This window comes from Xylanibacter ruminicola Ga6B6 (assembly GCF_000687715.1).
Classification (GTDB): Bacteria; Bacteroidota; Bacteroidia; order Bacteroidales; family Bacteroidaceae; genus Prevotella; species Prevotella ruminicola_B.
The window spans coordinates 1-57,671 of the sequence record NZ_JHXD01000011.1 but is presented as its reverse complement, the minus strand read 5'-3'; the positions used below and the strand labels follow the sequence as shown (position 1 = coordinate 57,671).

53 protein-coding genes, 1 tRNA gene and 1 riboswitch (1 of these 55 running past the window's edge) are annotated in these 57,671 nt (G+C 49.3%); of the genes, 17 read left to right on the top strand and 37 right to left on the bottom strand.

What is annotated here, in order from left to right:
• The 5 genes from T500_RS0108190 to T500_RS15545 all read right to left on the bottom strand — a co-directional run.
• Positions 1-73, bottom strand: partial view of a type II toxin-antitoxin system VapC family toxin gene (locus T500_RS0108190; protein WP_028907714.1) — the 5' portion only. It extends 386 nt beyond the left edge of the window; the window shows 73 of its 459 coding nt (coding positions 1-73); the start codon lies at positions 71-73; its stop codon lies beyond the left edge, outside the window.
• 1 nt (position 74) lies between these two features.
• A complete protein-coding gene (locus tag T500_RS0108185) occupies positions 75-362 on the bottom strand; it encodes a hypothetical protein (protein WP_028907713.1) in 288 nt (95 codons plus the stop codon).
• A gap of 209 nt (positions 363-571) precedes the next feature.
• Positions 572-1,150, bottom strand: coding sequence for a DUF4230 domain-containing protein (locus T500_RS0108180; RefSeq protein WP_028907712.1), 579 nt, complete (start codon positions 1,148-1,150; stop codon positions 572-574).
• Between the two features lie 33 nt (positions 1,151-1,183).
• The gene (locus T500_RS0108175; RefSeq protein WP_051611961.1) at positions 1,184-1,888 is read right to left on the bottom strand and encodes a DUF4230 domain-containing protein; all 705 of its coding nucleotides are present in this window, start codon (positions 1,886-1,888) and stop codon (positions 1,184-1,186) included.
• A 5-nt stretch (positions 1,889-1,893) separates the two neighbouring features.
• Positions 1,894-2,415, bottom strand: coding sequence for a DUF4738 domain-containing protein (locus tag T500_RS15545; protein ID WP_036908890.1), 522 nt, complete (start codon positions 2,413-2,415; stop codon positions 1,894-1,896).
• A gap of 161 nt (positions 2,416-2,576) precedes the next feature.
• On the opposite strand from T500_RS15545, the gene T500_RS0108165 reads away from it, so the two are divergent.
• Entirely contained in the window at positions 2,577-4,325 is a 1,749-nt protein-coding gene (locus T500_RS0108165; protein WP_080694834.1) for a sensor histidine kinase, read from the top strand.
• Between the two features lie 8 nt (positions 4,326-4,333).
• On the opposite strand, the gene T500_RS0108160 is transcribed toward T500_RS0108165, so the two are convergent.
• From T500_RS0108160 to T500_RS15540, 11 genes are all read right to left on the bottom strand, one after another.
• Positions 4,334-5,206 carry an RNA polymerase sigma factor RpoD/SigA gene (locus tag T500_RS0108160; protein ID WP_013064420.1) on the bottom strand — a complete coding sequence of 291 codons (873 nt, stop codon included), beginning with the start codon at positions 5,204-5,206 and terminating at the stop codon, positions 4,334-4,336.
• Positions 5,207-5,326: 120 nt separating this feature from the next.
• Entirely contained in the window at positions 5,327-8,350 is a 3,024-nt protein-coding gene (locus T500_RS0108155; protein ID WP_028907709.1) for a TIM-barrel domain-containing protein, read from the bottom strand.
• 117 nt (positions 8,351-8,467) lie between these two features.
• Complete coding sequence (locus T500_RS0108150) at positions 8,468-11,566, bottom strand: two-component regulator propeller domain-containing protein (protein WP_028907708.1); 3,099 nt, start codon at positions 11,564-11,566, stop codon at positions 8,468-8,470.
• Between the two features lie 18 nt (positions 11,567-11,584).
• Positions 11,585-12,604, bottom strand: coding sequence for a LacI family DNA-binding transcriptional regulator (locus tag T500_RS0108145; RefSeq protein ID WP_028907707.1), 1,020 nt, complete (start codon positions 12,602-12,604; stop codon positions 11,585-11,587).
• A gap of 238 nt (positions 12,605-12,842) precedes the next feature.
• A complete protein-coding gene (locus tag T500_RS0108140) occupies positions 12,843-15,470 on the bottom strand; it encodes a DUF5686 and carboxypeptidase-like regulatory domain-containing protein (RefSeq protein ID WP_028907706.1) in 2,628 nt (875 codons plus the stop codon).
• Between the two features lie 5 nt (positions 15,471-15,475).
• The gene (locus T500_RS0108135; protein WP_028907705.1) at positions 15,476-16,165 is read right to left on the bottom strand and encodes an HAD family hydrolase; all 690 of its coding nucleotides are present in this window, start codon (positions 16,163-16,165) and stop codon (positions 15,476-15,478) included.
• 22 nt (positions 16,166-16,187) lie between these two features.
• Positions 16,188-17,087: a CDP-alcohol phosphatidyltransferase family protein gene (locus T500_RS0108130; RefSeq protein WP_028907704.1), complete on the bottom strand. Its 900-nt coding sequence runs from the start codon at positions 17,085-17,087 to the stop codon at positions 16,188-16,190.
• 18 nt (positions 17,088-17,105) lie between these two features.
• A complete protein-coding gene (locus T500_RS0108125) occupies positions 17,106-17,879 on the bottom strand; it encodes a hypothetical protein (RefSeq protein WP_028907703.1) in 774 nt (257 codons plus the stop codon).
• 25 nt (positions 17,880-17,904) lie between these two features.
• Complete coding sequence (locus tag T500_RS0108120; protein WP_028907702.1) at positions 17,905-18,615, bottom strand: sugar phosphate nucleotidyltransferase; 711 nt, start codon at positions 18,613-18,615, stop codon at positions 17,905-17,907.
• Positions 18,616-18,736: 121 nt separating this feature from the next.
• A complete protein-coding gene (locus T500_RS0108115; RefSeq protein ID WP_196243491.1) occupies positions 18,737-19,513 on the bottom strand; it encodes a head GIN domain-containing protein in 777 nt (258 codons plus the stop codon).
• A 93-nt stretch (positions 19,514-19,606) separates the two neighbouring features.
• Positions 19,607-20,857, bottom strand: coding sequence for a sensor histidine kinase (locus tag T500_RS15540; protein ID WP_080694833.1), 1,251 nt, complete (start codon positions 20,855-20,857; stop codon positions 19,607-19,609).
• 163 nt (positions 20,858-21,020) lie between these two features.
• Between T500_RS15540 and T500_RS0108105 the strand changes: the two genes are divergently transcribed.
• The 8 genes from T500_RS0108105 (at position 21,021) to T500_RS0108070 (ending at position 33,834) form a co-directional block, all read left to right on the top strand.
• Positions 21,021-22,520, top strand: a complete 1,500-nt coding sequence (locus T500_RS0108105; RefSeq protein ID WP_028907700.1) for a class I SAM-dependent RNA methyltransferase — start codon at positions 21,021-21,023, stop codon at positions 22,518-22,520.
• Entirely contained in the window at positions 22,510-24,663 is a 2,154-nt protein-coding gene (locus T500_RS0108100; protein WP_028907699.1) for a S9 family peptidase, read from the top strand. Before T500_RS0108105 ends, T500_RS0108100 begins: the two co-directional genes overlap by 11 nt.
• Positions 24,664-24,692: 29 nt before the next feature.
• Entirely contained in the window at positions 24,693-25,979 is a 1,287-nt protein-coding gene (gene purD, locus T500_RS0108095; protein WP_028907698.1) for a phosphoribosylamine--glycine ligase, read from the top strand.
• Between the two features lie 20 nt (positions 25,980-25,999).
• Complete coding sequence (locus tag T500_RS0108090; RefSeq protein WP_155267483.1) at positions 26,000-26,941, top strand: hypothetical protein; 942 nt, start codon at positions 26,000-26,002, stop codon at positions 26,939-26,941.
• Positions 26,917-27,369, top strand: a complete 453-nt coding sequence (locus tag T500_RS0108085; RefSeq protein ID WP_028907696.1) for a YqaA family protein — start codon at positions 26,917-26,919, stop codon at positions 27,367-27,369. The genes T500_RS0108090 and T500_RS0108085 overlap by 25 nt, the downstream gene beginning before the upstream one ends.
• Positions 27,370-27,467: 98 nt before the next feature.
• Positions 27,468-30,833 (top strand): DUF2723 domain-containing protein, encoded by a 3,366-nt coding sequence (locus T500_RS0108080; RefSeq protein WP_028907695.1) that lies wholly within the window; start codon positions 27,468-27,470, stop codon positions 30,831-30,833.
• 3 nt (positions 30,834-30,836) lie between these two features.
• Positions 30,837-31,448: a polysaccharide deacetylase family protein gene (locus T500_RS0108075; RefSeq protein ID WP_028907694.1), complete on the top strand. Its 612-nt coding sequence runs from the start codon at positions 30,837-30,839 to the stop codon at positions 31,446-31,448.
• A 37-nt stretch (positions 31,449-31,485) separates the two neighbouring features.
• The gene (locus T500_RS0108070; RefSeq protein ID WP_028907693.1) at positions 31,486-33,834 is read left to right on the top strand and encodes a glycosyl hydrolase; all 2,349 of its coding nucleotides are present in this window, start codon (positions 31,486-31,488) and stop codon (positions 33,832-33,834) included.
• Positions 33,835-33,849: 15 nt separating this feature from the next.
• Here the strand turns inward: T500_RS0108070 and T500_RS15535 are convergent, their stop codons facing one another.
• A complete protein-coding gene (locus T500_RS15535) occupies positions 33,850-35,589 on the bottom strand; it encodes a phosphatase PAP2 family protein (protein ID WP_155267482.1) in 1,740 nt (579 codons plus the stop codon).
• 182 nt (positions 35,590-35,771) lie between these two features.
• Here T500_RS15535 and preA point away from each other — a divergent pair, with 182 nt between their 5' ends.
• The 4 genes from preA to T500_RS0108045 all read left to right on the top strand — a co-directional run bounded on the left by preA (position 35,772) and on the right by T500_RS0108045 (position 40,030).
• Positions 35,772-37,229, top strand: coding sequence for an NAD-dependent dihydropyrimidine dehydrogenase subunit PreA (gene preA, locus T500_RS0108060; RefSeq protein ID WP_230580876.1), 1,458 nt, complete (start codon positions 35,772-35,774; stop codon positions 37,227-37,229).
• Complete coding sequence (locus tag T500_RS0108055) at positions 37,226-37,936, top strand: hypothetical protein (protein ID WP_155267481.1); 711 nt, start codon at positions 37,226-37,228, stop codon at positions 37,934-37,936. Before preA ends, T500_RS0108055 begins: the two co-directional genes overlap by 4 nt.
• Positions 37,937-37,938: 2 nt before the next feature.
• On the top strand, positions 37,939-38,919 hold the full coding sequence (locus T500_RS0108050; RefSeq protein ID WP_036908874.1) for a metallophosphoesterase family protein: 981 nt from the start codon (positions 37,939-37,941) through the stop codon (positions 38,917-38,919).
• A 313-nt stretch (positions 38,920-39,232) separates the two neighbouring features.
• The gene (locus T500_RS0108045) at positions 39,233-40,030 is read left to right on the top strand and encodes a M15 family metallopeptidase (RefSeq protein WP_028907689.1); all 798 of its coding nucleotides are present in this window, start codon (positions 39,233-39,235) and stop codon (positions 40,028-40,030) included.
• Between the two features lie 130 nt (positions 40,031-40,160).
• Positions 40,161-40,347: riboswitch (cobalamin riboswitch) on the bottom strand.
• A 12-nt stretch (positions 40,348-40,359) separates the two neighbouring features.
• Here the strand turns inward: T500_RS0108045 and T500_RS0108040 are convergent.
• The 9 genes from T500_RS0108040 to T500_RS0108000 all read right to left on the bottom strand — a co-directional run bounded on the left by T500_RS0108040 (position 40,360) and on the right by T500_RS0108000 (position 45,625).
• On the bottom strand, positions 40,360-40,857 hold the full coding sequence (locus T500_RS0108040) for an Lrp/AsnC family transcriptional regulator (RefSeq protein WP_013065330.1): 498 nt from the start codon (positions 40,855-40,857) through the stop codon (positions 40,360-40,362).
• Positions 40,858-40,865: 8 nt separating this feature from the next.
• On the bottom strand, positions 40,866-41,309 hold the full coding sequence (locus T500_RS0108035) for an ExbD/TolR family protein (protein ID WP_028907688.1): 444 nt from the start codon (positions 41,307-41,309) through the stop codon (positions 40,866-40,868).
• 5 nt (positions 41,310-41,314) lie between these two features.
• Positions 41,315-41,839: an ExbD/TolR family protein gene (locus T500_RS0108030; RefSeq protein WP_028907687.1), complete on the bottom strand. Its 525-nt coding sequence runs from the start codon at positions 41,837-41,839 to the stop codon at positions 41,315-41,317.
• Positions 41,800-42,159 carry a hypothetical protein gene (locus T500_RS15530; protein WP_051611957.1) on the bottom strand — a complete coding sequence of 120 codons (360 nt, stop codon included), beginning with the start codon at positions 42,157-42,159 and terminating at the stop codon, positions 41,800-41,802. The genes T500_RS0108030 and T500_RS15530 overlap by 40 nt, the downstream gene beginning before the upstream one ends.
• A gap of 16 nt (positions 42,160-42,175) precedes the next feature.
• Entirely contained in the window at positions 42,176-43,015 is an 840-nt protein-coding gene (locus T500_RS0108020; RefSeq protein WP_028907686.1) for a MotA/TolQ/ExbB proton channel family protein, read from the bottom strand.
• A gap of 59 nt (positions 43,016-43,074) precedes the next feature.
• A tRNA-Ser gene (locus T500_RS0108015) sits at positions 43,075-43,165 on the bottom strand.
• A gap of 5 nt (positions 43,166-43,170) precedes the next feature.
• Complete coding sequence (locus tag T500_RS0108010) at positions 43,171-43,950, bottom strand: TatD family hydrolase (RefSeq protein ID WP_028907685.1); 780 nt, start codon at positions 43,948-43,950, stop codon at positions 43,171-43,173.
• Positions 43,950-44,924 (bottom strand): polyprenyl synthetase family protein, encoded by a 975-nt coding sequence (locus T500_RS0108005; RefSeq protein WP_028907684.1) that lies wholly within the window; start codon positions 44,922-44,924, stop codon positions 43,950-43,952. Before T500_RS0108005 ends, T500_RS0108010 begins: the two co-directional genes overlap by 1 nt.
• A 5-nt stretch (positions 44,925-44,929) precedes the next feature.
• On the bottom strand, positions 44,930-45,625 hold the full coding sequence (locus tag T500_RS0108000) for an energy transducer TonB (protein ID WP_028907683.1): 696 nt from the start codon (positions 45,623-45,625) through the stop codon (positions 44,930-44,932).
• Positions 45,626-45,725: 100 nt separating this feature from the next.
• Between T500_RS0108000 and porQ the strand changes: the two genes are divergently transcribed.
• The 3 genes from porQ (at position 45,726) to T500_RS0107985 (ending at position 48,847) form a co-directional block, all read left to right on the top strand.
• On the top strand, positions 45,726-46,676 hold the full coding sequence (gene porQ / locus T500_RS0107995; protein WP_080694831.1) for a type IX secretion system protein PorQ: 951 nt from the start codon (positions 45,726-45,728) through the stop codon (positions 46,674-46,676).
• Positions 46,673-47,365 (top strand): (d)CMP kinase, encoded by a 693-nt coding sequence (gene cmk, locus T500_RS0107990; RefSeq protein ID WP_028907681.1) that lies wholly within the window; start codon positions 46,673-46,675, stop codon positions 47,363-47,365. The genes porQ and cmk overlap by 4 nt, the downstream gene beginning before the upstream one ends.
• Positions 47,366-47,458: 93 nt before the next feature.
• Positions 47,459-48,847 carry an OmpP1/FadL family transporter gene (locus tag T500_RS0107985; protein ID WP_028907680.1) on the top strand — a complete coding sequence of 463 codons (1,389 nt, stop codon included), beginning with the start codon at positions 47,459-47,461 and terminating at the stop codon, positions 48,845-48,847.
• Between the two features lie 9 nt (positions 48,848-48,856).
• Here T500_RS0107985 and folK read toward each other — a convergent pair whose 3' ends face one another.
• The 6 genes from folK to T500_RS0107955 are packed head-to-tail and all read right to left on the bottom strand — an operon-like array spanning position 48,857 to position 53,066.
• The gene (gene folK, locus T500_RS0107980; protein ID WP_028907679.1) at positions 48,857-49,279 is read right to left on the bottom strand and encodes a 2-amino-4-hydroxy-6-hydroxymethyldihydropteridine diphosphokinase; all 423 of its coding nucleotides are present in this window, start codon (positions 49,277-49,279) and stop codon (positions 48,857-48,859) included.
• Positions 49,280-49,288: 9 nt separating this feature from the next.
• Entirely contained in the window at positions 49,289-50,353 is a 1,065-nt protein-coding gene (gene queA, locus T500_RS0107975) for a tRNA preQ1(34) S-adenosylmethionine ribosyltransferase-isomerase QueA (RefSeq protein WP_028907678.1), read from the bottom strand.
• Positions 50,354-50,386: 33 nt separating this feature from the next.
• On the bottom strand, positions 50,387-51,088 hold the full coding sequence (gene truB, locus T500_RS0107970) for a tRNA pseudouridine(55) synthase TruB (protein WP_028907677.1): 702 nt from the start codon (positions 51,086-51,088) through the stop codon (positions 50,387-50,389).
• Positions 51,085-51,888: an undecaprenyl-diphosphate phosphatase gene (locus T500_RS0107965; protein WP_028907676.1), complete on the bottom strand. Its 804-nt coding sequence runs from the start codon at positions 51,886-51,888 to the stop codon at positions 51,085-51,087. Before T500_RS0107965 ends, truB begins: the two co-directional genes overlap by 4 nt.
• A 40-nt stretch (positions 51,889-51,928) precedes the next feature.
• Positions 51,929-52,153, bottom strand: coding sequence for a DUF3098 domain-containing protein (locus T500_RS0107960; RefSeq protein ID WP_028907675.1), 225 nt, complete (start codon positions 52,151-52,153; stop codon positions 51,929-51,931).
• A 34-nt stretch (positions 52,154-52,187) separates the two neighbouring features.
• Positions 52,188-53,066 carry a cell division protein FtsX gene (locus tag T500_RS0107955; protein ID WP_028907674.1) on the bottom strand — a complete coding sequence of 293 codons (879 nt, stop codon included), beginning with the start codon at positions 53,064-53,066 and terminating at the stop codon, positions 52,188-52,190.
• An 89-nt stretch (positions 53,067-53,155) separates the two neighbouring features.
• Between T500_RS0107955 and T500_RS0107950 the strand changes: the two genes are divergently transcribed.
• Positions 53,156-53,932 carry a radical SAM protein gene (locus T500_RS0107950; protein WP_028907673.1) on the top strand — a complete coding sequence of 259 codons (777 nt, stop codon included), beginning with the start codon at positions 53,156-53,158 and terminating at the stop codon, positions 53,930-53,932.
• A 242-nt stretch (positions 53,933-54,174) separates the two neighbouring features.
• On the opposite strand, the gene T500_RS0107945 is transcribed toward T500_RS0107950, so the two are convergent.
• The 5 genes from T500_RS0107945 to T500_RS16920 all read right to left on the bottom strand — a co-directional run bounded on the left by T500_RS0107945 (position 54,175) and on the right by T500_RS16920 (position 57,508).
• Positions 54,175-54,966, bottom strand: a complete 792-nt coding sequence (locus T500_RS0107945) for an ankyrin repeat domain-containing protein (protein ID WP_028907672.1) — start codon at positions 54,964-54,966, stop codon at positions 54,175-54,177.
• Entirely contained in the window at positions 54,963-56,318 is a 1,356-nt protein-coding gene (locus tag T500_RS16395) for an RHS repeat domain-containing protein (RefSeq protein ID WP_028907671.1), read from the bottom strand. The genes T500_RS0107945 and T500_RS16395 overlap by 4 nt, the downstream gene beginning before the upstream one ends.
• Positions 56,319-56,509: 191 nt before the next feature.
• Positions 56,510-56,662 carry a hypothetical protein gene (locus T500_RS16925; protein ID WP_155267480.1) on the bottom strand — a complete coding sequence of 51 codons (153 nt, stop codon included), beginning with the start codon at positions 56,660-56,662 and terminating at the stop codon, positions 56,510-56,512.
• A 2-nt stretch (positions 56,663-56,664) separates the two neighbouring features.
• Positions 56,665-56,982: a nucleotidyltransferase domain-containing protein gene (locus T500_RS0107930; RefSeq protein ID WP_013063273.1), complete on the bottom strand. Its 318-nt coding sequence runs from the start codon at positions 56,980-56,982 to the stop codon at positions 56,665-56,667.
• A gap of 379 nt (positions 56,983-57,361) precedes the next feature.
• Entirely contained in the window at positions 57,362-57,508 is a 147-nt protein-coding gene (locus T500_RS16920; protein ID WP_155267479.1) for a hypothetical protein, read from the bottom strand.
• Between the last annotated feature and the right edge of the window lie 163 nt (positions 57,509-57,671).

The following is a 57,671-nucleotide window of genomic DNA, read 5'->3' as shown; positions in this document are numbered from 1 at the left end:
TCTCCGCCACCTCATACTTCTCACGATGCATGAAGTATTCTAGAATGATATTGGTATCAATAAAGACTTTCATATCAGATTCCGTATTTATCGGTTAGAGCCTCTTCAAGAAGTTCATCTGCACTGACACTGCTATCTGCCATAAAGCCACCCAATTTTAAGAAACCCTCAGAATCGTTCTCAAGAGCATTTATCTTCTGAGTGAACTTTTTAGCATCAACAGCTTTTGCTGCTAAGGCTGCCTTTTCCTGTTCTAAAAGTCTTTTGGTAAGTGCAACTCTTACAGCCTTGCTTTGTCCCTGTATTAATGTCCAAAGCGCATCAACAGGAGACACTTCTACTTGATTATATGTTGTTACCATAATCGTAAATTAAATAAATCTGCTGCAAATATAAAACAAATAGTTGAAACTTGCAAGTTTTTCTTTTGAAAAACTCAACTAATACCTGAAAACACCGAGGGGGATGCCGCGCGGCTGGGGGCGGGCTGCCACCAAAGAGCGAGGGTGGGTGGAGCGAGCGTCCAGCAAGCGAGGGAATCGGATGACAGGGACCTGTCCCCTGGCAGGGGTTACTCGAAATGAAGAACTACGTTCTTATAGCCTAAGCTCTTAAACAGATTTGAAACCTGGATTTCGGCATTAACCTCAGCTGTCTTAACATTTTCTTTGGTGAGGCAATGGGTTAGCATTTGACGGTGGGCTTTTTGGTAGAGGGCCTGGTGGGCTTGTGGGGTCCATTTGCCACTCTCGTAGAAGGATTTGGTTTTAGCTTCGTCGATGAAGTCTTTGTCCAAGAGACCAACCTTCGGTAACGTTGCCTGAAGCGTGTCGCCTTGGAGAGTGATGGCGCCATCGCTCAACTGCTGCATATCGATGCCTAAACGCAAGGTGCCGTAATAGATGCGCACCAACTCATCGTCGGAGAAGAAACCCTTACGGACGGTATCGACCATCTCCTCGGCTGAGACAGACAGAAACTCCCACTCACCAATATCACGAATAGACTGTATCTGAGTAGGTGTAGGCTCAATGTTATCATTGGTACCCACCTCAAGATAATTACCCTTGAAGGCACTCTTAACCCAGAAGAAAATCGCAACAACAGCGATCAAAACAACTGCACCTATTACTATTTTGTACTGCTTCATAAATTCGTGTTAATTCGCGTAATTCGTGCCAAATTAATCTTCAATCCGTGTTAATCCGCGAAATCCGTGCCCAAAATCCAAGTCCTTGCGGAAAGCAATAGTGATATCCTGCTCCTCGTAACCCAACTGGGTGAGCATGGGCACCAGCACCTTGGCCGCATTGGCACGGGCGGTTTCTTCGATACCCATATCGGGAATACTCTGCAGGATGGCCTCCCTACCCTGCTGCTGATAGTTAGCCAACTCCTCGTCGCTGAAATGTGCACGCGTGAGACCAACATACTGTTTGACGTTCTTCTGATCAATCTTAGAGCTGGTCATCACCACCTGAGGATCGGGCAGAATGATGGTAATCTGGTTGCCATTGCGCTCGATATTCTTCTCAGAGAACTCCGAGAAATCGATATACGCCTTGATCTTGGCATCCATGGGGATGGCAATTTTACGATCCGCCAGAGGCACCTTGAGGTTGAACTGCTTGCTCATGAGCTGACCTTTGAGTCGCAAGGCATCATCGTGGGTGATAATCTTATGTACGCGATATTCGGCCGTGTACAACTTGGAGCACTTCTGCACCTGCATGATGAGCATGGGGACGGTATCGATGCCTTGGGCAACGCCTGCCTGCACACTGACCGGCTTTTCGGATGAACAACGCACACAACTGAACGTTAAACCGAACAGCACCAGTATAGCTATTACACCACCTGCAATGAGAATGCTTTTTCGCTGTTTCATAGGGCTTACTCCAAATCCTGATCGCGCGAGATGCCTACCTCGCCAAAGTTGCTGACGGTAACAATCAAAGGAATATACTCATCGGTCTGGGGATGACATACGCTGGCGGCAAAGAACAGCTGGTTGCCCTCGGCCTTGTCGAACACAAAACCTTCGAGAATACCCGTCTTACGATAGTCGTCATCCAGACAGCCATCGAAAGCGGCCTTGGTAAACGACTTGCTGCAGAACACACTACCATCGGTACGGATGACCTTGAGCGTGATACGGTTATCCACGAACTTCTGTCCGTTCTCGTCCTTCACCATGCGCAAAGAGTCGTCGGCTGTACGCACCACCTCCACCTGGTACTGCTTGCCCAACCACTGCACATCCTTTACATCTTTATAATCCTGCATACGGATGGGGGCCTGAGGTTTGGGCGCCTCGGTATGCTGTACGATGATATCATCGTGCTGCTTTTTCTGACCACAACTTGCTAACAAGCAAGGCACTGCTATAAGGGCTAAAATCAAATTCTTATTCATCTTGTTTTCTTTAATTCGCCTGCAAAGATAAGCAATTTTAGGCACGGATGACACGGATTACACGGATTTTTTTATTATAAAGGAAAAAAAAAGCAAAAATATTTGGTAATTATGAAATAATTAGTATTTTTGCAGAAAAGAATACAGACTAACCTAAGATTATGAATATAGGACGAATCCTTTTGGCTACAGCGCTATTACTTGGAACGAGTGCCAGCCACGCAAATATTGATTATAAGAAAGACGCGAAATACATAGAACTTCGCGACTCCATGAGTCATGCATTCAACGATGGCGACAGTGCCCGATTCTATACGCATCTGACGAACCTGCAGAACTATCTGCTGGCCAATAACGACTTGCACGGCTACTACACCCAACGGTGCAACGACATTATCTTTGAGATGAACCGACAGAAGATTTTTGAGGCCTACACCAAGGCTCAGGAACTGTCGAAGGAGTTGCGCGAGAAGAAATTGACCAAGGAGATGTATATGGCCGTGAACATGATGGGCCACATTAACAAATACTGTGGTAACAAAGAGGCTGCCAAGAAATGCTGGTACGAGGTGGTACAGATGATGGAGAAGAACGGCTATTACGAGAGCATCCCGCCCATCTACATGAATATCATCAATGTAGCCATAGACGATGACGCTCAGGAGGCATTAGACCTGATGGACAAGGCCAAAGCCATTGCCCAGAAATATTCGCCCGAACGGGTGTTCGACATCGAGACCCGAAAGACACTGACCTACTATAACGAAGGTAAGATAGACCAGTTCCTAAAGGGTTACAAGGTGTATAAGGAGGGCGAAAAGAAAGGTCTGTCGTCGGTTCACGGTCGCAGCATGGAGGCCTACTACCTGGCTGCCACAGGTCAGGTGGATGAGGCCATCGAATATGCCAAACGCGAGTTGGGTGACGAGGGTGCCGATGCCATCCCGCTGATATACGAACGTGCCGGCAGATGGGAGGAGGCCTACAAATCGTTTAAGGAGGAATCGCTGGCCAGCGACTCGATAGATAATGTGGTGCTGACCAACAGTATGCAGGGTATCCAGGAACAGGTAGAGCTGTACGAAGCCGAGAAGAAAGCGGCTGCCGTACGTACCACCGCCCTGATGGGTGCTATCCTGCTACTGACACTGCTGATTATCGCCCTGGTATATATCGTGCAGATACGCAAAAAGCACCTGAAGGAACTGCGCAAGGCGTATAAAAAGGCCATGGAGTCGGAGAAGATGAAGACGGCGTTTATCCAGAACGTGAGTCATGAGGTGCGCACGCCGCTGAACATCATCACGGGTTTTGCCCAGGTGATAGCCGATCCTGATCTGGCGGGCAACCCCGAGGAGCGCAAGCATATATCGACCATGATGCAGAAGAGTACCCGACAGGTGACCATCCTCATCGACGAGATTATCGGACTGTCGCTCATCGAGAGCACCGAAAAGATGAGCAAGGATGATAAGCCGCACATCAACGACATGTTACGTGGGTTGCAGAGAGAATACCAGGACTATGTGACCGACGAGACCGAGATCAAGCTGGAGACCACACTGCCCGATGACTTTACGCTGAAGACCAACGAGAATATGTTGCGCCGCATCCTGTCGTGCCTGATGGATAATGCCGCCAAATATACCGAAAAAGGCACTATTACCATTAAAGCCGAACAGGCGGGTGACCAGCTGCAGATGATGGTGACCGACACCGGCTATGGTATCCCCGTGGAAGAGGCAGAACGTATCTTCGACCGCTTTGTGAAACTGGATAACTTTAAGGAAGGTATCGGACTGGGACTGCCACTGAGCCGCAGACTGGCCGAACAGTTGGGTGGAAAAGTAGAACTGGACACCACCTATACAGATGGCGCCCAGTTTATTGTTACACTGCCAATAAGCTAAACGGCTTATTAACCCAGGTATTTCATCAAGATGCGTGCATAACCACTGTCGTGCAGTTTGGTGATGCTCTTTTCGCGAATCTGACGTACACGCTCACGCGTGAGTCCCATCTCTGCGCCAATCTCCTCGAGACCACGCTCCTGACAACCAATGCCAAAGCACTCCTTGACAATCTTGAGTTCACGATCCTTCAGGACGTTACGCAACACATTATCCAAATCGGATGTGAGCGACTCGTAATCCACCAGCTTGTCGGTACGGGTATCCTCGCCACTGCTCAGCATGTCGGCCATTGAGTTATCATCATCCTCACCGAAAGGTGCATCGATACTCATGTGGTGACTGTCGGCCTTGGCAGTCTGCTCAATCTTCGACTCCTCGATCTGTGTGAGCTCAGCCAGCTCGGTCACAGATGGGCGACGCTGATGCTGCTGCTCGAACTTATTGATTTCCTGATTAATCTTGCTCAGAGCGCCACTCTGGTTCAGGGGCAAGCGCACAATACGACTCTGCTCGGCAATAGCCTGCAGAATGCTCTGACGAATCCACCATACGGCATAAGAGATAAACTTAAATCCGCGTGTCTCATCAAACTTCTCTGCTGCCTTTACCAGTCCAATATTTCCCTCGTCGATCAGGTCAGTCAGTGTCAAGCCCTGATGCTGGTACTGTTTTGCTACAGACACCACAAAGCGCAGATTAGCTGTTACCAGGCGCTCCTTCGCCTTCTCGCCCTCAGGACCGCCACGGCGGATGGCCTGAGCCAGCTCAATCTCTTCATCAATAGTGACAAGGGGTTGACGACCGATTTCTACAAGATACTTGTCGAGTGCCTCACTTGATCGGTTGGTAATACTTTTTTGAATCTTTAATTGCCTCATATTTATATCGTTACTCTGAAAAAGTCTGCAAAAGTACTAAAAAAAGCGATACGTTGCAACCAACATATCGCTTTTTTAGACTATTTTAACAAGATAACTTGCGTATTGCAAACTCTAAGATTACAACTTGACGGTCAGGGCCTTGCCATTGTAAGAAACAAGCTTACCCGATGGGTTGTCGAGATTGAGCGGCTGGGGATGCTCTTTTGATATCAGTACAATATTGAACTGACGATTCTTGAGCATGCCAGCGAACTGACCCTTGCGCGCACCAAACGAAACGGTACGGGTAGCCTCATCGTAAGTGATATCGATGGTGGCATACTTGCCCTTCTCGTAGTTGTAGTTGGTACCCTCGTCCTCATAGAGTTGGAACGCGCCATCCTGACCGGCATAGACATAGAGGTTGATGAGCTCGGCAGGCTTCTCATCGCTCCACTCCATCTCGGGACCGAATGGGATGATGGCACCCTCGCGCACAAAGACAGGAATCTGCTCGTAAGGCGCATCTACAATGAGGCGCTGACCACCCTCGGTATATTCGCCTGTGTAGAGGTTATACCAACCGCACTGGGCAGGGAAGTAAACCGAACGGTTGCGGGCCTTGTAGTAGCCTACAGGACAAGCCATCAGGGCAGGACCGAACATCCACTGGTTGCCGATATTCTCAACCTCCTTATCGCCATTGAAGTCCATTACCAATGGGCGCATCAGAGTGTAGTCCTTGAAGTGTGCCCATCCTGCCAGTGAATAGAGGTATGGCATGAGGCGATAGCGCAACTTATCGTAGTAAACAAACGACTTATAGGCGGGATGCTCATCAGGAGCAATGTTCCAAATCTCACGCAATGGCCACTGACCATGTGAGCGGAACAAAGGAATAAAGGTGCCGAACTGGTTCCAACGGGTCTGTAGCTCGCGCCACTCCTTCAGATCCTCGTTCTCCACCTTGGTACGATCGTACAACTGCTGGGCAGCCACATAGCGGTTCTCTACACAGAATCCACCCTGGTCCATACCCCAGAAAGGAACACCTGAGATAGAGTAGTTCAAGCCAGCCGTCATCTGGGCACGCATATCCTCCCAACGGGTACCGATATCACCACTCCAGGTAGCAGTAGAGTAACGCTGCTCGCCAGCAAAACCGCTACGGGTGAGCAAGAACACACGAGGCTCATTGAGTTTACCCTTCCATACTGAACGCTGGCCATTATAGATAGCATCGGCATTCACTGTTGAGTAGGCATTGAAATACTCAGTAGATGTACCTAAGGCTGTTGGACCAGAGAGAGCCTTGCGATACCACATGGGGGTGCAATCGCGCACATTGGGCTCTGAGGCATCCATCCACCAGGCGTCAACGCCAGCGACACCATTGTGGTTGTACTTGGTATACAGGTTCTCGTCCATCTGGCGCCAGAACATCTTGCGGGCACCGGGATCATAGGCATCGTAGAAGCCATTGGTGTAGCCAGGACCAACCCAGTCGTGAATATCATCCGTTGGGCTCTGGACATACATCCATCCCTTGGCATCTAGCTCCTTGTAGTTGTCGGTATTGCAATAGAACTTAGGCCATACGCTAATCATGAATCGACCATGCATCTGGTGAACCTTGTCGAGCATCTGCTGTGGATTTGGATAGCGTGAAGCCTCGAACTGGTGCGAGCCCCACTGGTCCTCGGGCCAGTAGTTCCAGTCCTGTACGATATTATCGATAGGAATATGGCGCTTGCGGAACTCAGCGAGGGTGCCCTCGATCTCGTCCTGCGTCTTATAGCGCTCACGACTCTGCCAGAAGCCCAGTACCCACTTGGGATAGAGCGAAGCCTTACCAGTGAGGGTGCGATAACCGCTGACCACCTGATCGAGATTGTCGCCAGCAATGAAGTAATAGTCCATATCCTTGGCCATCTCGCTCCAGACACTCAGCTGCTCGCGCTCCTGTTTGCTACGGGGCTCAGCTACACGCAGACCGCAATAAGCCTCGCCACCATCGGGGCGCCACTCTATGCGAAGCTGCACACGCTTACCCTTCTGCAACTCGGTAGAGAACTTATAGGTATTGGGGTTCCAAGCTGTACGCCAGCGCTCAGGCACTACCTCCTTACCATCGATATATACCTTTACATAGCCAGAATAGTACAGGATGAACTGATAGAGTTGGCTCTTTCCCTTACAATGGCCACAAAGGCTACGGGTAGGCGAGCCTTGCTCGGGAATGCACTCGGGTTCGATGAAACCTTCATAGGTAACGTTGGCGCCCATGAGATTGATGTCCTTGGGGAAATTCTTGATGCCGCCATTGTCGGTCTTGAGGGCGATGGCTGATTTCTCGGGCGTACCATACTCATAATAGATAGAGTCTTCATCGCGTACCAGCTTTTTACCACGGGCATCAACATAGGTACCTGTGAGATGGCCCTCTTTACCACTCTTATCATAGAGCTTGAAGGCGCGATTGAGTTGCAGGTAATCGTTAGGATTACCGAAACGACAATAGCTGTAGCTGTCCCACAGCAGTCCGTAGTTCTTATTAGAGAGCACGAAAGGAATGCTGACCTTGGTGTTATACTGGAACAGGTCCTCGTTCTTACCCTTCATGTTGAACTCCTCGCTCTGGTGCTGACCCAAGCCATAGAAAGCCTCATCATCGGGTGAGTCGAACTTCATCTGCCACGACAGACCATGCTTCTGCTCCTCGGGAACGGTATAACCCGTTTTCATACCCAACTCGCGCTCAGGTACGGTAAAGTCCCAGAACTTCTTACCCTCCTGAGCCTCCTTGAGCAACTGCTTGCCTGTGGCATCGAAGAAGGTAATCTGACCGGTAGCCTTCTGCACCACCGCCTTTACCTTCTGGGTTTTAACTACCACGTTGTCGCCCTCGTCGGTAATGGCGTACGACCCTTTGGCAGGGGCTGCATTGGGCACAATCATGAGCGAGGCAGGCTTGGTGGGTAAAGCCTGCTGACTGGTGGCTCGCACACGGATAATCTGGTTGTTAATCACCTCAAGGTATACCACCTTGGCCTGACCACCATCAGGCGTAATAGTCACATTGTTTCCGTTGGTCTGCACCACTGCTGCCATCATGGTTGAGGATAGCAGCAGGCCAGACACTAAAATTTGAATTCGTTTCATTTTTATATTATTGGTTGTAATGTTGATACTACGTATCGAGCCTTCATTGACACTTCGTATCGAGATTGCTCACGTTCGGCATAGCCTAAGCAAGCTTATCTCTGCTCTCACTTAATCTCAATCTTCATCCAGCATGACGGCCTCTTCGGGCTGTTGCTCTACGGGCAGCGTGATGGTATAGACAGAACCGCCACTGGGGTTGTTCTCGGCTGTGATGGTACCGCCATGCATCTCGACAATGGCCTTGACGAAGAACAGACTAATACCTGAATCATCATCGCTCACCATCGGATCGAAGATGGCCTCTTCGCCTCCAGGAGGCAGACCCACACCATTATCCGAGATACGGATAGAGCCAGAGGTAGAGGTCTTATCGACAAACACCTTGATACGACAGTCGGTGGGTGAGAACAGGGCACAGCTGTTGAGCAACATCTGTACGGCCTGTGCCATCTGCTCGCGATCGAAATCAACCGTGAGATCGTTAGCCAATGGGAAGAATGAGAATCGGACATGCTTGCCAAGAGGCGCCTTGAACTGGGCACACTGCTCTTTCATGAAGTGCTGTAAGTCGTGCGGTTTCTTCACCGTCTCCTCGATGCTCCAAGCCTCGTTATAGAGCTCCTCGGCCTGTGCCTTCTGGTCGCTCTCCTGCTGCTGTTGCAGTTCGGCACGCATCTCGGCCATCCACTGTTTCTTCATCACCTCCATGCGCAGGTAGTCGCGCTCGGTCTTCTCGGCCTGACGCTTGAGGAAGAACCTACGCCAGATGAACACACCTAAGAGTACCAGTGCCAGGAAGATGACCATAATCCAACGGTTACGCAACAGCGGTGGGGTGATGGTAATCTTCAGGGTTGCCTCGTTCTCGCCCATGGTGCCATCGGCATTGAGCATGCGCACATGCAGGATGTAATCGCCATGGCGCAACGACATATAGGTAATGTTAGGATCGTTCTCCTCGGTCTTGATCCACTTATCGCTGAAGCCCTCGAGCTGATAGACGAAACGCGACTCGTTGTGCATCTCGCCCTTATCGGTAGCCAGCTGGATGGTGAACTGATTCTCGTAATGGCGCAGGATGAGCTCCTTGCTCACGTTGAGATCCTCCTCGAGAATCACACGACCATCGTAAGTCTCGCCAATACCCAACTGCTGTCCGAAGAGCTTCAGACCGCTGAAGATTGGTGTTTCATTGTTATCGATATTGGTGACCAGCTTGGGGTTGATGACATCCACACCATTCACACCACCTACCAGCACCAGACCGTCCTGGGTGATACAGATAGAACGCTGGTTATAGGGACCATGCTGCAGACCATCCTTGGTGGTGAAACTACGCACATTGAAGGTCCAGTTGCCCTCCTCGTCTTTCTTAGGCACCACATTTGACACGCCATACTCGGTAACCACCCACATGGTGTGCTGCTTATCCTCGGCAATGCCTACCACACTCGAGCCAATCAGTCCGCTGTTCATATCCAGCAAGGTCTGCTTGCTGTTTTTCCAATCCACAATGCAACAGCCAGAGGTAGAGCCCTGCCATACCAGACCACGACTATCCTCCAGCACGCAGGTAGAAGAAGGCATGGCCGACAGCTGTCCTTCGACAGTGGGGATCTTCATATTGGCCACCTTACCACTCACGGGATTGATGAGTGAGTAGTACTGCGAGTGACCCACCATAAGCCAGCCTTTGGCATTCCAGTTGGCGGTGGTTATAAAGTTCTCGGGCATGGTGGAGTTATGCGAGTTGATGGTACGGAATTGACCTGTTTTGACAGAGAGGCGCTGTACACCACTACCCAGGGTTCCCAGCCAGATATCGCCCCACTTATCCTCGGTAACCGACCAGATATTGTTATTGAGCAATTTGCCGTTGGTATTGGCCATGGTGTAGTTCTTGGCCTGTCCGTTAGTCAGATGAATCAGTCCACCATTATAGGTACCGAACCATACCGACCCATCCTTGGCGCCATAGCTGGCCACCATCACATCGCTGGCAAAGCCACAGCGGGCCTTATCGTACACCTCGGTCTCGCCAGTGGCTGGCAGGTATTTGATGATACCACGGTTATCGGTACCAAACCACCAGTTGCCTGCGACATCCACACAGGTGGTGTTCACGTCGCCCACCTCTAAAGTATTGAAGCCCAGGAGTTTCTCGATATACTGATTCAAGCCGTTGCGATAGCAGCCAATCCACATGTTGCCCGAGCGGTCGAGCATCAACTTCTTCGCTGTGTTCTCGCTGATAGAGGTGGCATCGTACTTGTTGTTCATGAAGTTCTTGACCTCACCACGTTTCATGTCGATGACATAGATACCGAAGTGATCGGTAGCCAGCCACATCCAGCCTCGCTGGTCCATGCAGGCATCCCACACCTGCAAGCCTGCGGGCAGTGGGGCAATGCCGTACTGTGCCAGGAAATCGTTGAGATTGGCATACCACTTCTTATCCTTCTGGTCGAACACAAACACATTTCCCATGGTGAGCACCCAGTAGTTGCTGTGCTTATCCACATAACAGTAATAACCCTGACTGGTCTGACCGCCATTGTGCTTCATAAAGTCGTCCTTCAGGAGTATCTCGCCCTTGTCGCCATCGATAATCATCAGGTCGCCATCACTCGAGGTGACCAGCAGCTTATCGTTCCACTCGGCAAAGTTAGAGAAGTTGTACTCCTTGGGAATCTCGTTCTGTTCGTAGCCGTATTTGATGAGCTTATAGGTCTTTTTACGCGGGTTATAGCAATACAGACCCTCGTCGTAGGTCTTCACCCAGAAACGCTTCTGCGAGTCGATATAGAAACGGTCGATATTACCTTTGATGCCCCATTTGGCCAAGATGCTCTTGGGGTTGCGGTTCACCTGTTCGGTAAAGGGGTTGAACAGACTGTAGTTCATGCCCTGTTTGAGCCACAGCATACCGTCGGCATCCTCCCAGATCTGATCCACCAGGTTGTTACGCAGTGTGGTGGTATCGGTGGCATTGGAGTAATAGATACGGAAACGGTAGCCATCGTAACGGTTCAAACCATACGAAGTGCCAATCCAGATAAAACCACGCGAGTCCTGGAACAGGTAGTTGATCTGTGAGTTGGACAAACCATCACGCGCATCCAGACGACGGAACTTCATGTCGGGGATGACAGCTGTTGCCGCACTTGCTGTGAGGCAGAACAGACAGAGGATATAGGTAAGTAGACGTTTCATATATATCAAAAGGTATTGTTATTTCTTAGCCGATGTTTCGCGAATGACCAGTTTCTGCGGTACAATTTTCTTGATAATCTTGCTGTCGCCATTGATATTCTTGAGCAACAGCTTGCAGGCCTCGGTACCCATCTCGTAACTCTGATCCACAATGGCCGAGAGGCGTGGGGTGACATAGCCCGCATGCACATCATCGGTAAAGCCAATGAGTGCCACATCATCGGGGATACGCAGTCCCAGCTGCTTGATAGCCGTAAAGGCGGCAAACGTGATGATATCGTTAAAGGCCAGAATAGCATCCGGACGGTTGGGCATCTGCAACAAACGGGTGGCAGCCTCCAGGGCCCAGTCGAAATCTATCTTCTCGCACACCACCAGCTCGCGCTCGATGGGGATACGATTCTCGCGCAGGGCCTCTAAGTAGCCATGCTTACGACGGATGACCATATCCAAGTGGTTAGGACCACCGATAAAGGCAATGCGCTTGCTACCTGTATCGATGAGGTGCTGGGTGGCCTGTTGGGCAGCGATATCACCATTGGCAGTGACACACGAGAATTTATCCGACAAACAAGTGCGGCCGAAGAACACCATGGGTATCTGCATGTTGTAGATCTCCTCGAAGTGACTATAGTCGCGTGTATCCTGCGCCAGACAAGCAATGATGCCTTCGACATGCAGATTGATAAAGTTATCGATGGCTTTTACCTCGAGCTCGCTATCCTCGTGGGTATTGGCGCTGATAACCGAGTAACCGGCCTTGCGGGCCTCGTCCTCGATACCATCCAGCACAGCCGCATAGTAGTGCGTAACCAGGTTAGGCACCACCACACCAATGACTCTGGGCGCCTCTTTACGTAAACTCTGCGCAAAGGGGTTGGGACGGTAATTCATCTTACGCGCCAGCTCCTTCACCTTCTCCTGCATGGCCGCACCAATCTCGGGCGAGCTACGCAAGGCACGACTGACAGTAGCTATACTGACGCCCAATTCCTGAGCGATATCCTTGAGTGAGGTTCTACGTTTATTTGTTATCATTTACGTATTCATATCATGTGACGTTGCAAAGGTACATATTTTTTTGAATATCTCAAACGTTTACGTGCTATTTTTTACGTTAAGCTATTGATTTTAAGCATTTTTCTTCGTACCTTTGCACCAGCAAAATCAGAAATGAGTAATGAATAGTTGATAATAAGTTAGTTAGAAAATGGAAAAGCAAGACTGTCGGGATGACACTCTTGCTTTTTATTTTTATACACATTTTGAACCGTTCTTAGAACGTGGCTCGTACCATGAAACGTACCCCATGCTTGTGGGCTGTAGGCAGCTCGTTGTAGTTCAAACGACGCACATACTCCACATGAATAATCTTGAAAATATTGTGCAAGCCTAAGCTGAGCTCCATATAAGGACGCTTGGGATCGATGACATAGCTACCCTCGGGGAAGTACATCAGGATGGGGTTGCCGATATTGTGATCCAGATAAGGATTGTTCTTATCGCTCAGCTCGCCCCACAGTACACGGAAGCCAATCCACTCACGCCACTTGAGCTTACGCAACAAGGGGATGCGGTTGAGGATTTTGCCGTTCAGGTCCCAGTTGACCTGACCCGACACGAATCGGTCGGTGGGAAACTCCATGTTGTTGATGGCCTCAAAGGTATAGTCCTGCACGATATACGAGAGGTTGGTCTCGGGCATAATGAGCAAGGGGAACGGTACCTTTTCCCACTGGACACCACCCTTGACATTGAAGTCCATCTTTCCCCACGACTTGAGCCAGAAGCGCTTGTAGATAGAGCCCTCGGTATAGTTGTAGCTATACTGTCCACCCAGCACATTCTTCAAGCCCAGGGTGTGACTGACCGTAAACACAGGGGCATCGAGGTTGATAGGCAAACGACGCTGCTTGGTGTTGATAAAGGTCTCGCCAGGGGCAAAACGCAACTCAGCACGGAGCTCAGTGGTACGGATCTTCTGCGACTGCACTGGCAGTACACCGGTAGTAATGCCCTCTACCGGTGGCAAGGTAGGATTGCTCCAATTGGTCCACAGACTGCGGTCAGACGACATCGACATCGGAATGAAGTACAGACCACCACAGGCCTCGTTCTCCTCGAGTTTCATGGAGAGCGTGGTGCGGAAGCCCCAGTCCTCCTCGCGCTCAAAGGTGAGCGACTGACGGTTGTAGAACATCATCTTATCCACCTTGCTCCACTTAAAGGCGGTAAACACATTATCCTTATCGGTGTGCATGAACTTATCGGATGGCGACATCACATCGTAGGTAGATGAGAAGGTGAGTGTGCGCTGCGGGAATTCGCGAGGCAGGTACTCCTTCTTATTGAACGACCATATCAAGTCGCCCTTGTAGTACCATTTCTTGGAGTCCCATCCACGGGCCACATAGCCACGGGCAAAAAAGTTCGAATCGAGATTAGCCGTGGTCTGGGCAGAGATACGCGTACGGATACCATCGATGATATTCTTGGTAATCATGGTGTTGATAGGACCGATATCCACCTTGCTGGGGTGTTCCTTCGTGCCTGTCTCGACAAAGTTCTCGACCAGCGCCTTCAAGCCGAACAGGATCCACTTGAAGCCCTTGACATTCTGCATGCCATTGACGAACTGGTCCATCTGACTCTCGGCCTTGGTAAGCTCTACCTGACGGTACTGGTTCCAGAACTCATCGCTACGCATCATGGCGTTCACGTCCTTCACCTCTTTCTTCGTACCCTTGAACAGCTGCTTGGGCAGTTCATCAAAGGCATAATCGTTGATACGGGTATTACGGATGACGGCAAACTTCTGCAGGAAGTTGGCCAGCTTGAGTTCGGTAAACATATCATCCACACTCAGCACCCAGTCGCCATCGGGCAACTGCGTGAACTCCTGCACCACCTGCATGTTCTCTACGAAGTTCACATCGCTCTTCTTAGGGATGGTCATCTCGCAACGCTTCACCTGCCAGCTGCTGTCGGCCAGAATATACAGGTCGCCACGGAAACCGAAGTCCTGCTGGTTGTTCGGCAGGAAGTGCAGATGGTAGCACAGGTCCTTATCCACCATCAGCGTATCCTCGATATAATAGCGGTAGAAACCGATGGCATCTTTTCCGATAGGTGATGTGAAGGGGTACTGCAGCATACGGATCTGATCATCATAGATGTTCACATCGGTAAACACATCCTTCATGATGGTGTTCAGGATATCACCCGTCTGAAACAGGTCGTTGATACCCTGGGTGTTGATACCCTTGATAATCGTCTTCTCGTCGTGTGGTTTCTTGCGGTAGATCTTCTGCGATACCGTCTCATCCACACTGATGGGCAGGATGAGTTTGTTGTTATAAGGACAGGCCTCAATCTGGTCGATGAGCCACTGCTTCTTCTTATACTTGGGCGAATCGAGCACCTCGGGACGGAAATCGTTCAGTGCCAGCGTAATCTTCTGGTACTTGTTGTACTGATAATAATCGCGGTTGTCGAGATCGGTCTGCTTCTTGGCGGCTATCACCTTACGCATCATCTCCACAGCGGGATTGTTCTTACGACTGTAGCGACCACGCTTGGTTTTGATGGTCACCTCTTTCAGCATCTTATTGTCGGTCTTCAGTGCAATCTTAATCACGCTCTTGATACCCGAGTTAATCTGTACCGTATGCGATACGTAGCCTACCGATGTAAAGGTAAGCTGCCAGCCATTATGACGGGCAATCGAGAAGTTGCCATCGATATCCGAAGCCACTCCTACCCCATGACCCAGGTACTGGGCACTGGCAAAGGGAATGGGCTCGCCTGTCTTGGCATCCACAATCTGTCCGCTAATGGTGTGCTGCGCCAGCGCACCAAGCGTTAACAGCAGCATACAAACCAAAAGGTTTAATCGTTTGTTCATTTACTCTACTTTAAAATCTGTGTTAAGTCTGTTATTACTATTCCGGCAGGCGTCTCATCAACGGGATCGTTGGTCCAACCCTCGCCTTTAAACCATACAGTGTGACATCCCGCCTTACCGGCTGGGATGATATCCTTATCCATACTATCGCCTACTACCACCACCTCATCGGGCTGCATGCCCAGGGCCTCAACACCTAAGGTAAAGATCTGTGGGTCGGGCTTACGAACGCCTACCACGGCGCTCTCAATAATGGTATCAAAAATGCCATCCAACTTAAACTCCTTGAGCACGGTGGCGATGTTACCATAGAAATTGCTCACCAGCACCATGGGATACTGCTGTTTGAGTTGCAGCAACACCTCACGACTCTTGGCGGTCTCACGACAGGTGATGGCATAGAGATCATCCGTGAGTTTTTTTAGATAATAAGAGACAGAAGAAACATCATTTTTCTCCTGGAGATACTCCAGCTGGATGCGAATTTTGGTTTCTATCGTTTTGTAGAACGTAAAATCGGGCTGGATGATAGGATTCTTACCCAATGTGCGCTCGGCATGCACATAAGCCTCACGGAAAGCCTCCTCGCTCACAGGCACCTGCTGACGCTCGTAAGCATGCCAGATGACCTTACCCCAGTGCTGTCCACCTGTATCCAGGGTACCACCGTAATCAAATATATAACCCTTTATCATTTACAATTTAACCATTTACTATTTACAATTTGGCACAAAGGGCCTCATGCTTGCTGTGCATGTACATATACATAGCCTGGAACACGGTAATCTCTACCAGCGGATATACCCATGGGCAACCCAGCAGACAGGTAACATAGATGGTGATGGCACGCGAATTAAACGTGAGCAGATTGGTGTACTTCATCAAAGGACGGCTACCTGTCAGCAGACGCTGACGGATATCCTCGCTAGGCTGCTGCTTCCAACGCTCAAAGAACTTCTGGAAGTTAGGGGTACGCTGCTCCTGACTCTTACAGTAGTTGGCATAATTATAAAAGAACACGCGCGAAAGCACCTCGCTCTTGGGCAATGACTCGTAATGCGCACGCTGCTGCTTGTAGTTATCCAACTCGCTACCCTCCTTACCCAACAGGAAGAACAGGTGGATCTGACGGTAGTAATCGGCCAGTGAGCTCTGCTTGGCATGCAGACCGATACCTGCAATGGCACACAGCACAAAGCCCCAGATGCCCCACTCGATATCGGTGCCAGGGATGTTCTGATGCCACAGACGGGCCACAATACCCAGATAAACGGATGTGAACCACAAGTCGCCCGAGAAACCATCGAGCATACGACCAATCAGGGTCTTCTTACCTGTGATACGCGCCATCTGGCCGTCGGTACTATCGCAGAAGTTCGCAAACATCAGCAACAGCACACCATAGATGTTATGCAACAGGTCGGTGTAATGAAACATCCAACCAGCGCCCACGCCTAAGAATATCGATACTATGGTAATCACATTGGGGTGGATATCCAGTTTGTTCCACAACAACGCAAATACCAGTCCTATGGGACGTGTGAAATGCACGTCCAACCACTCTTCAGTATCCTCCGATTTAAATGATAATTTCAGTAATTCCTTAAATGTTGCCATTATCTTAATTTTCTATTCTCAATTTTCAATTAGCGATGCAATCGCTCTGGCTGCTTCGTCACGACAACGCGAAAAGCTGGGCCAGTCGTTAAAATCTATCACACAATAGCTACCATCCTCACGGATGATGCAGTCGCCACCATACACATACACCCCTACCGTCTGTGCCAACTTCTCGGCATCGGACTGCAACGCCTCAACCACAAAGGGATAATGACGGGCGGTTCCATTGCGCAGTTCATCGTTGAACTTGGTGTCGCCATCGTCTGTAGGGTAGTAATAGCGGAAGAAGCCCGTGCCAGCCACACCATAGAACTTGACCAGATCGCCCGGCACATGCGCACTCACGGTATAAGCCGTAATGCCACGCTGCTTGAAGGCTTCTATTTTTTCGTTCAGTTCTGCAGGGGTAGCGGCAAACTGCACATCGCTTTTATCCTGTGCAGCGGCATCACCACGCTTCAGCCAGTAGCCATGGGCACCCTCGCTGGGTGGCATAGGGGTTCCTATCTGCTGCATCACGGTCTCTAATCGGCAGCGTGCGCAGTTAGCAATACCCGCAGAGGTGTTGATAGTAGGCACATCACGCAGTTTATCGAGTGTCTCGGGCAGGCGTCCCATCGAGAAGATACGATCATAGCCGACAGCATTAAACGGTTGCTCTTCGCTCACCATCTCTACCTCGTAACCAGCCGCACACAACTTGGCGCCTACTGCCTCGAGTATCGCCTTGTCCTTCTCAACCGAATTGGGTGAGAACACCTCCGCCCGCTGTACCAATAGTATCTTCAATGCAAATTATTACATTTTATAATTTTTACATTTTCAAAAAGGCTTCGGCCTTTTCTATGTCGCTCGCATGGTCGATATCCAGCACCTTCGAGAAGGGGTATGCCTTCAGCTGTAAGCCATCGGCCACCAGTGCACGCTGGAAGTTACGCATCCTGCTCTCACCACGCTCTATACAGCGCTGCAGCACAGGGATGGCCTTAGGGGTTAAGCCATAAATGCCACCACTGATATACTTCGGATGCTCGTCGGTATCAAAGAAACCTGTTATCTGCAGGGCATCGTTGGTACCCACATACAACGGTTTCTCATCGTCGATATAGTCGGTCACGCCCATCAAGCCGTCTATCTCGCCTGTCTGTGCCAGCAACTCAAAGGTCTTGGCATAGGTAGCAAATTCCTTTTCACGGAAGATGGTATCCACAGTAGTGAGCACAAAGGGCTCGTCGGTGAGCCACTCGCTCAGCTCCCAGGCACTGTGCATCGAGCTGGGCGTACTCTTCACAATAAACTTCAGGGGCACTTGCTTTGCCTCTGCTATCTCCTTCAGATGCTCAGCCACAGCTGTCATCTGTTCATTACAAATCACACATATTTCGCTGGCGCCATTGGCCATAAACACACGTATCAAACGGTCGATCAGATGTTCGCCACCCACCTTCACCAGGGGCTTTGGCGCCTGTACGCCTTCTTGTGCCAATCGCGATCCCTCGCCAGCAGCTATAATTGCATATTTCATCCTGAATCGTCTAAAATTACTAGTTTTCGGCCGCAAAGGTACACATTTTTACCGAATTACGAAAACTTTGACTATATATTTAGGTTTTATTTACTATAAAACCCATAAAAAAGGTGGGGTTTTAATGACCCACCTTGAGATTATCGGTATCGATGTCGCCTGAGCCACTTTTATGTTTGTTCATGGATTGGACAGTGCCCCGGAGGTCGATATCGCCAGAGCCCATGAGTTGGGCATCGACCGAGCCACAGCCCTTAGCAAACTCTACATTCACATCGCCAGAGCCACGCAAGGTGATACGGGTGGCATTGGCATTCTGCTGACGCAGGTTGATATCACCCGAACCAATAAGGGTGACATCGCTCTCACGGGTATCAAGATTGCGGATAGAGGCATCGCCTGAGCCTACCACCTCGAGATTGCAGCCATCGCATAACAACGACGAGAACTGGATGTCGCCAGAGCCCTTTAAGTTGATGGTGATATTATCGGTATCGACGGGTTTCTCGCTGATAAAATCGCCTGAGCCAGCCAAGGAAACGGATACGAGATCGGGGGAGGTGACATAGACGGCCAACTGGTTATCGTCGCCAATCTTGAGATTAAACACGCCTACCTTACCACGGTTGCGAATGGTGAGCTTACCATCGGAAACCTCGGTGATGATGTAATCGACCAGATCCTTAGAGCCTTTGACCTTGACCGAGAAGGAGTCGGCCTGCTGATAGTAAACAGTGGGCGAGCCATAGACCTCGATACCCTCGAAACCACGCAACGAACGACTCTCGGTAACCTTTGGACCAAAATCGCCAAACTTAAACGACATATTCTCGCGACTGCAGCTGCAAGAAGTCAGCCATAAAGCCGAAAGGGCTATAAACAAATACTTAATTTTCATTGAACTTTTAACTTTGAACATGGAACTTTAAATCTTTTACTGACTGTTTGACGTTGTAAACAGTAGAAAAGTTGCAAAGACCCCAAACTTTTTTTAGCTTAACGGGAGCTCGACCCAGAAACGCGAACCATTACCCAACACTGAATCGACACCAATGGCACCGCCTAAACTCTCGACATGACTCTTGGCTACCGACAGACCCAAGCCTGTGCCAGGCACATACTCATCGACCTTGAAGAAGCGTTCAAAAATGCGCTCCTGATGTTCCTCGGCAATACCCTTACCAGTATCGAGAACCCACAGCAGGAGTTTTTCGCCTTGCTGCAAATCGAAACCTAAGGTGATAGAACCCTGTGCCGTGAACTTGACGGCATTCTGCATGAGGTTGTTGACAATCTCCTTGAACTTGGTGATATCGGTGTTCATCAGAATCTCGGCATAAGGGAACTGGGTGGCCAGTACCACGGTGCTGCCATCTACCATGGTGCGGTAGTAATCGGCTATCTCCTGCAGTACAGGCACGATATTGGTCTGCGACTTGACCAAGCTCTTGGCCTCGGCTTCGACCTTCGACATGCTGACCAATCCATCGATAATATTAAGCAACTTATAGTTGTTTTTCTGGATTTCGGAGATGAGTTGGTTACGATCCTCCTCGCTCTCAACCACAGGCAGCAAGTCGGCAAAACCCACGATGGCATTCAGTGGGGTACGGATCTCGTGACCCATATTAGCCAGGAAGGCGGTCTTCAAGCGGTCGCTCTCCTCGGCCTTGTTACGGGCAGCAATCAGATCGGCCTCCATCTGCTTCTGGGCATCGATACGCATAGAGGTACCTACGATACGGGTAGGATTGCCATCCACATCACGGGCAGCAATGGTACCATAACTCTCCTCCCAATAGTAAAGGGCACCCTTACCCAGTTTTACACGATACACCTCGTGATAAGAAGGTGAGGCACCTGTACAGATCTTATCGATGGCCATATACACACGCTGAGCATCGGACCGATCGATGACAGCGGTGAGATCCTCGACCGGGAATTCGGGCGGACCAACCAATCCGCCTTTGTTATCACGGAAATCGGCATCTACATAAAGCATTCTGGTAGGCACATCGATATGCCATGTGCTGAGCTTCATGGCCTTGAGCACAAACTCGGACTCGACATTGTTCTGACGCACCTTTTCGAGCTCGACCAACTCGGTCTGGAGCTTCTGTCCCGTACGACGCTGAACAAAAATCATGACGAGCAGCCACAAGAACAACAACGCTCCGCCAATCCAAAGGGCTGGAACGAGATACGGACTTTCTGTTTGCGTGTATAGTAGCAAATGATACATCTTGGTTTTTAATTTTATGTGGCAAAAGTAACGAAATAATTTGGAAATCACACATTTTTTGGCCGTTTTTTATAAAAAACGAAGATTTTTTGTTAGATTAACAGTAAAAAAGCACATTTTTGGGCGAACTTTCATTACCTTTGCACCCTGTAAACTAATAGAAATGGAGCAAAAGTTTGAATTGATCGCCAAAACGTTTATGGGACTGGAACCTGTACTGGCGAAAGAGCTGACCCAATTGGGGGCTAACGATGTTGAAATCGGTAGACGAATGGTTTCGTTTACGGGTGATAAGGAAATGATGTATCGTGCCAACTTTCAGTTGCACACGGCTATCAGAATTCTGAAGCCAATACGCCATTTTAGAGCTAAGAGCGCAGACGATGTGTACGAAGAGATCAAGAAGATTGACTGGACTGAATATCTGGGTACCGACAAGACCTTTACAGTTGACTCGGTAGTCTTCTCTGAAGAATTCCGTCACTCTAAGTTTGTTTCGTATAAAGTTAAGGATGCGATTGTTGACCAATTCCGTGAGAAGACGGGCAAGCGCCCCAACATATCGGTGGCTAACCCCGATGTGCGCCTGAACATGCATATTGCTGAAGACAAGTGTACGCTGAGTCTCGACTCGAGCGGTGAGAGTCTGCACCGTCGTGGCTATCGCCAGGAAAGTGTAGAGGCACCACTGAACGAGGTGTTGGCAGCAGGTATGATTCTGCTGAGCGGATGGCAGGCCGATACTGATTTTATCGACCCCATGTGTGGTAGCGGTACCCTGCTGATTGAGGCTGCCCTGATAGCCAAGAACATGGCACCAGGATTGTTCCGCAAGGAGTTTGCCTTTGAGAAATGGCCCGACTTTGATGCCGACCTGTTTGATGAGATCTACAACGACGAGAGTCAGGAGCGCGAGTTCAAACACAAGTTGTATGGTTACGACATCGACATGAAGGCTGTGAACACAGCCCGCATGAATGTGAAGGCTGCCGGACTGAGCGATATCATCACCATTGAGCAGCAGGACTTCAAGGACTTTACACAGCCTGCCAACAAGAGCATTATAATTTCTAACCCACCTTATGGTGAGCGTATCTCAACACCCGACCTGTTGGGCACCTACCGTATGATTGGTGAGCGATTGAAGCACCAGTTCAAGGGCAACGATGCCTGGATACTGAGCTATCGCGAGGAGTGCTTCGACCAGATCGGTCTGAAGCCCAGCATCAAGATTCCTCTTTATAATGGTAGTCTGGAGTGCGAGTTCCGCAAGTACCAGATGTTTGACGGTAAGCTGAAGGACTTCCGTTCGGAAGGTGGCGTAGTGAAGACCGAAGAGGAGAAGCGTCAGATGGCCGAGAAGCACCGCTTTAAGAAGGAGCGCGAGTTTAAGAAGCGTCTGGAAGAGAAAGAGGAGAACGAAGAGGCCGATATTCTGAACTTTACTTTCCACAAGCACGATCTTGGCAGAAACCGCGGCGGACACGAGAGCTTTGACCGCAGTGGTAAGGACCGCAAAGAACGTAAGGAGTTTAGCAAAGGCGACCGCAAGGAGTTTGGTAAGGGCAAGGACCGCAAGGACTTTAAGCGTGGCGGCAAGCGCGACTTTAGCAAAGCCAAGGACTTTGGAAAGAAAAGGAGATTTGATGATGATGAAGATTAAACTGATGGTGGCCGCACTGGCCATGATGATGACTGCCACAACCATGAGCGCTCAGGATAAAAAACTGTTTACACTCGAAGACCTGAACTTCGGTGGTAACAACTATGCCAACCTGCGACCACAGAGCATGTGGCTGACATGGTGGGGCGAGCAGCTGATACAACAGGATGTAGAGGCCTGCTACACCATCAACACCAAGACAGGTAAGAAAACCCTGTTGTTTACACTCGACGACATCAACAAGTGGGCAGGTAGCGATGATACCAAATACGTACGCCACCTGATGAACGCCACCTTCCCCTACCCCAACAAGCCTATCGTAAAGTTGGGTAACAGGAAGGCAGTGATTCTGCTCGACTTCAAGGCCAAGCAGGTAATCTGGCAGGACAGCATAGCAGGCCAGCAGGCCTACGACTGGAACGCCACCTCGCGTGCCACTGCCTTTGTGGAGAACCACCAGCTGTATGTGGTGGATGGTGCTGGCAAGAAGCACCAGCTGAGCACAGATGGCAGCCGCGAGATTGTGTATGGTCAGAGTGTGCATCGTAATGAGTTCGGTATCGACAAGGGTACCTTCTGGAGTCCAGACGGTAGCAAGCTGGCTTTCTATCGCATGGACCAGCGCATGGTAACCGACTATCCACAGGTTGACATCTTCCCCCGTAACGCCAGTTACGAGCCCGACAAATACCCTATGGCAGGTATGACCAGTCACAAGGTAACCGTGGGCGTGTTTGATGTGAAGAGCGGTAAGATCGTGTACCTGCAGGCTGGTGACCCTACCGACCGTTATTTCACCAACATCAGTTGGGCTCCCGATGCCAAGACAGTGTATATGCTGGAGCTGAACCGCAAGCAGAACGACTGCAGACTGGTATCGTACGATGCCACCACAGGCGCCAAGATTGCCGAGTTGTATCGTGAGACATCGGAGAAATATGTGGAGCCACAGCATCCCATCGAGTTCCTGCCTTGGGATGCCACCAAGTTTGTGATGCAGAGTCAGAAGGATGGCTACAACCACCTGTACCTGATGGCTAAGAGCGGTAAGCAGCTGAAGCAGATTACCAGCGGCAACTGGGTTGTGATGGAGGTGTTAGGCTTTAACCTGAAGGATAAATCGGTGATTATCGCCTCGAACGAGCTGAGTCCGCTGCAGCGCAACCTCTGGGCTGTAAACATCAGCACAGGCAAGCGCACCTTGCTGGACAACGGTAAGGGCGTGCACCGTGGTGAACTGTCGGCTACAGGTGGCCTGTTGTTCAACAAATATCAGGAACCCACCGTTCCTAATAACATTGAAGTAACCAGCACCCACAAGGCAGCCCCCATCACCCTGCTGAAAGCAGCCGACCCCTGGGCAGCCTTCCAGCAGCCTATCTACGAGAACGGCAGCATCAAGGCCGCTGATGGTACCACCGATTTATATTATAGAATGGTGAAGCCACACGACTTTGACCCCAACAAGAAATACCCCACTGTGGTTTACGTGTATGGCGGACCTCACGCGCACAACGTAGATGCCTCATGGCACTGGGCCAGCAGATCGTGGGAGACCTACATGGCACAGAAGGGTTACATCTGCTTTATTATCGACAACCGTGGCTCGGAGAATCGCGGTAGAGACTTTGAGCAGGCCACCTGGCATCAGTTAGGTCAGGTAGAGATGCAGGACCAGATGAAGGGTGTGGAGTTTCTGAAGCAGCAGCCTTACGTGGACATGAACCGACTGGGTGTACACGGCTGGAGCTTTGGTGGATTCATGACCATCAGCCTGATGACCAACTACCCCGACGTGTTCAAGGTAGGTGTTGCTGGCGGCCCCGTGATCGACTGGAAATGGTATGAGGTGATGTATGGCGAGCGCTATATGGGCACCCCACAGGATAATCCCGAGGGGTATGCCAAGAGCAGTCTGATCAGCAAAGCCAAGAACCTGAAGGGCAAGCTGCAGATTATCACGGGTTACAACGATAACACCGTGGTGCCACAGCACTGTCTGAGTTTCCTGGATGCCTGTATCAAGGCCGGCACACAGCCCGACTTCTTTGCCTACCCAGGCGAGGAGCATAACATGCGTGGTCATGCCTCAGTGCACCTGCACGAGCGCATCACACAATACTTCGAAGACTATTTAAAGTAATCATAAAGTTCAAAGATCAAAATTCAAAGATGAAAATCTTACTGTTAGGAAGTGGCGGACGAGAGCACGCCTTAGCTTGGAAAATTGCTCAGAGTGATAAATGCGAAAAGCTATACATTGCCCCAGGTAATGCCGGTACCAGCAATTGCGGTGAAAATGTTAATATGAAAGCCGACGACTTTGAGGCCATCAAGCAGTTCGTAGTTGAGAAGGGCATTCAGATGGTAGTAGTAGGTCCTGAGGATCCATTGGTAAAGGGTATCTACGACGACCTGAAAGCTGATGAGCGTACCAAGAACGTACCAGTTATCGGTCCTTCAAAGGCAGGTGCCGTGCTCGAAGGCTCTAAGGATTTTGCCAAGGCCTTTATGGAGCGTCATAACATCCCCACAGCCCGCTACGCCACATTTGATGGAGAGCATCTGCTTGAGGGACTAGCCTATCTAGAGACTCTAGAGCCCCCTTACGTTCTTAAGGCTGATGGCCTTTGCGCTGGTAAGGGCGTACTTATCCTCCCAACCCTAGACGAGGCCAAGAAAGAGCTGAAGGAGATGCTGGGCGGTATGTTCGGTAATGCTTCGAGTCGTGTGGTCATCGAGGAGTTCATGAGCGGTATCGAGTGCTCGGTGTTCGTACTGACTGACGGCAAGAACTATAAGATTCTGCCCGAGGCCAAGGACTACAAGCGTATTGGCGAGCACGATACAGGCTTGAACACTGGCGGTATGGGTAGTGTTACTCCCGTGCCTTTTGCCACCAAGGAGTGGATGCAGAAGGTAGAGGACCGTATTATCCGACCAACCGTAGAGGGTCTGGCTGCTGATGGTATCGACTATAAGGGCTTTATCTTCTTCGGACTGATTAACCGCACCAACACCCCTAGCAAGGAGGCTGAACCATACGTGATTGAGTATAACTGCCGTATGGGCGACCCCGAGACAGAGAGCGTGATGCTGCGCCTGAAGAGCGATCTGGTTGACCTGTTGGAAGGTGTGGCTGAGGGTAATCTCGACCAGCGTGCCATCGTCTTTGATGAGCGTGCAGCTGTTTGCGTAATGCTGGTATCGGGTGGTTATCCACAGGCCTATAAGAAGGGCTACCCTATCACTGGCATCGAGGATGTGGAAGGCAGCATTGTATTCCACGCTGGTACAGCCCTGAAGGATGGCGAGGTAGTGACCAATGGCGGACGTGTGATTGCTGTATCATCGTACGGCAAGGACAAGGCCGAGGCCCTGCAGAAGTCGTTCGAGGAGGCACAGAAGATACAGTTTACCGACAAGTATTTCCGTCGTGACATCGGTGCGGATCTGTAGTAAACAGTGAATAGTGAACAGTGAAAAGATTTCAGAATAAAATAGCTGAGAGCCGTCGCACGTTGCCGATTACCATCCTGTATGGTGTCGGCATCTGGCTTTTGGCGGGTTTGGTACATCAGGGTTGGTGGTTCCAGTTCTTGTGTTTCTTTGCATCGGTATATGCCATGATTCACCTGAACAATATCAACATGCTGATCCGTATCTACAGCCGCTCGGTTTCGGTATTTTATATTCTGTTGGCTTGCTCGGCCACATGGATGTTCGCATCCATCCAAGGGACCGTGCAGGTACTCAGCATGGTGATAGGCTTATTGCTGCTGTGTTCCTGCTATCAGGACCAGAAAAGCGTGGGGCGCACGTTCTACCTATACATGCTCATCAGCATCGTGAGTCTGCTGGAGCCCCACTTCCTGTTGTATGTGCCTATCTTCCTGTTGCTGATGGCCACCACCATCTACTCGCTGAGTGTACGCACCTTCATGGCGGCAATCATCGGTTTGCTAACCCCCTACTGGCTTTATACTGGCGGACGACTCTACATCTACAGATATCAGCCCGAGGTGGCTTTCGACTATCTGAACCGCTTTACCGAAGTACAGTGGAGCACCGACTATACAGCAGTAACCACCCAGCAGTGGGCTTACTTAGCCTTGCTCGTGGTACTGTTTATCGTAGGCACCATCCACTTCTGGATGAACAGCTACAAGGATAAGATACGTGTGCGCCAGATTTATAACAGTCTGATGATGCTCACCATCTACACCTTGATACTGATGGCTGTTCAGCCTCAGCAATACGACACGTTTATTGGTATGCTAACCATCGTGGTGTCACCCATTGTGGCCCACTTCTTTACGCTCACCAATAGCCGACTGAGCAACCTGTTCTATATCGTGACCATGGCCACCATCCTATTACTAACTGGCATGAACCTATGGATTTCATCATCAGCTTTCTAACCCAATACGGCTATTGGGGCATGCTGTTGGCAGCCTTCTTAGCTGGCAGTTTCTTTCCATTCTCGAGCGAGGCTGTGATGGTGGCACTGATGGCCACAGGTCTTGACCCATGGACACTGATGATATACGGTACCGTGGGCAATGTGTTAGGCAGCGTGTTCAACTACGGTGTGGGACGCATGGGTAAGATAGAGTGGATAGAGAAATACCTGCATGTAAAGAAAGAAGACCTTGACAAAGCCCACCGTTTTCTGGCAGGTCATGGTGCATGGATGGGCTTTTTCGCCTTTCTGCCTGTGTTAGGCAGCGCCATCACCATCGCTTTGGGACTAATGCGATCGAATGTGGTGATTACGTTCATAGCCATTACCCTAGGCAAATTATTCCGTTATGTGGTATTAATCTATGGTGCAGGATTGTTTATGTAAGTTAATTCTCAATTATCAATTGTAAATTATCAATTATATTTATTACCTTTGCACCACCAAACGCGAATTTTAACGTTAAAAATAAAAATATATTTGTAATGAAACAATTTAGATTAGTAGACAACACGCTGGGCTGGCTGACATTCTTGATTGCGGCCTTTGTCTATTGTTCTACCATCGAGCCGACAGCCTCGTTCTGGGACTGTCCCGAATTTATTACCACTGGTTATAAACTGGAGATTGGTCACCCACCTGGGGCACCTTTCTTTATGTTGACAGCAAACTTGTTCTCGCATTTTGCCAGCGATGCCACCCAGGTGGCCCGTATGGTGAACACCATGAGCGCCCTGCTGTCGGCTACGTGTATCCTGTTCCTCTTCTGGACCATCACACACCTGACACGCCGACTGCTGATTGGCAACTGGAGCGAGCTCACCATGCCCAAGCTGATTGCCATCGAGGCATCAGGACTGGTAGGTGCCCTCATCTACACCTTCAGCGACACCTTCTGGTTCTCGGCTGTTGAGGGTGAGGTTTACGCCTACTCATCGGCCTTTACCGCTGTGGTATTCTGGCTCATACTGAAATGGGAGGATCAGGCCGACGAGCCTCATAGCGACCGTTGGCTGATTCTGATTATGTATATGACGGGCCTCTCGATTGGCGTACACCTGCTGAACCTGCTGTGTGTGCCTGCCATCGTGCTGGTATATTACTACCGTCGTTTCCCCGATGCCAACCTCAAGGGTTCGCTCATCGCACTGGCCGTATCAGTAGTGATTCTGGCTGCTGTGCTCTATGGTGTCGTACCTGGTATCATCACCGTTGGTGGCTGGTTCGAGCTGTTCTTTGTGAACACCCTCGGCATGCCATTCAATACCGGTGAGATTATCTACCTGATCCTGTTGGTATCGTGCGTGATCTGGGCTGTTTACGAGACCCAAACACAGAAGCACTCGCTCACCATCCAGAACCTCGCATTCCTGCTCTCAGTAGGTATGTTGGGTATCCCCTTCTACGGTTGGGGCTGGTCGGCCTTCCTGATTGGTGTAGTGGTACTGGCAGTCCTGTGGTTCCTGCTGAAGTACACCCGTGAGAAACAGCTGCTCATCACAGCCCGCATGAAGAACACCATGCTGCTGTGTATGCTCATGCTGATGATCGGTTACTCAAGCTATGCCCTGATTGTGATCCGTTCGTCGGCTAACCCACCTATGGACCAGAACTCACCTGAGGATATCTTTACTCTGGGTGATTACCTGGGACGTGAGCAGTACGGTCAGCGTCCGTTGTTCTATGGACCAGCCTACACCTCACAGGTAGCACTCGAGCAGGATGGCAACTACTGCAAGCCTGTGATGAGCAAGGGTAAGCCCGTATATCAGCGTAAGGAGAAGGCTACTGCTGATGAGAAGGACTCGTACTTTGTAGTACGCACCAAGGATGAATACAAGTATGCACAGAATATGCTGTTCCCACGTATGTACGATGCCGGTCATGCTGCCGCTTACGAATCATGGATGGGTGGTGTAGATGGCTCACAGGTACCTTACGACCGCTGTGGTGAACAGATGATGGTGAAGGTGCCCTCACAGTTGGAAAACCTCCGTTTCTTCCTGAGCTATCAGTGCAACTTTATGTACTGGCGCTACTTTATGTGGAACTTTGCCGGACGACAGAATGATATCCAGGGCAACGGTGAACTGGAGCATGGCAACTGGATTACAGGCTTCTCGTTTATCGATGATGCCCGTCTGGGCGACCAGAGCATGCTGCCCACAGAGCTGAAGGAGAACAAGGGACACAACGTATTCTACTGCATGCCGCTGATACTTGGTTTGCTGGGCTTGTTCTGGCAGGCTTGGTACACCCGTAAGCGTAAGACCGTGGTGAATGGTGTGGAGAAGACCGTTGAAGAGCCTATCGGCATTCAGCAGTTCTGGGTAGTATTCTTCCTGTTCTTCATGACAGGTCTGGCCATCGTGATCTATCTGAACCAGACACCTATGCAGCCACGTGAGCGCGACTATGCCTATGCAGGTTCGTTCTATGCCTTTGCCATCTGGTGTGGTATGGGTGTTGCAGCCATCATCGACTGGCTGAACCGTAAACTGAAGAAGGAGAATCTGGTACTAGCTGGACTTGTCTCTCTAGTATGCCTAGTTGTTCCAGTTCAAATGGCTAGCCAAACTTGGGACGATCACGATCGTTCAGGACGTTACTGCTGTCGCGACTTCGGTCAGAACTACCTCATGACCCTGCAGGAAGAGGGTAACCCCATTATCTTTACCAATGGTGATAACGATACCTTCCCATTGTGGTACAACCAGGATACTGAGGGATTCCGTACCGATGCACGCGTATGTAACCTGTCGTATCTGCAGACCGACTGGTATATCGACCAGATGCGTCGTCAGGCTTACGACTCACCTTCAGTGCCCATCACCTGGAGCCGACTGGAGTACTGTGCTGGTACCAACGAGTACGTACAGGTTGACCCATCGCTGAAGTCAGAAGTAGAGAAACTGTATCGCGAGAACCCTGAGGAGGCAAAGCAGAACTTTGGCGAGAAGCCATTCGAGCTGAAGAACATCCTGGAGCGTTGGGTTCGCTCAAAGAATAAGGATCTGCACGTGATTCCTACAGATACCGTATATGTAACCATCGACAAGGAGGCTGTTCGCAAGAGTGGCATGATGATGGCTGCTGATACAATCCCCGATCAGATGGTGATCTCGCTGAAGGGTAAGAACGCCTTGTACAAGCAGGATCTGATGATGCTGGAGATGATTGCCCAGTGCAACTGGACACGTCCTATCTATGTAGCTACTACCGTTGGTTCGGAGAACTACATGAACCTGGGCGACAACTTTGTTCAGGAGGGCTTGGCTAACCGTATCACCCCATTCACCACCAACGCCCCTGGTGCCAAGAACTTTGATACTGAGAAGACGTACAACAACGTGATGAACAAGTTCAAGTTCGGTGGTGTGGACAAGGCTGGTATCTATCTTGACGAGACCGTGATGCGTATGTGCTATACCCATCGCAGACTGCTGTCGCTGCTGGCCATGAACCTGGTTCAGGAGGGTAAGGACAAGCAGGCTAAGGCAGTACTCGACAAGGCTGAGAAGGCCCTGCCAAGTTACAATATTCCTCATGACTATCAGAGTGGTTCGCTGGATCTGGCCAAGGCATACGCCCTGACTGGTCAGCCTAAGAAGGCCCAGCAGATTATCGATAACCTGTGGAAGAAGTCGACTGAGTACATGCTGTGGTACTGCTCACTGAGCACCGACCGCTTCGCCATGTCGCAGCAGGAGTGCATGGTTCACATGTATATCCTGAACCAGATTCTGAATCTGGAGTCGATTGTTGACGAGAAGCTGGCCAAGGAGAAGGAAGCACAGTTTAAAGCCATCGGCAATCTCTACGAGACCAAAGGTGGCACATACGGAGAGTAAATCATGTTTATAGAGCAACCCGCTATATATTTGCGCTGGCTCTATCCTAGAGCATACTGGCGAATGGACCGTCGCGTGAAGGCAGTGTACCTGACCTTCGACGACGGTCCTATCCCAGAGGCTACCCCATTTATTCTTGATACACTGAAGGAGTTTGGTGTGCGAGCCACCTTCTTTATGGTGGGCGACAACGTACGCAAATATCCCGAACTCTACAAACGTATCCTGGCAGAAGGCCATCAGGTGGGCAACCATACCCACAACCACATCGGTGGTTTGCGCCATACCGTGAAAGAATACAGCTACAATGTGGAAAAGGCCAACGCCTATATCCACAGTCACTATGTACGTCCACCACACGGCTGGATGCGTATGGCACAGTATGCCTGGCTGAGCAGGAAGTACAAGATTGTGATGTGGGATCTGGTAACCCGCGACTACTCGAAATGGATGACTGCCGAAGATGTGGTTAATAATATAAAGAGGTACGCGCGTAATGGTTCGATCATCACCTTCCACGACTCGCTGAAGAGTATCAACAAACTGAAGACAGCCCTACCAGAGTCGCTACAATGGCTGAAGGATCAGGGCTATGAGTTCCGTATCTTCCCATAACCTCCATGTAATTACACAGATTAAAGGCATCAACAAGATGAAAAGATTACTAACAACTTGCTTATTAGCAACAACATTCGCAATGACAACAAATGCTCAAGTACAGCTCCGCGCCGATAATATCGACGAGGTGATCAAGGCAATGACCCTTGAAGAGAAAGCCAAGCTACTGGTTGGCGGTGCTAACAACTTTTTCAGTGCTAATGCCGTAGTAGGTGGCGAGGCCGACCTTGTGGCTGGTGCTGCAGGTACATCGCCTGCCATCCCACGTCTGGGCATTCCTGCCACAGTGCTGACCGATGGTCCTGCTGGCGTGCGTATCGACCCTACACGTAAGGATACCGACAAGACTTATTATGCCACAGCCTTCCCTATCGGCTCGTGTCTGGCTTCAACCTGGAACACTGAGTTGGTGAACAAGGTAGGACAAGCTATTGGTAACGAGACCAAGGAGTATCGCTGCGACGTGATTCTGGGGCCTGGCATGAACCTGCATCGTAATCCCCTGTGCGGACGTAACTTTGAGTACTACTCGGAGGATCCCCTGCTGACAGGTAAGATTGCAGCTGCCTATATTCAGGGTGTGCAGAGTCAGGGTGCCGGTGTGAGTGCCAAGCACTTTGCCATCAACTCGCAGGAGACCGACCGTACAGCTGTAGATGAGCGCGTGAGTCAGCGTGCTGCCCGCGAGCTGTATCTGCGTGGTTTCGAGATTGCTGTTCGCGAGAGTAACCCTTGGACCGTGATGTCATCGTATAACCAGATTAACGGTCAGTACTCGATGGGTAACCGCGACCTGCTGACCAAGATTCTGCGAGAGGACTGGGGCTTTAAGGGTATCGTGATGACCGACTGGATCGGTATTCGCGAAGGTCTGCCTACCATCACTGAGGTACAGGCCGGTAACGACCTGATGGAGCCAGGACAGCCTGCACAGGTGAACGAAATTATCGAGGGGGTAAAGAGCGGCAAGCTCGACATCGCTGATGTAGATCGTAATGTGCGTCGCATGCTGGAATATATCGTGAAGACCCCAAGTTTCCTGAAGTATCCCGCATCTAACAATCCCGACTTTGTGGCTCATGCCGCCATCACCCGTCAGAGTGCCAACGAAGGTATCGTACTGCTGAAGAACAACGGCACACTGCCTTGGAAGAAGGGCAGCATTAAGACCGTGGCCCTGTTTGGTGAGAACTCATACGACTTCCTGAGCGGTGGTACCGGTTCGGGTTGTGTTCACCCACCTTATGTGGTTGACATGCTGGAGGGCTTGAAGAATGCCGGCATCAAGTCGAGCGAGACACTCACTGATATCTATCGCAAGTATATCGAGTTTGCAAAAGTAAAGTTCCAGGCTGAGCGTCATCCTGACAAGTGGTACCAGAACGAGTACTTCGGACAGCAGAAATACCCAGAGATCGGACTGGATCCTATCTGTATTAATAAAGAGGTGAATGGTGCCGATGCAGCTATCATCACCATCGGTCGTCAGGCTGGTGAAGGTGTGGATCGTGACATCAACACCGAGTTCAACCTCAACGCAGAGGAGCGTGCCCTGATTACAGATGTATGCAATGCATTCCACGCTGCAGGCAAGCCTGTAATCGTGATTATCAACTCGGGTAGCGTGATTGAGACTGCCTCATGGAGTGGTTATCCTGATGCCATCCTATGCGCTTGGCAGCCAGGTATGGAGGGTGGAAACTCGATTGCCGACCTGCTGACTGGTAAGGTGAATCCTTCGGGTAAGCTGACCATGACATGGCCTGTCGCTGCTACCGATCATGCTTCGACCAAGAACTTCCCCGGACAGATTGACGACTACTCACTGCAGATGATGATTGGTAACAAGACCCCAATCCCAGGACATGCTTACACCAACCATGAGGAGGATATCTACGTAGGTTATCGCTACTTCGACACCTTTGGTCGCGATGTAGCTTACCCATTCGGATTCGGACTGAGCTACACCACCTTCGCCTTCTCAAAACCAGTAGTAAAGGCCAAGGGCAAGGATGCTGTTGAGGTAAGCATCACCGTTAAGAACACCGGTAGCGTAAGTGGTAAGGAGGTAGCTCAGGTATATGTGAAGGCACCAAAGGGCAACCTGGAGAAGCCTGCACAGGAGCTGAAGGCTTTTGCCAAGAGTCGTGAGTTGCAGCCTGGCGAGAGCGAGGTGCTGACCATGACCATCCCTGTACGCATGCTGGCCAGCTTTGACGAGGCTAACAGTCAGTGGTTGACCGAGGCTGGCACCTATACCTTCTGTATAGGAAATAGCAGCCGCAACATTGCTGCGACTGCTACACTTAAGTTAGGTGAATATACCGAAAAGACAACGAATGCACTGGCACCTCAGCACAAGCTGAATCTGCTGAAGCAGTAAGCACGTCGCATCTTTTTAGAATGATATGGTTAAGGAGCCGCCAATAACGAAAGTATGGCGGTTCTTTTTTATATGTGTGGTCACAGGCGACATCTCCGATATCATGTCAGCAGCATATGCCGGATCTATCTCCTGTATCATCTCCGCAAAGTCGAAATATGTCGGGAGAGCCGAATGCATGAACTGTGTGGGATTATACTCCAACGTATAGGTCTTACGGGCCATATCATAATCTACAAACAGGCGCCAGGCATAATTCTCCTTGTAGGCATAGGTCAGCGAGATACCTGTTCCCCACTTAAAGGTGTTGTTGGCATTCAGCGTAAAGTAATCCCATTTGGTATCGTAGGTCTCATCTGTCTCGTAGAACAAATTGGGATCATCATCCAAGATGGCCATGGGGTTGACATCCACCACCTTACCCTGGTAATGGGCAGAGAGATTCAGCTCCTGCATGATACTACGACCGGCCAGCAACTTGGCGCCCATAGCAAAACGCTTAGAGAGTGGCAGATTGAAATACACACCAAGGTCGGCAGCGAACTCTGTCAGGTGGTCGCTCTCAATCGTAAACTGAGGCTGTTTATCAGCTGTTCTGAAGACGATATTATTCAGTGGTCTCAGGTCCATGTCGGCATCAAGATCCTTAAACATCTCCTTCACATCCTGGTCGGCATAGTTCAACACGCGGTCCCAGCCATTGATAGGTGTGCTATTCACACGCAGACGACCACCCACACCAACATACTTATTGAAGAAATAGGCACCCTCGGCAGATACGGCAGTAGAAGCACCAAACTTCAGGTTAAAGTTGTCGTGGGCATCACTCATGGTCTCCGCACCGAAGTCGAGCGATTGCGAACCTAATCCTAATCCCATCGAGATAGAGAAGAACGAAGGATGGTCGATGATGCTACGCTCGCTGATGGCATCGCCACGCAACAGCCCCTTACCCTTGAAAATCAGGTCGCTCATAGCATAGGCCAGCTCACCCGAAATGATACCCACACCGGCACCCGAGAGCACATCGCTCACCCAGTGACGATTGTTCAGTACACGCATCACACCAGTAGCTGTGGCCACACCATAACCAGCCACCGAGTACCAAGGCGAACGGGTTAAGCCATACTCCTTATGCAGGATGGTAGCACCCACAAAGGCGGTAGCTGTATGTCCGCTGGGCCATGAGTTACGGGTAGAACCATCGGGACGCATCTCCTTGGCGGTGTACTTAATGCTGTTAACAAACAAGGCCATAAAACCATACGACATAGCGGCTGAAGTCAGATAACGGCCCCAATCGCTACGTCCCTCTACACCAGCAATTTTTAAGCCAGTAGCCATCACAGGACCAAAGAACTGGGTGTAGTTATCAATCTCGGTCTTAAAGTCGGTCACCAGTGTGTGCTTGTTCTCACTGGTGTTCTGACGGAACGATTTCTTCTCGCCCTTAGCAATGATACCTGCCACAAACAGAGGGATACCAGCAAAGGTCAAGTCGTCCATCACCTTATACGGTTTTACACCGGGATTGGTACGCATCCACGTGAGCTGATACTTCTCGCTGCTACCCATCAAAGGTGACATGGGCAGTTCCAATTCCGGACGATAATCGGGGGCAGCCTGACAGTCGAGCTTCATCTCCATCTCAGGCGTCTGCAACTTCAACGGTTCCAGATTGATATCAAGATCAGTGGCTTTTGCTACGTTGCTCATAGCAAACATCATGAGTAGTACAAAAAAAGTTTTCTTCATCGTAATAATTATATAGATTAGAATGTTCACATATTTATAAATGCAAATTTATGAAAAAAAGGAGAGAGTTATGCGGTTTTTATTTTAATTTTTGTTAATATCGCCAAAATTCCAAAAAATATCGTATCTTTGCAGACATAAAAGGGACGTTTTGTTATGAATGATTAAAAACTACGATTATGATGCATAAGTACGAAGAAGCGGTACGCTGCTTGTTATGCGAGGATGCTCCTTGCACCAAAGCGTGCGGTAAAGGAGATGTGGCCAGAGCCATCCGTGCCTTCCGGTTTGACAACGAAAAGAATGCCTGGCGCTGGGTAGCGGGTTGTACTGACGATGATTTGTTACGTGCCGAACAGGCGTGTATCCACTATGATCAGCCTATCAGAATCAGGGAGCTGCTGGCAGATTGCGCATCTGTCAAGGAGCAGACGGGTGATGCACAGCAACAATCGCTGGGTATCACATTCTGCGGCATTGCCTGCGAGAATCCTTTCTTCTTAGCATCATCGGCTGTGTGCACCAACTACGAGATGGTGGCACGCGCCTTTGAGGCAGGATGGGCTGGTGTGTTCTATAAGACCATCTGTAAGCAGGATATCCATGAGGTATCGCCCCGTTTCGATGCCGTGAAGAAAGGCACCACCTTTGCCGGATTCCGTAACATGGAGCAGTTGTCGGAGAATCCTTATCAGGTAGATTTCGACATTCTGCGCCGCCTGAAACAGAACTACCCTACCAAAGTGGTGGTAGCCTCGATTATGGGCCAGTTTGAGGAGGAGTGGATAGAGTTGGCCAAGCTGGCCGAGGAGGCAGGTTGCGATGCGATAGAGCTGAACTTCTCGTGTCCACAGATGCGACTGGCAGGTATGGGTAGCGACATCGGTCAGGATCCGGAGTTGGTGAACTTCTACACCAGCTATGTAAAACGCAGTGTCAATATTCCTGTGATTCCTAAGATGACGCCTAACATCACACAGATGACCCGTCCGGCTATGGGTGCTTACTTTGCTGGTGCCAATGCCATCTCGGCTATCAACACCATCAAAAGTGTCACCATGTCGAAAGAGGCAGAAGTGAGTGGCAAGCAAACCCTATCGGGCTACAGCGGACAAGCCGTAAAGCCCATTGCACTACGCTTTATTCTGGAGATGAGGATGGATCCCGTGATTAACGGTACACATGGCAAAGCTATAGAACTGAGTGGTATTGGTGGTATTGAGACATGGCGCGACGCCGTGGATTTCATACAGTTGGGTTGTAGGAACGTACAGGTGTGTACCGCCGTGATGCAGTATGGTTATCGGATTATAGACGACCTGATATCAGGTCTGCAGACCTACCTGACTGAGCGAGGTATTGAGAAGTTAGACAATCTGGTGGGTGAACAGCTGCCCAACTTTGTGAGACCATCCGATCTGGATCGCTACACCATGGTATATCCCAAGGTGGATCGTGAGCGCTGCATCGGTTGCGGACGTTGTTATATCTCGTGTATGGATGGCGGACATCAGGCTATTGCGTTCGAAGAGCGCCAGCCACGTATCGTAGGTACCAAGTGCGTGGGCTGTCATCTATGTCGACTGGTATGTCCCACCGGGGCCATCGGTCTTACCAAACGTATTCCCAAAAAGAAATGAACAGAATAATCGTTATACTTTGTCTATTGCTTGGTACTATAACCATGCAGGCACAAAACGCATTTATAGGTCAGCATCGCTATAATGGTGAACATAAAAACGAGATATCGGGTTATGCGATGGCAGGTAACAATGTGGTTGTTAGTGGCTATGGCGGTTTCGGTCTCTCGTATAAACGGCATTTGACTGATCGCTGGCATGTGGGTGCCGATGTACAACAACAGTGGGGCAAACAGCTCTACTCGAACGACGTGCAGGGTGGTTATCGGCTGCCCGTGTGGTGGGGTGACATCAATATAGATGGCAAACTGATGTACAACCGCTACAATCGTTGGAATGCCAACGAAACCATCGGGAACCTCTCTCTGACTTGGGAAATGCCGTATTTCTTTCTGCGAGTAGGTGAGTCGTATATTCATTGGAAAACTGGTGACTTTGGCTATACCGAACCACTTACTTTTACGTTCGGATTCGGGGCCATGATTCGTCCACGTACCAACTCATGGAATATTGGACTTTTTTTCCGTAACTACGACGATTTCTATTATGAGAACTGGAACATCAACTGGGGACTGAACTTTTACGGAAGACTGACCAAACAGATGTACTTATTTGGCGAATTCAATATCCGTCCCGCTGGCAGTATGAGTCAGCTGGCCAGTAAATACGAGACATCAGGAAAATTAGGACTAAAATACGTATGGTGACAATGAAGACTACACATTATATATTATTAGGAGCAGTACTGCTGTTGCTTTCGGCTTGCGACAAAGTGAGTCCGATTGGTGTATTGGTAAGTGGCACGGGTGTTGAGGATCGTGTTAAGATGTCGAATGCCTATTATCAGGGTCATAAGGGTGATGGTACTATGCTCAGTGGTTATGAAGGGGATGAATACACATTCTTAGTGGGTGCCGACAGTCATCTGACAACTGATGATGGTCGTATGCGCGAAATGCTACAGATTGCGCTAGATAACAACGATCTGCTGATGGCGCATCTGGGTGATATCGCCGATACCAAAGCTGAATACTACATCATACTTGAAGACCTGATAGATGAGTATAGAGAGAAATATGCGAAGAAATACTACGCAGAACATTATTTGAACGATGAGAATTTCTCCCTTGACAAGGTGAGATACCCCTTTTTCCCGGTGGTTGGCAATCATGATATCACACATAATGGATGGGCATTGTGGTCGAACATATTCCACTCATCATTCTATGATGTCTATGTACTGGTAAATCTCGATCCTCCTCAGCTAGATCATTTTATTTTCCTCGACTCGGCCAGTGGTACGTTGGGGCGTGAACAAGTCAAACTGTTAGAACAAGGCGTATTGAATGATTATTATCATGATACAGGTGAGAAAATAATCCGTCATACCTTCGTATTCAGTCATACCAATATCTTCCGTCCGCGATCAGTAGAGTTCGCCTCTACCTTCCCGCGTGAGGAGATGTTCTTCCTGTTGAACAAGTTTAGTGAGTGGGAAACGGATATGGTATTCCTAGGGCATGTGCATAAATGGGACTATCAGAAAGTAGGCGATACCGAATACCTGACGCTCGACTCGATGTGTGAGGCCAACAACCCCCAACCTGGCGATTATCTGGTACGTGTGCATGTGAAGAAAGACGGCACTATCAGTTGGGAGAAGGTTAGAATGAATTATACTAAAAAATAAAAGGGCGCGCATCAACTGCGGGCCCTTTTGTTGTTAACTATTCGTTTAACATCTACTAACAAAGTTTTTAAAACCAACTACTAACTAAATTCGATTGCAAATATACAACATTGTATGACTGTTTGCAAGTATTTTAACAATATTTACCCGCAGAAATCAAAAAAGTACGCATATTTGCAAAATGACGACTGCAAATCATACAATTTTGCCCCTATTCTTTACGTATAAAATATGTTAAAGTTTTAATTAAGGACCTGACTAATCGAAAAATATCGTATATTTGCACCAAGATTTTAAGACAATTTAAGCTATTATGCCTATCAAGAAATACATTCAGCCCGTATCCATCCTTGCGATGTGCTTCGTAATTCTACTCACGAGCGGTTGCAAGCGCCAGGCAAATACGACTGCCACAGTGGTAGCTCCGGATGATGCCAGCGGCTTTGTAACACTGACCGATGCAGTACCCGATGCCATCCTGGAGATACGCTATTTTGGCACCTACAACTTTGTTGGAAAGCGCATTGACGGCTATCTGGAGCCCACGGCTCTGCTCACGAAAGCAGCAGCTGACAGTCTGCGTGCTGTGAGCGACGACGTGATGGCGCAGGGTTACCGTTTAAAGATATACGATGCTTATCGTCCACAAAAGGGTGTTGACCATTTTGTACGCTGGGCAGAGGATATACCCGATACACTGATGAAGCGCTACTTCTACCCCGACTTAGACAAGAGCGTACTGTTTGAGCAGGAGTACATCTATGAGAAGAGCGGACATACACGTGGCAGCACGGTCGACCTGACGCTATTCGATATGAACACAGAGAAAGAGCTCGACATGGGTGGCACCTTCGACTGGTTCGGACCAGAGAGTCATCCTGACTTCTGCGGCAATCCAGAAACAGGCGATTACACGGGTGACAACTCAAAGTCGCCCCAGGGCCTTAAGATCACCGAAAAACAATTTAATAACCGCATGATACTGCGAAATGCCATGCTGGCACACGGTTTCAAACCACTCGACAGCGAATGGTGGCATTTTACACTTGAGAACGAACCATATCCTGATACCTATTTTACTTTTGAGGTGAAACAGCTAAAACAAAAATAAATAGGGAAGGAAAATCTAACGAATGAAAAAACAAAAGGGGGAGATGCTGTCGTCGCGACGGGGTCTCCCCCGAACTTATATAATAATACACGTATGATTGCCTCAATCACCCTTACCTCGAGAGTGCTTCAGCAACAAAATCGCAGAAGGCTGGTCTTCAGACTTTCCTCCACTATCCGACGCCTTCTCGCCCAAAACGGGGCAATGGCCTATAGTCGGACAGCCATAATGGAGTTCACTGCTGCGGGACAGTCGGAGATTCTCACTCACATTCCCAATTAAGCACAGTTACGTGCACCTTCGCGGGTGATATTACGCAATATCACCAGTTATCCCTCGGCCGACGCCTCGGCTTCGGTATCTTGTGTCAGCAGATCGGCAATAGGCAGCTGACGGTCGATAGCCGTATGGAACGATATCAGCGTCTCACTGCTAGAAAGGCCGAGTGGCTGCAGTTTATCATGAATAATCGTCAGCAGATGGTGGTTGTTGCGGGCATAGATCTTGATAAACATATCAAAGTTACCCGTAGTAAAGTGGCACTCCACCACCTCAGGAATCTGCTTCAGTTGTTCGAGAACCTCGTCGAACTTAGCGGGGTCTTTCAGGTTCAGACCAATAAAGGCACAGGTCTCGTAGCCCACACTTTCGGGCTCAATCAGGTACTGGGTGCCCTTCAGCACACCCATGTTGTTCATCTTTTGAATGTGCTGGTGAATAGCAGCACCACTTACATTACAAGCACGAGCCACCTCCAGGAATGGAATACGGGCATCGGCAGCTATCAGACTCAGAATCTGCTTGTCAAGTTCGTCAATTTTTACCATAGCAGTAGTTATTTTTTGATTTCTGTCGCACTATAATTAATCTTCAAGGCATAGGCCTGTTGCAGCTGGCGTTTCACCTCGCTCACCAAACCCATGGGTGCCTTTTTATCAACACGCAGACTAACGGTGAGTCGCTGCTGATTTTCTTGAGAGAGCCCACTACGAATCTCTTCGATACGGGCTGGAATATCGCCTGGCTGTACGATGTCGTTATTCAGCTGTACATGCCAAGCCTCACCTTTATGGCCGATATAGATGTTTACCACGGCCTGCTTATTGGCTAACTTCTGCACCTCGCTGCCCTGAGGCACCTGCAGGCGCACCTTTACCTCGTCACTACGCATGTGGGTGACAATCATGAAGAAGAAGAGCACTGTAAAGATCAGGTCAGGCATCGAGGCCACATTGAGCGATGGCACAGTGCGACGACTCTGACTGAACTTGCTACGCATAGGTCTCATTGGGCACCTCCTTCCTGGGCTATGGTGCCCTCGCTGATACGTTGCGGGTAGTAGTCGTTGATCATCTCGCGCTGTTCGGCATTACAGGTCTCATAGCTACAGCCATAGTGCTTATGTGCATACTCCTCGCGCAGCGTATGATAGGCGCCCACAATGGCATCCTGCATACTGAAATAGGCCTCGTAGGTAGTCTTGGCATCGGCCTCAATCTGCACCACATGACCAGTACGGTTCACCATGGCCAACGTACGTACCTCGGCTGCCAGTTGTTGCAGAGTAACAGGTTTGCCATCACACGAGAGTTGGTTCTGTGCATCCAGCTTTACCTGCATCACATTGTTGCGATTGATATCCTTGGGTGTCTCGTGTTCCAATGGCGGTGGTGCCATCTGACGCATCAATCCCTTCTCCGTGTCCATCGATGAGGTCACGAGGAAGAAAATCAACAACATAAACGATATGTCGGCTGTTGATGTGGTGTTCAGCTCCGGAATCTGCTGACGATAGCGCTTACGAAACATCCGATAATCAATATAATAGAGGTATATATAAACATATCAGCGGCACGCAACCAGAAGCCATCGGTAAGCCACGTGCCATTAGTAAGGATGGGTTTGGTAGAGCCCAAGGCAAAGGTAACCACCATGATGAGCACAAAGCCCACAGCCACCAGCCAACCTATGCGCCCTGCAGGCACACCGTTAACCACATCGCTGCCCTTACGACGGTTGCGCAGGCCATGCCATACCGAATAGGCAGTAACGCCCATGGCAGCAGCTAATGTAATATACATCAGCCACAGCATCACATCGGCAATAGCAGGCGAAATAAAACTATTCATCACTCTTCACTATTCACTATTCACTCTTCGTTTTCCATTCAGCAATCAGGTCGAGCAGCGTAATGGCTGCCTCTTCCATCTGTGCGGTCAAACGTTCAATCTTTGAGAGGATATAGCTGTAGAACAGCTGTAGTACCAGCGCTACTACGATACCAAAGATAGTGGTAATGAGCGCCACCTTCATACCCTGAGCCACGATGGTAGGACCGATATCGCCTACCTGCTGAATCTGGTCGAAGGCCATCACCATACCAATCACCGTACCCAGGAAACCCAGCGATGGTGCCATGGCAATAAAGAGCTTAATCCACGAGCAACCTTTCTCGAGGTTAGCGGTTTGCAGACCACCAAAGTTGGTAATGCTACGCTCGATGGCATCCATGGGCTGTTTGATATGCAGCAGACCCTGATAGCATACCGAGGCTACAGGACCACGGGTGTTACGACAGAGTGTTTTGGCACCCTCTACATCATTGGCCTTCAGACGCTGTTCGATATCAGCCATCAGCTGATGACTCTTAATCTCACTCAGTGTCAGATAGATAATACGCTCAATGCAGAATGCCAGACCCAGCACCAGAGCCAGGGCCACCAGCGACATGAAGGCTACGTTACCATCCACAAACTTGGTCTTCAGCTGTTTGTGCAGGCCACCACCCTCTTCAGCCTCATCGCCTGTAAGGGCTTCCAACTCGCCATCCATCACGGTCATTGAGTCGGCAGCAGCCACCGAATCGGCAGGCACCACAGCAGCAGCGCTCTTCGTACTATCAGGCGCAACTGCGGGCTGAGCGAAACAGGTTTGCGTAAAGCTCAGCAAACCTATCAGTGTAAATAGAAATACCAATCGTTTCATATATTCCTTAATCCGCGGAGAGAACAGGATGCCTCAGAGCTTTGAATCCTCGTTCTTCCTGGCGGAGAGAACAGGATTCGAACCTGCGAGCCGGTTTTGCCGGCTACACGCTTTCCAGGCGTGCCTCTTCAACCACTCGAGCACCTCTCCTTATTTCAAACTTTTATATTTAATACTCTTCTACAATTCTCATTAGTTGCTGTCTCCATCTCTTCCTCGCTTACCTGATAGGCCTCGGCCAACTTCTTCAGCACGTAGGCCACAAAGGCAGGTTCGTTCCTCTCGCCACGCTTAGGCACAGGGGCCATATAAGGGGCGTCGGTCTCGAGTACCAATCGATCTAAAGGCACCACAGCAGGCAGCACCTCAGGCAGATGCGACTTCTTGAATGTTGACACACCGCCAATACCCAGCACAAACCTGTCGAACTGCAGCAGTTCCTTGGCCTCGAGTTCATTACCCGTAAAGCAGTGGAACACACCACCAGGCAACTGGTCCTTATAGCGTTTCAGGATGGCCACCATCTCGTTCTGGGCCTTGCGACAGTGAATCATCAGTGGCAACTGCAACTCAACCGACCATTTTACCTGCTCCTCGAAAGCTAACAGCTGCTCCTGCTCAAACTCACGACTCCAGTAGAAGTCCAGGCCCACCTCGCCAACAGCTACGGGTTTAACGCCATCCTGCTGGAAGTAGGGTTTTATCTGTTTCAACACCTCCTGCCAGTCGGCCTTCACATCCTCGGGATGCAAGCCAAGCATGGGATAGCAGTAGTCGGGATAGCGTTGGCAAACGCTGATAACGGTATCGAGCGACTGCAGATTGATGCCTGGCACACCGATGGCTTGCACGCCAGCCTCGCGAGCTCGTGCAATCACTTCGTCGATATCCTCAACGAACTCTTCACCATCAATATGACAATGCGTATCTATCATTAGCTCTGACGTTTCATCATTTCGGCAGCGTAGGCCTTGATCTCAGCCTTGCGCTCGTCGCTAACGCTCACCTTTGCCAGGTAAACCAGACTCTCCTGGTAGAACTGTTCAATCTTCTGCTCGCACAGCTTACGAATACCAATCTCGTTATACAGGTTGGTTACTGCAGCCACCTTCTCGTTGCGGTCAAACTCCTTAAGTTCAACCCACTTGGTGAGCTCATCGCGCTGGGCAGGGGTAGCACGGTTAAAGGCATTAATGAGCATGTAGGTCTTTTTGTTCGAGGTGATGTCGCCACCAATGTTCTTACCAAACACAGCGGGGTCGCCATACACATCCAGCAGGTCGTCCTGCAACTGGAAGGCCAGACCTAACTTCTCGCCAAACTTATACATATTCTCGATATCCTCGGCTGGAGCATCGGCCATAATGGCACCCACCATGCAAGCGCAAGCCAGCAGTACACTGGTCTTCAGGCGTATCATCTCAATATACTCATCCTCGGTAACATCGTTACGCTTTTCGAACTCTACATCCAACTGCTGTCCCTCACCAATCTCGAGTGTGGTCTGGATAAACACCTTGAATACAGCAGGCAGCTTAGCAGGATCGCAATCCTCTACACGCTCGAAAGCCTGAAGCAACATGGTATCGCCCGACAAGATAGCACGGTTGGCATCCCACTTCTTGTGCACAGTCTCGTGTCCACGACGCATATCAGCGTGGTCCATCAGGTCGTCGTGCAGGAGTGTAAAGTTGTGGTAGGTCTCCAGTCCGAGAGCCTGAGACATAATGCTCAGTGGATCGTCCTTATAGAGATTGTACGCCAGCATCGTGAGTACTGGGCGTACACGTTTTCCGCCAATAGACAGTACGTACTTGATGGGGTCGTACAACGAGGCAGGCTTGCGATCGTAAACCACATTTTCGAGGGCCTCATTCACTTTCTTCAGTAGATCTTCTGATGTATACATATCTTTTATAAATTAAATACAATAGGAATACACACCATCGTGCGGCAGGGCTTGGCATTCATCATACCGGCCTTCCATTGTGGCATGGTCTTGAGCACACGCATCACTTCGGCATCGCAGGCAGGCTCCAGGGGCTGTACCACCTGCAGGTCGCTCAACGAGCCATCCTTGTTAACCACAAACTGTGCCACCACTCTGCCCTTGATTTTTCGTTGCTGGGCCGAGGGGGGATATTTCAGGTTCTGCGTGAGCCACTTCATAAACTCGACGGCACCACCAGGAAACTGCGGCAGGTCTTCTACCACGCGGAAGTCGATGGGTTCGTCGTACATATCCACCACCTGAGGCTTCTCTTCGGCAGCCTTCTCGGTGGGTTCTTCTTGTTCGGTCTCGTCCTGCAGGATGGGTTCGGGAGGCAGTTCCACATCATTGTCCACCAAGTGTAGCTGCTCGCTCTCCTGCTTTTCAACCTTCTTCTCCTGAGGCATCATCATCGGCACTTCGTCCTTATCACGCTTCAGGGGCGAGAGTTCAACCTCGGCTTCCAGACTGTCGTCGTCATCGAACAACGCCCAGCCAGTATCGCCACTGTTCCACTCGAGTAGCACAAACAGCGTGGCCAGCACAACAATCAGTCCCAGCAGGAACCCCTGTGTGCGTTTCTGTTCCAAATCCGCTTCACTACTCTTCTTGATATCCATCTACAGTTTTCATTAAACCGAGTGCAAAGATAGTATTTTTTTCCGTATAAATAGATATATATTAAGTTTTTTTGCTAACTTTGCGACCAAATTAGGAGAAATGAACATCAGAAACGGCGTTATCACCACCCTACTCACGTTTTGGACCTGTACCAGTATGGCGCAGGAGAGCAAAACCGTGTACAATTTCCTGCGACTGCCCGTGAGTGCGCATGCTGCAGCATTGGGTGGCGAGAACATCACGCTGACCGACGACGACGCCACGCAACTGTTCCACAACCCTGCCCTTATCAGCGGTGTATCCGATAAGACGCTGAACCTGAATTACATGACGTACATGGAGGGTGCCAAAACGGTGAGTGCCTCGTTTGTCCGTCTTTTGGGCGAACGTGCCTCGTGGGGTGTTTCGGCACAACTGATGGACTATGGCCGCATAAAGCAGACCTCGTTTACCAACGAGGACTTAGGCGATTTCTCGGCACGCGATATTGCTATTGGTGGCACGTTTGCCTACGAACTAACCGAGCGTATCAGTGGTGGTATCACTGCCAAGTTCATTACCTCTACCATTGCTGGCTACAACTCATTAGGCGTGGGCGTGGATTTAGGCTTGAACTATCTCGACGTGGAGCGTGGCTGGAGTGTTTCGGCTGTGGCACGCAACTTAGGTGGACAGATTAAGGCCTACGACGATGAGTTTGAGCGTATCCCCTTTGACTTGCAGGTGGGTGCCAGCAAACGTCTGCTTAACTCGCCCCTGCGTTTTCACGCCACTATGAGTCGACTTACCGACTGGAGCGAGGGCATCGGACGCCATTTAGCCATCGGAGCCGACGTATTGCTAGGCGAGAATATCTACCTGGCAGCCGGTTATAACTTCCGCAAAGCCAGCGAGATGAAGATTACCGACAGCGAAGGCTCGTCGGCCCACGGTGCCGGACTCACCTTAGGTGCAGGACTCTCGCTGCAACGCTTCAAGCTCCACTTAGGCTGGGGCAAATATCATGTCAGCACATCATCGCTAATTATTAATATATCATACACATTATGAAGAAGATAACAATTGCAATCGATGGCCACAGTTCGTGCGGTAAAAGCACGATGGCCAAGGACCTGGCCCGCGAAGTGGGCTATGTATATGTAGATACAGGCGCCATGTATCGCAGCGTAACACTCTACGCCCTGCGCCACAACCTGTTTAATGCCGATGGCAGCGTAAAGACAGCCGAACTGGAGCAGCAGATGTCCCAGATACAGATTTCGTTCAAGTTCAATGCCGAGACCGGTCGCCCCGACACCTATCTTAATGGAGAGTGCGTTGAGAAAGAAATCCGCAGCCTAGAGGTGAGCAATCATGTAAGTCCCATTGCAGCCGTAGGTTTTGTGCGTACCGCCATGGTAGCCCAGCAGCAGCAGATGGGTAAGGACAAGGGTGTGGTAATGGATGGTCGTGATATCGGTACCACCGTGTTCCCCGATGCCGAACTTAAGATTTTTGTAACTGCATCGGCCGAGGTACGTGCCCAGCGCCGTTTCGACGAACTTAAGGCCAAGGGCATGCCTGCCGATTTCGATGATATCCTGAAGAACGTACAGGAGCGCGATTATATCGATTCGCACCGCGAGGTCAGTCCACTGCGCAAGGCCGATGATGCCATCGAATTGGACAACAGTCATATGACCATTCCTGAACAGAAACAGTGGTTAATGGACCGTTTTAAGGAGAAAATAGAGCAATAATTGTTCTATTTATGCATTTTTTTCGTCATTTTTTCGCTTCTTTTGTTATTTTTTGCTACCTTTGCAGCCGAAATTCATTAGAAGCAAGAAAAAATGACGAGAAAATTAATTATTTCGGCTTTGTTGGCAGTAGCCACTACAGCCACTGTCAACGCCGGTGGGCTCATGACCAACACAAATTATCACATAGCTTTCGACCGTATGTTCGCACGTGGCGCAACGACCGAAATCGACGCAGCCTACAGTAACCCCGCCGGACTGGCTTGGGGTCACGAGGGATTCCAGTTTTCATTGAACTTCCAGAAGCCTTGGCAGAATCGTGACATCGAGACAACTGTACCAGGTTTCTTAGGCACAGGTTTCCAGCAGAAGTATAATGGTAAGGCTTCGGCTCCCATCGTACCTGCCCTTTTTGCTTCTTACAAGAAGGATCGTGTGGCCTTATCAGCCATGATCGGTATTGTAGGCAGCGGCGGTTTCGTAAAGTACGAAGAAGGCATCCCCATGTTCGAGGTACCCCTCAAGGCCATGCTGGCACAGGCTGGCATGATGCCCAACAGCTACCGCTTCGACTCAGAGATGAAGGGTAAGCAGTATATCTATGGCGGTCAGGTGAACCTGACCTACAAGGTGAACGACAATTTCTCGGCTGCCATTGGTATGCGTGCCAACTACTACGATGGTTACAACCGTGGCCATGTAGTAGCCGACATTCCCAATTACCTCTCGTCGACAGCACCTGCAGCCAACATCGACCTGATTAACCTGCAGCTCGACTGCATTCAGCGTGGCTGGGGCTTTGCACCTATCGTAAGTTTCGATTACCACGATGGTCCACTCACCATCGCTGCACGCTACGAGTTCCGCACCAAAATCAAGACTGAGAATGATACCAAAACACTTTCGGCCCGTATCAAGAACACCGATCCTACAACAGCAGGTGTAATGCCTTACATCGAGGGCGACCTGGCATTGGCACAGTTCGGTGATAAGGTGGCTGCCTATAAGGATGGTGCCGAGACACGTTACGACATGCCTTCGCTGTTTGTTGCAGCTGTAGGCTACGAGTTCTCAGAGAAGCTGCGTGGTACATTGGAGTATCACTTCTTCGACGACAAGCACGCCAAGATGGCTGGCGACCGTCAGAAGGAGCTGGCACATGGCACCCACGAGATTCTGGCTGGTGTAGAGTACAACATCAACAAGAAGTTTACTGTTAGCTGTGGTGGTCAGCGTACCGACTACGGACTGGCCGACGGCTACCAGCAGAACACATCGTTTGCTTGCGACAGCTACAGTGTAGGTTGCGGTGGCGCCTGGAATATCAACGACAAGATGCGACTGAACGTAAGCTACTTCTGCACCATCTACAGCGACTACACCAAGGCGCAGAACCAGTATCAGGGACTGCCCTACGCAGGCACCGACGTTTACAGCCGCACCAACCACGTGATTGGTGTTGGATTAGACTATAAATTCTAAATATCAAATTCAATCTCTAATTTCACCGAGCGGGATCATCACAAAATCGCGCTCAAGCATCAGAGGGTGGGGAATCTGCAAGTCGGGTTCATCCACCCTCAGATCGTCATATAGCAGAATGTCTATATCCATCAGGCGGTCGGCATAATGGCCTCCTACCGACTTGTGTGTACGCCCTAACTCGCGCTCAATCCTCTGGGTGGCAAGCAGCACCTGGCGGGGCGTTAGTGTGGTTTCGCATAGCACGCAGGCATTTACGAACTGGTTATCCGACTCGAACCCCCAGGGCTCGGTCGAAATAAGAGAGGACTGGCGCACAACCAGTCCTACTCTTTCGCCGATAAGCGATATAGCGTTGCGGATATTAGCCTCCTTATCGCCAAGATTACTTCCCAGCCCAAGGAATACCCGATGTAACTTTTCACTATTCACTATTCACTATTAATCGTCCAGCATCAGCATAGCATCACCGTAGCAACCAAACTTATAACCCTCCTTCAGCGCACGCTGATAGCCCTCGTACAGCAGGTCGTAGCCAACGAACGAGGCCTCGGTCATCATCATAGGCGACTCTGGGTGATAGAAATTACCAATCAGTGCATTACACAGTCCGAACTCGTATGGAGGGAAGATAAACTTGTTGGTCCATCCCTCAAACTCCTTCAGCATTCCATCGGTACCTACAGCACTCTCGGTAGCACGGGCGGTGCTTACACCTACGCAGCACACACGGTGCCCGTTCTCCTTGGCCTTGTTAACAATCTCACAAGCCTCGGCAGGAATAAACATCTGCTCGCTCGACATTTTGTGTTTGGTCAGATCCTCAACCTCGATAGCGTCGAAGTTACCCAGACCGCAGTGCAGGGTGATAAAGGCAAAGTTAATACCCTTAATCTCCATACGCTTCATCAGCTCGCGACTGAAGTGCAAGCCAGTGGCAGGCGCAGTAACAGCACCCTCGTTCTTAGCGTAGATGGTCTGGAAGTTGGTCATATCCTCCTCGTTAGCAGGGCGACGATCGATAATGTAGCGTGGCAGTGGCGCCTCGCCTAAACCGAACAGCATCTGCTTGAATTCATCGTGTGGACAGTCGTAGAGGAAACGCAGCGTACGGCCACGGCTGGTGGTGTTATCAATCACCTCAGCCACCATAGGCCCATCTTCCTCGAAAAAGAGTTTGTTGCCGATACGAATCTTACGGGCAGGCTCTACAAGCACATCCCACAAGCGCTGGTCGGCATTAAGCTCGCGCAGCAAGAACACCTCAATCTTGGCATCGGTCTTCTCCTTGGTACCGTACAAACGGGCAGGGAAAACCTTGGTGTCGTTGAAGATGAATGCATCGTCCTCGTCAAAGTAGTCGAGGATGTTACGGAAGTCGAGACCACTCTCGATTTGCTTACTCTTACGATGCAACACCATCAGCTTGCACTCGTCGCGGTGGAAAGGTGGCTCAAGTGCAATCTGTTCTTCAGGTAACTTAAACTTAAACTGTGATAACTTCATATTTTTATTATTACACTATTCACTATTAACTAATCACTCTTCACTTAATTTCTCCTCCATCCAGGCAGGGAACTCATCGAACGTGAGACAGTCCTCCAGTCTGACGTCGCCCACGCGAGTGCGGCACAGGGCAGTAAGATGTGCGCCGCTGCCAAGGGCCTCGCCAATGTCGCGGGCCAGCGAGCGGATGTAGGTACCCTTACCACACCCCACACGTATCTGCAGCTGCATCTTTTCGGGATCGAAATCAATGATTTCTATCTCATCGATATGCACTGGTTTCTCGGCCAACTGGTGGTCGCTACCCTTGCGTGCCAGTTCGTAGGCACGGTCGCCACCAACCTTACAGGCCGAAAACAGCGGTGGTCGCTGCATAATATCGCCCATAAACCTGGGCAGTGTCTGCTCAATCAGCTCACGGGTGATATGCGCAGTGGGGTAAGTTGCGTCCACCTCATGCTCCAAGTCATAGCTGGGGGTGGTGGCACCCAACTGCAGGGTGGCCGTATACTCCTTTGAGTGCAGCTGCAAAGCCTCAATCTGCTTGGTGGCCTTACCGGTGCACAGCACCAGCACACCTGTTGCCAAGGGGTCTAAGGTGCCGGCATGCCCCATTTTCACACGTTTCACATGCAGTCGTTTGCTCAGCACATAACGGATATGTGCCAGCGCCCCGAAACTGCTCATACGATAGGGCTTGTTGATATAGATATATGCGCCTTCCTGAAAGTTCATCGGGTGAGCTGATAAATGAGCACTGTTACACCGATGATGGCGCAATAAATTCCAAAGTAAACCAGCTTACCCTTCTTAACCAGGTTAATCATCAGTTTGCAGGCAAAGCAACCCGACAGGAATGCAGCCACAAAACCAACAATCATGGGGAACAAGCCGATGCTATCGCTTACTACCTCGTCGCCCTTCATGGCCTTCAGCACATCCAGCAGGGCCTCGCCCAGGATGGGAGGAATCACCATCAGGAATGAGAACTGAGCCAGCTTCTCCTTCTTATCGCCCAGCATCAAACCGGTAGCGATGGTAGAACCCGAGCGCGACAGTCCTGGCAGTACGGCACAAGCCTGAGCCATACCGATGACAAAAGCATCCCACATAGAGATATGCTCCTTTACACGGGGCTTGGCATAGTACGAGAAGATAAGCAGTACCGAGGTAACGCACAGCATCACACCTACAATCAGCAAGCCAGCGCCAAATGCCTCTTCTACCTTATCCTTAAAAAATACGCCTATGATGCCTACGGGAATCATCGACACCACAATGTTCAGGGCATATTTTGTTTCGTCGTTCATCTTAAACTTAAACAGTCCCTTCAGTATCCAGTCTATCTCCTTCCACAGGATAACCAGCGTACTCAGCACGGTAGCCACGTGTACAGCAACAGTAAACTGCAGGTTGTCGGCACCATCAATACCGAAAAAGTTTGAGAGGATAGTCAGGTGTCCGCTCGAACTAACAGGCAGATACTCTGTGAGTCCCTGCACTAAACCAAGAATCAAAGCTTGAATCCAATCCATATTTCAATTTTTACATTTTCTAATTATTACATTTACCCTACTAGTCTTTTGGTTTACGAACTACGGCATAAATCATCGATACAAACCCGAACAAACATATCACGGGTGCCACCTTGGTGCGGCGCACACTGAAGATATCGGGTTCGAATGCGGTATCGGTAGAGTTAGGACCTACCATCAGCAAAAAGCCAATCACCACGATGGCCATGCCGATTGCCAACAATATAAAGTTGGTCTTATCGAATGCAAAATTCTTCTTATCCATATTTCAATTTTTACATTTTCTAATTCTTACATTTTTAAATCTTGTACAGTTCTCCTGCCGACATACGCAGGAACTTGTTTACCGAGATATACGAGCATGCAGCGGTAATAATAATACCAAACAGCAGCACAGCCACCCCCGTAATGGTGAGTTCGCGCCAGGTAATAATGCTGATAATGTTAGGCTCATAGTAGTAGAGCGCATACACGCAGCCCCCCAGTACAGCAATAGCTATCAGGGCAGCAATCACACCCACCAGCAACGCCTGTTTCATAAACGGCTTACGGATAAAGCCCCACGAGGCACCCACCAGCTTCATCGTATGAATGATGAAACGGCGCGAGTAAACGCTCAGGCGCACGGTGTTGTTAATCAGCGAGAACGATACAAACGTCAACAGCACGGCCAGCGCCAGGAGCACCAGATTAACCTTAGTGAGATTGCGGTTTACGCTGTCCATCAGGTCAACCTGATAGGCCACATCCGTAATCTTCGGATTTTTCTGTAACTCGCGGGCAATCCACTTGAGCGAATCGCGGTTGGCATAATCAGAATGCAACTGCAGCTCGAGTGTGGCGGGGAACGGGTTAACGCCTAAGAACTCCGAAGGGTCGGAGCCCATAGCCTCGCTCTGTTCCTTCAGAGCCTGCTCTTTACTAATGTAGTCGATGTTACGCGAATAGGGACGATGATACAGGTCGCGACACAACAGTTTTGCGCCGTTCACCGATACATCATCGCTCAGCATCACCGTCACTGTAAGGTTCTCCTTAACCCACTGCGACAGATTACGAGAGGTTTGGACTGAAAATACCACCAGTCCAAGTAAAACCAGCACCATCGCCGTACTAATGCAAAGTGTTACCAACTGCACACCTCGACGGTTGCCAGCATCTTTTTTCCGTTTTTTCATTAATTTACGTACGTAAAAATTCGAATTCGGCTGCAAAGATACTATTTTTTTTCTTTATCACAAAAAAAAAGTGTAATTTTGCACCCGTTATGAGTACAATTATTTATCCATCGCCCATTTTTGGGCCCGTTCACAGTCGCCGACTGGGCATTTCGCTCGGTATCAACCTGTTGCCAGCCGACGGTAAGGTATGCAGTTTCGACTGCATTTATTGCGAGTGTGGTTTCAACGAGGACCATCGCCCCACCCTGCCCATGCCTACACGCCAGGAGGTGATCGAGAAGCTCGAGGCCAAGTTGCAGCAGATGGTGACCGACGGTCAGTTGCCTGATGTGCTGACCTTTGCCGGTAATGGCGAGCCCACCTGTCATCCGCATTTTGCCGAGATTATCGATGATGTCATCCGCCTGCGCAATCAGTATTGCCCCCAGGCCAAGGTATCGGTACTCAGCAACTCTACCATGATTCACCGCCAGCAGGTACACGATGCCCTGATGAAGGTAGATAACAACATCTTAAAACTCGATACCGTTGATCCTTTATATATTAATAAGGTAGATCATCCCAACGGCACCTACGATGTGGCCCAGATTATCGACCGTTTGAAAGCCTTTAACGGCCATGTGATAATCCAGACCATGTTTATGCGCGGCCAGTGCCAGGGCGAGAGCGTAGATAATACCGGCGAGGAATATGTAGCCCCCTGGTTAGAGGCCGTTAAGACCATCAAGCCCCAGCAGGTAATGATCTACACCATCGACCGCGAAACGCCCGCCCAAGGTCTGGAGAAAGCCACCCACGAGCAACTCGACGCCATCCGCGACCGCGTCATCGCCGCTGGCATCCCCTGCACCGCATCGTATTGAATCCACTTAGCCTTGATGGTCAGCCAGACTCTGACGCGTCTGATAGGAATCCCACTAATGGTCGACAATATCAATATCAAGAATACTTTCATCTTGTTTTTAGGTTTAGTATAAGTCTGCCAAGTGACTGTCTCCTGGCAGGCTCAAAACCCGCGGCTGGGTTTACTGGGTAAAAGAACGATAAGCTAGAGATGCCACGTACCTGTCCCCCGGCAGATCTTAGCTTTTTACCCTGTGATCTTTCAAGAATCTCCCGTGATTGTAGTTTTTTGAGATTGTTCATCTATAATTTCTAAAATCCTCTTTGCCACAATACTGTCTTTTGCTGTCAATAATCTTCTTTTCTGAATAATGTCCTTAAAAGACAACGTGTCTCCCGTGTCAATTGTTATAACATATGACTTTTTATAATCTGCCTTACATTCAAAAAACAGATATTCTACGATATCAAGGTTTGTTCTCCGCTCAGCAGATAACAATGGAGTATTACGAAAATCGTTATCTACAAAGAAATTCACGTCTGCCCCTGCTTTAACCAATATTTTTGTTTTCTCCATACTGGTGAATGCTGCTCGTATTAAAGGTGTTTCATTTACAGGTGCATATGAAAGTTTTTCGTCTTTTTTTACATAATCATTAGGATTGCCTCCATGTGCAAGCAAATAAACTAATATATCTGAGCGTATAAAATAGTCTGATGCTATTGCAATGGGTGAATCTCCATTATAAGTATTATGAGTATTAGGTTCCGCACCATGACTTATCAAGAATTTAACAGCATCGAGGTCAGCATGCCATACTGCCCAAAACAAGAGAGTTTGACCATATTTCGGTTCCCTGTAGTCAACATCAATTTTACCCTTTGCTAATATTTCTTCCGCCTTTTCAAAGTTGTTTTTGGATATACTCTTTGCAAACTCCCAGGCTTCAGTATCTTTCCATAGTCTGATATCATCCCCAAGATAGTTCTCCTTTTCAGAACAACCAAAGATTGACAAAAATACTAATACAATAATAAACTTTATTCTTTTCATTTTCTCTCCCCTTCTAATTTTCTAATTACAGTGTCTATTAAATGATTATTAATCCGTAAAACAGTGTTTATTATACTATTTCCTGGAAGATATATTGCATTCAATGTATAAGCACCTCCCTCTAATTTCATCCCCAATTTAGTTTGTAGATATCCGACAATTTCCCCCTTGACTACGATATTAAAAATCCTACCCTTAGAAGTTGAAGAGGGTAATTGTAGATTATCCTTAGTACTTTTTGATATTGCTGCTGCATTAATAGTGATAGCATTTCGATCTGTTGCCAAAGCATTAGCAGCAGCGAGTCCTCCACCTAAAGAATGACCTACAAATGTTAATTCTGAGTTGACCAAATTATTGCTAAGTATTTTCGCATTATTAACAGACTCTCTATATTGTGTACCTACTCCAAACAACTGATTTATATCCTCTTTTGCATCCGTTATATCTTGCGTACCAGCTGTAACGTATGCATATTCTTTAACTCCTTTCGCAGTCCTTTCATATAATGCAGACTGAAGTCCACTTTCTGTATTAAACGATTTGTATTGAGTTTTGCTCAAATGCCATCCACCAGCCAAATTCACCTTATCCCCATATACATGCTTCGCCATAAGTGCTGCTTCATATGGAGTTGGTTCTTTACCCTGTTGATCAAGTAATTTTATTGGACTATTCGTACAATATACATACGGACTGATCCCCCTATACTTCTCTGCCAGCGGGTCGATCCTATCCCATCTGGCGAGTATAGGGTCATGTTGTCGGGCGCCGTAGTCGTAGGTGTTCAGACCGTGCATCTTGTCGAGTTCCTTGCCGTTGTATTTGTAGGGCTGGAAATCTGCGGCTGTAGATTCGGCATATGGAGCACCATAGGGGTAGTAGTTCGTAACTTGCAGCACACTGCCGCTGGCATTCACTACTTCGCGGATGTTACCCAGATGGTCTGGCGTGTAATAGTAGAACGTAAAGTTGTCGCTCGTAGAACTTGCAACCGATGCCTGGGCATAGCCGCCATCAAAGATATATTTATCTATTCTGCCATTCTTCATTGTCAGACTTCCGCCAAGCAGGTAGTCTGTTGAATCAGCCTGCAGGATTTGCGATGATGTCAGTTCTGCAGGCTTTACGCCCCAAGTGCGGCTGATATTTGGCTTGGCAGTATAGTGAACGGCACGCAGCTTCTGCCCCGAAGCAGTATATACATATTTGGTTACACTGCCATTCATAAAATATATCTGCTTTGGATTGTTGTTCAGGTCGTAGGCATAACTGATGGCATTTGCCTGCCAGGGGACAGTCCCGTGGCAGACTCCATCAAAGATATATTTTACAAGATGGTACTGTTTCATAATTTGGTATTTTAAGTTATTGTGGCGTTATAAAACATCCGATGCAAAAATATAAAAAGCAAATTTAAATACGATGTATTTAACAAAGAATAACGAAACTTTAATTTTTTATAGCACACATCATGCCTGCCAGGGGACAGTCCCGTGGCAGACTTAAAGCTGTTAGTCGGGGGAATAGTTGATATCTTGGCCTACTTCGCAAGAAGTTCTTCGATTTTCTTTATGAAGTCTTTTGATGTCTGGATTTGATCTGCCAGGTCTTTTTCAGAAATGTCGTAAGCACAGTTGTAATCTGCTTTTTGACGTAACTGCATCATTCTTGCAAGGAAACCTTCAGCTTCCATAATTATACCAGAACTATGCCATCACGAGTCACATTCTCGTAGAATGGGGTAATACGATATGATTCCCACTCTTTAGTAGTGTACATGATGGGGTTGATTTCTTGACCTAAGTCGCAGCCTAATAGGACAAACGGATAACTGACATTGTCGTAATCAGATTGGTCAAGGGTGTCCTTATCTAATAGAATAAGGATATCCCAATCTGAATCTTTATGAGCATCACCTCTGGCTCTTGAACCATAAAGGATGGCCTTACCACCTTTGGGAATAGTAGAGGCGGCTGTCTGCTTTATCCGTGTTAATGCTGCTCTTGTAGTCATAACTTCTTAACTTTCGCTGCAAAGATACGATATGTTAGCGAAAAAAGCAAATAAAATCGAAAAAAAATATTATCTTTGCGGCGTATGACGCGTGGTTTAAGTCCCGGTCTCCTATGTCGTATGGGGCTTATCACTCGTATGAACCTGACACGATTAGCACGAGGGATAGTGTGGTGAAGGAGATGATCATCCGAGAGCCTTTGCGCTCTCGGATGAATGTTTTTTAGCGGGGGAGGAGATGCTTGCGCAGCTCGTTGATGAGCTCGCGGAACAGCTGCTCCTGGCGCTCGGGATCGTCGTCGTAGTGCGACAGGATGTCGCGCCAGATTTCGATCTGCTTACTGGTTTTTAACTCGAAGTCCGAAGGAAGTTTACCTTTTTAGGCTCCATTAATAGTGCCATGGCCCAGATTGTACTGGGCCTCCTTGGCACGGTGCATGCGGTAGAAAGTCAGATGGACCTTCACCAGCACCTTGACTGTCAGAGCGTGCGCTGCTGACAGTGGATCTAAATTGTACTTCTTCATCACGTTTTTTACGTAATTGTGTTAATAATTATATATTGTGTCCTGGCTATAGGACACTATTTTGTTAGCCTGCCGGAATTTTATTATCTTTGGAATGTCAACCGGTGACACTTAATCAATAACGTTCAAAAATAAAAATTATTGTGTGTAAATCACAAAAAAA

Excerpts from the sequence above, each read along its gene's own strand:
- T500_RS0108185 (WP_028907713.1), bottom strand. The coding sequence starts at position 362 with ATGGTAACAACATATAATCAAGTAGAAGTGTCTCCTGTTGATGCGCTT.
- T500_RS0108180 (WP_028907712.1), bottom strand. The coding sequence starts at position 1,150 with ATGAAGCAGTACAAAATAGTAATAGGTGCAGTTGTTTTGATCGCTGTT.
- T500_RS0108175 (WP_051611961.1), bottom strand. The coding sequence starts at position 1,888 with ATGAAACAGCGAAAAAGCATTCTCATTGCAGGTGGTGTAATAGCTATA.
- T500_RS15545 (WP_036908890.1), bottom strand. The coding sequence starts at position 2,415 with ATGAATAAGAATTTGATTTTAGCCCTTATAGCAGTGCCTTGCTTGTTA.
- T500_RS0108165 (WP_080694834.1), top strand. The coding sequence starts at position 2,577 with ATGAATATAGGACGAATCCTTTTGGCTACAGCGCTATTACTTGGAACG.
- T500_RS0108160 (WP_013064420.1), bottom strand. The coding sequence starts at position 5,206 with ATGAGGCAATTAAAGATTCAAAAAAGTATTACCAACCGATCAAGTGAG.
- T500_RS0108155 (WP_028907709.1), bottom strand. The coding sequence starts at position 8,350 with ATGAAACGAATTCAAATTTTAGTGTCTGGCCTGCTGCTATCCTCAACC.
- T500_RS0108150 (WP_028907708.1), bottom strand. The coding sequence starts at position 11,566 with ATGAAACGTCTACTTACCTATATCCTCTGTCTGTTCTGCCTCACAGCA.
- T500_RS0108145 (WP_028907707.1), bottom strand. The coding sequence starts at position 12,604 with ATGATAACAAATAAACGTAGAACCTCACTCAAGGATATCGCTCAGGAA.
- T500_RS0108140 (WP_028907706.1), bottom strand. The coding sequence starts at position 15,470 with ATGAACAAACGATTAAACCTTTTGGTTTGTATGCTGCTGTTAACGCTT.
- T500_RS0108135 (WP_028907705.1), bottom strand. The coding sequence starts at position 16,165 with ATGATAAAGGGTTATATATTTGATTACGGTGGTACCCTGGATACAGGT.
- T500_RS0108130 (WP_028907704.1), bottom strand. The coding sequence starts at position 17,087 with ATGGCAACATTTAAGGAATTACTGAAATTATCATTTAAATCGGAGGAT.
- T500_RS0108120 (WP_028907702.1), bottom strand. The coding sequence starts at position 18,615 with ATGAAATATGCAATTATAGCTGCTGGCGAGGGATCGCGATTGGCACAA.
- T500_RS0108115 (WP_196243491.1), bottom strand. The coding sequence starts at position 19,513 with ATGAAAATTAAGTATTTGTTTATAGCCCTTTCGGCTTTATGGCTGACT.
- T500_RS15540 (WP_080694833.1), bottom strand. The coding sequence starts at position 20,857 with ATGTATCATTTGCTACTATACACGCAAACAGAAAGTCCGTATCTCGTT.
- T500_RS0108105 (WP_028907700.1), top strand. The coding sequence starts at position 21,021 with ATGGAGCAAAAGTTTGAATTGATCGCCAAAACGTTTATGGGACTGGAA.
- T500_RS0108100 (WP_028907699.1), top strand. The coding sequence starts at position 22,510 with ATGAAGATTAAACTGATGGTGGCCGCACTGGCCATGATGATGACTGCC.
- purD (WP_028907698.1), top strand. The coding sequence starts at position 24,693 with ATGAAAATCTTACTGTTAGGAAGTGGCGGACGAGAGCACGCCTTAGCT.
- T500_RS0108085 (WP_028907696.1), top strand. The coding sequence starts at position 26,917 with ATGGATTTCATCATCAGCTTTCTAACCCAATACGGCTATTGGGGCATG.
- T500_RS0108080 (WP_028907695.1), top strand. The coding sequence starts at position 27,468 with ATGAAACAATTTAGATTAGTAGACAACACGCTGGGCTGGCTGACATTC.
- T500_RS0108075 (WP_028907694.1), top strand. The coding sequence starts at position 30,837 with ATGTTTATAGAGCAACCCGCTATATATTTGCGCTGGCTCTATCCTAGA.
- T500_RS0108070 (WP_028907693.1), top strand. The coding sequence starts at position 31,486 with ATGAAAAGATTACTAACAACTTGCTTATTAGCAACAACATTCGCAATG.
- T500_RS15535 (WP_155267482.1), bottom strand. The coding sequence starts at position 35,589 with ATGAAGAAAACTTTTTTTGTACTACTCATGATGTTTGCTATGAGCAAC.
- preA (WP_230580876.1), top strand. The coding sequence starts at position 35,772 with ATGCATAAGTACGAAGAAGCGGTACGCTGCTTGTTATGCGAGGATGCT.
- T500_RS0108055 (WP_155267481.1), top strand. The coding sequence starts at position 37,226 with ATGAACAGAATAATCGTTATACTTTGTCTATTGCTTGGTACTATAACC.
- T500_RS0108050 (WP_036908874.1), top strand. The coding sequence starts at position 37,939 with ATGAAGACTACACATTATATATTATTAGGAGCAGTACTGCTGTTGCTT.
- T500_RS0108045 (WP_028907689.1), top strand. The coding sequence starts at position 39,233 with ATGCCTATCAAGAAATACATTCAGCCCGTATCCATCCTTGCGATGTGC.
- T500_RS0108040 (WP_013065330.1), bottom strand. The coding sequence starts at position 40,857 with ATGGTAAAAATTGACGAACTTGACAAGCAGATTCTGAGTCTGATAGCT.
- T500_RS0108035 (WP_028907688.1), bottom strand. The coding sequence starts at position 41,309 with ATGCGTAGCAAGTTCAGTCAGAGTCGTCGCACTGTGCCATCGCTCAAT.
- T500_RS0108030 (WP_028907687.1), bottom strand. The coding sequence starts at position 41,839 with ATGTTTCGTAAGCGCTATCGTCAGCAGATTCCGGAGCTGAACACCACA.
- T500_RS15530 (WP_051611957.1), bottom strand. The coding sequence starts at position 42,159 with ATGAATAGTTTTATTTCGCCTGCTATTGCCGATGTGATGCTGTGGCTG.
- T500_RS0108020 (WP_028907686.1), bottom strand. The coding sequence starts at position 43,015 with ATGAAACGATTGGTATTTCTATTTACACTGATAGGTTTGCTGAGCTTT.
- T500_RS0108010 (WP_028907685.1), bottom strand. The coding sequence starts at position 43,950 with ATGATAGATACGCATTGTCATATTGATGGTGAAGAGTTCGTTGAGGAT.
- T500_RS0108005 (WP_028907684.1), bottom strand. The coding sequence starts at position 44,924 with ATGTATACATCAGAAGATCTACTGAAGAAAGTGAATGAGGCCCTCGAA.
- T500_RS0108000 (WP_028907683.1), bottom strand. The coding sequence starts at position 45,625 with ATGGATATCAAGAAGAGTAGTGAAGCGGATTTGGAACAGAAACGCACA.
- porQ (WP_080694831.1), top strand. The coding sequence starts at position 45,726 with ATGAACATCAGAAACGGCGTTATCACCACCCTACTCACGTTTTGGACC.
- cmk (WP_028907681.1), top strand. The coding sequence starts at position 46,673 with ATGAAGAAGATAACAATTGCAATCGATGGCCACAGTTCGTGCGGTAAA.
- T500_RS0107985 (WP_028907680.1), top strand. The coding sequence starts at position 47,459 with ATGACGAGAAAATTAATTATTTCGGCTTTGTTGGCAGTAGCCACTACA.
- queA (WP_028907678.1), bottom strand. The coding sequence starts at position 50,353 with ATGAAGTTATCACAGTTTAAGTTTAAGTTACCTGAAGAACAGATTGCA.
- truB (WP_028907677.1), bottom strand. The coding sequence starts at position 51,088 with ATGAACTTTCAGGAAGGCGCATATATCTATATCAACAAGCCCTATCGT.
- T500_RS0107965 (WP_028907676.1), bottom strand. The coding sequence starts at position 51,888 with ATGGATTGGATTCAAGCTTTGATTCTTGGTTTAGTGCAGGGACTCACA.
- T500_RS0107960 (WP_028907675.1), bottom strand. The coding sequence starts at position 52,153 with ATGGATAAGAAGAATTTTGCATTCGATAAGACCAACTTTATATTGTTG.
- T500_RS0107955 (WP_028907674.1), bottom strand. The coding sequence starts at position 53,066 with ATGAAAAAACGGAAAAAAGATGCTGGCAACCGTCGAGGTGTGCAGTTG.
- T500_RS0107950 (WP_028907673.1), top strand. The coding sequence starts at position 53,156 with ATGAGTACAATTATTTATCCATCGCCCATTTTTGGGCCCGTTCACAGT.
- T500_RS0107945 (WP_028907672.1), bottom strand. The coding sequence starts at position 54,966 with ATGAAAAGAATAAAGTTTATTATTGTATTAGTATTTTTGTCAATCTTT.
- T500_RS16395 (WP_028907671.1), bottom strand. The coding sequence starts at position 56,318 with ATGAAACAGTACCATCTTGTAAAATATATCTTTGATGGAGTCTGCCAC.
- T500_RS16925 (WP_155267480.1), bottom strand. The coding sequence starts at position 56,662 with ATGGAAGCTGAAGGTTTCCTTGCAAGAATGATGCAGTTACGTCAAAAA.
- T500_RS0107930 (WP_013063273.1), bottom strand. The coding sequence starts at position 56,982 with ATGACTACAAGAGCAGCATTAACACGGATAAAGCAGACAGCCGCCTCT.
- T500_RS16920 (WP_155267479.1), bottom strand. The coding sequence starts at position 57,508 with ATGAAGAAGTACAATTTAGATCCACTGTCAGCAGCGCACGCTCTGACA.